Annotated in this window: 48 protein-coding genes and 2 pseudogenes (1 of these 50 only partly in view); 17 read left to right on the top strand and 33 right to left on the bottom strand. The window is 72.3% G+C overall.

Annotated features, from left to right (window positions below):
• Positions 1-134: 134 nt before the first annotated feature.
• Both ACFW6P_RS10810 and fdxA read right to left on the bottom strand, forming a co-directional pair.
• Complete coding sequence (locus ACFW6P_RS10810; protein ID WP_386350859.1) at positions 135-1,226, bottom strand: bifunctional succinyldiaminopimelate transaminase/glutamate-prephenate aminotransferase; 1,092 nt, start codon at positions 1,224-1,226, stop codon at positions 135-137.
• A gap of 134 nt (positions 1,227-1,360) precedes the next feature.
• The gene (fdxA, locus tag ACFW6P_RS10815) at positions 1,361-1,681 is read right to left on the bottom strand and encodes a ferredoxin (protein ID WP_031078476.1); all 321 of its coding nucleotides are present in this window, start codon (positions 1,679-1,681) and stop codon (positions 1,361-1,363) included.
• Positions 1,682-1,821: 140 nt separating this feature from the next.
• On the opposite strand from fdxA, the gene ACFW6P_RS10820 reads away from it, so the two are divergent.
• Together ACFW6P_RS10820 and ACFW6P_RS10825 are read left to right on the top strand one after the other, a co-directional pair.
• A complete protein-coding gene (locus tag ACFW6P_RS10820) occupies positions 1,822-2,853 on the top strand; it encodes a GNAT family N-acetyltransferase (RefSeq protein ID WP_386350863.1) in 1,032 nt (343 codons plus the stop codon).
• 17 nt (positions 2,854-2,870) lie between these two features.
• Positions 2,871-3,722, top strand: a complete 852-nt coding sequence (locus ACFW6P_RS10825; RefSeq protein ID WP_386350865.1) for a tetratricopeptide repeat protein — start codon at positions 2,871-2,873, stop codon at positions 3,720-3,722.
• A 73-nt stretch (positions 3,723-3,795) separates the two neighbouring features.
• On the opposite strand, the gene ACFW6P_RS10830 is transcribed toward ACFW6P_RS10825, so the two are convergent.
• The 5 genes and pseudogenes from ACFW6P_RS10830 to ACFW6P_RS10850 all read right to left on the bottom strand — a co-directional run bounded on the left by ACFW6P_RS10830 (position 3,796) and on the right by ACFW6P_RS10850 (position 8,454).
• Positions 3,796-6,126: a hypothetical protein gene (locus ACFW6P_RS10830; RefSeq protein WP_386423436.1), complete on the bottom strand. Its 2,331-nt coding sequence runs from the start codon at positions 6,124-6,126 to the stop codon at positions 3,796-3,798.
• 155 nt (positions 6,127-6,281) lie between these two features.
• Positions 6,282-6,692: a DUF6113 family protein gene (locus ACFW6P_RS10835; protein WP_386350870.1), complete on the bottom strand. Its 411-nt coding sequence runs from the start codon at positions 6,690-6,692 to the stop codon at positions 6,282-6,284.
• Entirely contained in the window at positions 6,689-7,549 is an 861-nt protein-coding gene (gene mshB / locus ACFW6P_RS10840; RefSeq protein ID WP_386350871.1) for an N-acetyl-1-D-myo-inositol-2-amino-2-deoxy-alpha-D-glucopyranoside deacetylase, read from the bottom strand. Before mshB ends, ACFW6P_RS10835 begins: the two co-directional genes overlap by 4 nt.
• 49 nt (positions 7,550-7,598) lie before the next feature.
• Complete coding sequence (locus ACFW6P_RS10845) at positions 7,599-7,913, bottom strand: hypothetical protein (RefSeq protein ID WP_386423438.1); 315 nt, start codon at positions 7,911-7,913, stop codon at positions 7,599-7,601.
• A 74-nt stretch (positions 7,914-7,987) separates the two neighbouring features.
• A pseudogene (locus tag ACFW6P_RS10850) lies at positions 7,988-8,454 on the bottom strand (ATP-binding protein).
• Positions 8,455-8,641: 187 nt separating this feature from the next.
• On the opposite strand from ACFW6P_RS10850, the gene ACFW6P_RS10855 reads away from it, so the two are divergent.
• A complete protein-coding gene (locus tag ACFW6P_RS10855; protein ID WP_386350877.1) occupies positions 8,642-8,941 on the top strand; it encodes an NIPSNAP family protein in 300 nt (99 codons plus the stop codon).
• Here ACFW6P_RS10855 and ACFW6P_RS10860 read toward each other — a convergent pair whose 3' ends face one another.
• The gene (locus ACFW6P_RS10860; RefSeq protein ID WP_386350879.1) at positions 8,942-12,496 is read right to left on the bottom strand and encodes an AAA family ATPase; all 3,555 of its coding nucleotides are present in this window, start codon (positions 12,494-12,496) and stop codon (positions 8,942-8,944) included.
• Between the two features lie 376 nt (positions 12,497-12,872).
• Between ACFW6P_RS10860 and ACFW6P_RS10865 the strand changes: the two genes are divergently transcribed.
• On the top strand, positions 12,873-13,751 hold the full coding sequence (locus ACFW6P_RS10865) for a helix-turn-helix domain-containing protein (RefSeq protein WP_386350882.1): 879 nt from the start codon (positions 12,873-12,875) through the stop codon (positions 13,749-13,751).
• The gene (locus tag ACFW6P_RS10870) at positions 13,748-13,957 is read left to right on the top strand and encodes a DUF397 domain-containing protein (RefSeq protein WP_386350884.1); all 210 of its coding nucleotides are present in this window, start codon (positions 13,748-13,750) and stop codon (positions 13,955-13,957) included. The genes ACFW6P_RS10865 and ACFW6P_RS10870 overlap by 4 nt, the downstream gene beginning before the upstream one ends.
• A 4-nt stretch (positions 13,958-13,961) precedes the next feature.
• Here ACFW6P_RS10870 and ACFW6P_RS10875 read toward each other — a convergent pair whose 3' ends face one another.
• From ACFW6P_RS10875 to ACFW6P_RS10895, 5 genes are all read right to left on the bottom strand, one after another.
• Positions 13,962-14,120 carry a hypothetical protein gene (locus ACFW6P_RS10875; protein WP_386350886.1) on the bottom strand — a complete coding sequence of 53 codons (159 nt, stop codon included), beginning with the start codon at positions 14,118-14,120 and terminating at the stop codon, positions 13,962-13,964.
• A gap of 275 nt (positions 14,121-14,395) precedes the next feature.
• Positions 14,396-14,572: a hypothetical protein gene (locus ACFW6P_RS10880; RefSeq protein ID WP_386350889.1), complete on the bottom strand. Its 177-nt coding sequence runs from the start codon at positions 14,570-14,572 to the stop codon at positions 14,396-14,398.
• Complete coding sequence (locus ACFW6P_RS10885; RefSeq protein ID WP_386350891.1) at positions 14,550-14,885, bottom strand: DEAD/DEAH box helicase family protein; 336 nt, start codon at positions 14,883-14,885, stop codon at positions 14,550-14,552. Before ACFW6P_RS10885 ends, ACFW6P_RS10880 begins: the two co-directional genes overlap by 23 nt.
• Positions 14,806-15,630 (bottom strand): hypothetical protein, encoded by an 825-nt coding sequence (locus tag ACFW6P_RS10890; protein ID WP_386350893.1) that lies wholly within the window; start codon positions 15,628-15,630, stop codon positions 14,806-14,808. The genes ACFW6P_RS10885 and ACFW6P_RS10890 overlap by 80 nt, the downstream gene beginning before the upstream one ends.
• A gap of 328 nt (positions 15,631-15,958) precedes the next feature.
• On the bottom strand, positions 15,959-16,153 hold the full coding sequence (locus tag ACFW6P_RS10895; protein WP_019755516.1) for a hypothetical protein: 195 nt from the start codon (positions 16,151-16,153) through the stop codon (positions 15,959-15,961).
• Positions 16,154-16,332: 179 nt separating this feature from the next.
• Between ACFW6P_RS10895 and ACFW6P_RS10900 the strand changes: the two genes are divergently transcribed.
• Complete coding sequence (locus tag ACFW6P_RS10900; RefSeq protein WP_386423440.1) at positions 16,333-18,456, top strand: prolyl oligopeptidase family serine peptidase; 2,124 nt, start codon at positions 16,333-16,335, stop codon at positions 18,454-18,456.
• A 124-nt stretch (positions 18,457-18,580) separates the two neighbouring features.
• Here ACFW6P_RS10900 and ACFW6P_RS10905 read toward each other — a convergent pair.
• The 8 genes and pseudogenes from ACFW6P_RS10905 to ACFW6P_RS10940 all read right to left on the bottom strand — a co-directional run bounded on the left by ACFW6P_RS10905 (position 18,581) and on the right by ACFW6P_RS10940 (position 29,928).
• Positions 18,581-18,989, bottom strand: a pseudogene (locus ACFW6P_RS10905) (VOC family protein).
• Positions 18,990-19,068: 79 nt separating this feature from the next.
• The gene (locus ACFW6P_RS10910) at positions 19,069-20,217 is read right to left on the bottom strand and encodes an ABC transporter ATP-binding protein (protein WP_386423442.1); all 1,149 of its coding nucleotides are present in this window, start codon (positions 20,215-20,217) and stop codon (positions 19,069-19,071) included.
• Entirely contained in the window at positions 20,210-21,268 is a 1,059-nt protein-coding gene (locus ACFW6P_RS10915) for an ABC transporter ATP-binding protein (protein WP_386350899.1), read from the bottom strand. Before ACFW6P_RS10915 ends, ACFW6P_RS10910 begins: the two co-directional genes overlap by 8 nt.
• Positions 21,269-21,279: 11 nt before the next feature.
• Positions 21,280-22,242 (bottom strand): ABC transporter permease, encoded by a 963-nt coding sequence (locus ACFW6P_RS10920; RefSeq protein ID WP_386350900.1) that lies wholly within the window; start codon positions 22,240-22,242, stop codon positions 21,280-21,282.
• On the bottom strand, positions 22,235-23,164 hold the full coding sequence (locus ACFW6P_RS10925) for an ABC transporter permease (protein ID WP_386350901.1): 930 nt from the start codon (positions 23,162-23,164) through the stop codon (positions 22,235-22,237). Before ACFW6P_RS10925 ends, ACFW6P_RS10920 begins: the two co-directional genes overlap by 8 nt.
• Before the next feature lie 132 nt (positions 23,165-23,296).
• Positions 23,297-24,913, bottom strand: a complete 1,617-nt coding sequence (locus ACFW6P_RS10930; RefSeq protein WP_386350903.1) for an ABC transporter substrate-binding protein — start codon at positions 24,911-24,913, stop codon at positions 23,297-23,299.
• A gap of 602 nt (positions 24,914-25,515) precedes the next feature.
• The gene (typA, locus tag ACFW6P_RS10935; protein ID WP_386350904.1) at positions 25,516-27,423 is read right to left on the bottom strand and encodes a translational GTPase TypA; all 1,908 of its coding nucleotides are present in this window, start codon (positions 27,421-27,423) and stop codon (positions 25,516-25,518) included.
• Positions 27,424-27,717: 294 nt separating this feature from the next.
• Positions 27,718-29,928 (bottom strand): ABC transporter family substrate-binding protein, encoded by a 2,211-nt coding sequence (locus ACFW6P_RS10940; RefSeq protein WP_386423444.1) that lies wholly within the window; start codon positions 29,926-29,928, stop codon positions 27,718-27,720.
• 290 nt (positions 29,929-30,218) lie between these two features.
• Here ACFW6P_RS10940 and ACFW6P_RS10945 point away from each other — a divergent pair, with 290 nt between their 5' ends.
• Positions 30,219-30,509 carry a hypothetical protein gene (locus ACFW6P_RS10945; protein ID WP_386350907.1) on the top strand — a complete coding sequence of 97 codons (291 nt, stop codon included), beginning with the start codon at positions 30,219-30,221 and terminating at the stop codon, positions 30,507-30,509.
• 226 nt (positions 30,510-30,735) lie between these two features.
• On the opposite strand, the gene ACFW6P_RS10950 is transcribed toward ACFW6P_RS10945, so the two are convergent.
• The 6 genes from ACFW6P_RS10950 to ACFW6P_RS10975 all read right to left on the bottom strand — a co-directional run bounded on the left by ACFW6P_RS10950 (position 30,736) and on the right by ACFW6P_RS10975 (position 37,396).
• Positions 30,736-33,372, bottom strand: a complete 2,637-nt coding sequence (locus ACFW6P_RS10950; RefSeq protein ID WP_386350909.1) for a SpoIIE family protein phosphatase — start codon at positions 33,370-33,372, stop codon at positions 30,736-30,738.
• Between the two features lie 252 nt (positions 33,373-33,624).
• On the bottom strand, positions 33,625-34,059 hold the full coding sequence (locus ACFW6P_RS10955; protein WP_386350911.1) for an ATP-binding protein: 435 nt from the start codon (positions 34,057-34,059) through the stop codon (positions 33,625-33,627).
• Positions 34,060-34,193: 134 nt separating this feature from the next.
• Positions 34,194-34,640, bottom strand: a complete 447-nt coding sequence (locus tag ACFW6P_RS10960) for a (deoxy)nucleoside triphosphate pyrophosphohydrolase (protein ID WP_386350913.1) — start codon at positions 34,638-34,640, stop codon at positions 34,194-34,196.
• A 194-nt stretch (positions 34,641-34,834) separates the two neighbouring features.
• Positions 34,835-35,026 (bottom strand): SPOR domain-containing protein, encoded by a 192-nt coding sequence (locus ACFW6P_RS10965; protein WP_386350915.1) that lies wholly within the window; start codon positions 35,024-35,026, stop codon positions 34,835-34,837.
• Between the two features lie 342 nt (positions 35,027-35,368).
• Positions 35,369-36,121: a GntR family transcriptional regulator gene (locus ACFW6P_RS10970; protein WP_386350918.1), complete on the bottom strand. Its 753-nt coding sequence runs from the start codon at positions 36,119-36,121 to the stop codon at positions 35,369-35,371.
• A 147-nt stretch (positions 36,122-36,268) separates the two neighbouring features.
• Positions 36,269-37,396: a DUF4190 domain-containing protein gene (locus ACFW6P_RS10975; protein WP_386350921.1), complete on the bottom strand. Its 1,128-nt coding sequence runs from the start codon at positions 37,394-37,396 to the stop codon at positions 36,269-36,271.
• An 84-nt stretch (positions 37,397-37,480) separates the two neighbouring features.
• On the opposite strand from ACFW6P_RS10975, the gene ACFW6P_RS10980 reads away from it, so the two are divergent.
• Positions 37,481-38,677, top strand: coding sequence for a serpin family protein (locus ACFW6P_RS10980; RefSeq protein WP_386350924.1), 1,197 nt, complete (start codon positions 37,481-37,483; stop codon positions 38,675-38,677).
• A 210-nt stretch (positions 38,678-38,887) separates the two neighbouring features.
• Here ACFW6P_RS10980 and ACFW6P_RS10985 read toward each other — a convergent pair whose 3' ends face one another.
• Complete coding sequence (locus tag ACFW6P_RS10985; protein WP_386350927.1) at positions 38,888-39,463, bottom strand: DUF4383 domain-containing protein; 576 nt, start codon at positions 39,461-39,463, stop codon at positions 38,888-38,890.
• 51 nt (positions 39,464-39,514) lie between these two features.
• Positions 39,515-40,030, bottom strand: coding sequence for a MarR family winged helix-turn-helix transcriptional regulator (locus tag ACFW6P_RS10990; RefSeq protein ID WP_386350929.1), 516 nt, complete (start codon positions 40,028-40,030; stop codon positions 39,515-39,517).
• 74 nt (positions 40,031-40,104) lie between these two features.
• Here ACFW6P_RS10990 and ACFW6P_RS10995 point away from each other — a divergent pair, with 74 nt between their 5' ends.
• The 7 genes from ACFW6P_RS10995 (at position 40,105) to ACFW6P_RS11025 (ending at position 50,143) form a co-directional block, all read left to right on the top strand.
• Positions 40,105-42,246, top strand: coding sequence for an MMPL family transporter (locus tag ACFW6P_RS10995; protein ID WP_386423446.1), 2,142 nt, complete (start codon positions 40,105-40,107; stop codon positions 42,244-42,246).
• 113 nt (positions 42,247-42,359) lie between these two features.
• Positions 42,360-43,928 (top strand): SDR family oxidoreductase, encoded by a 1,569-nt coding sequence (locus ACFW6P_RS11000; RefSeq protein ID WP_386350934.1) that lies wholly within the window; start codon positions 42,360-42,362, stop codon positions 43,926-43,928.
• Between the two features lie 37 nt (positions 43,929-43,965).
• The gene (locus ACFW6P_RS11005; protein WP_386350936.1) at positions 43,966-45,339 is read left to right on the top strand and encodes a cryptochrome/photolyase family protein; all 1,374 of its coding nucleotides are present in this window, start codon (positions 43,966-43,968) and stop codon (positions 45,337-45,339) included.
• 123 nt (positions 45,340-45,462) lie between these two features.
• Positions 45,463-46,605: a polyprenyl synthetase family protein gene (locus ACFW6P_RS11010; protein ID WP_386350939.1), complete on the top strand. Its 1,143-nt coding sequence runs from the start codon at positions 45,463-45,465 to the stop codon at positions 46,603-46,605.
• Positions 46,602-48,173, top strand: coding sequence for a phytoene desaturase family protein (crtI, locus tag ACFW6P_RS11015; RefSeq protein WP_386350942.1), 1,572 nt, complete (start codon positions 46,602-46,604; stop codon positions 48,171-48,173). Before ACFW6P_RS11010 ends, crtI begins: the two co-directional genes overlap by 4 nt.
• Positions 48,160-49,143, top strand: coding sequence for a phytoene/squalene synthase family protein (locus ACFW6P_RS11020; protein ID WP_386350944.1), 984 nt, complete (start codon positions 48,160-48,162; stop codon positions 49,141-49,143). Before crtI ends, ACFW6P_RS11020 begins: the two co-directional genes overlap by 14 nt.
• On the top strand, positions 49,136-50,143 hold the full coding sequence (locus ACFW6P_RS11025; RefSeq protein WP_386350946.1) for a DUF5914 domain-containing protein: 1,008 nt from the start codon (positions 49,136-49,138) through the stop codon (positions 50,141-50,143). The genes ACFW6P_RS11020 and ACFW6P_RS11025 overlap by 8 nt, the downstream gene beginning before the upstream one ends.
• Positions 50,144-50,442: 299 nt before the next feature.
• Here the strand turns inward: ACFW6P_RS11025 and ACFW6P_RS11030 are convergent, their stop codons facing one another.
• The 4 genes from ACFW6P_RS11030 to ACFW6P_RS11045 form a co-directional block, all read right to left on the bottom strand.
• On the bottom strand, positions 50,443-52,038 hold the full coding sequence (locus ACFW6P_RS11030) for an FAD-dependent oxidoreductase (RefSeq protein WP_386350949.1): 1,596 nt from the start codon (positions 52,036-52,038) through the stop codon (positions 50,443-50,445).
• Entirely contained in the window at positions 52,035-52,811 is a 777-nt protein-coding gene (locus tag ACFW6P_RS11035) for a class I SAM-dependent methyltransferase (protein ID WP_386423448.1), read from the bottom strand. Before ACFW6P_RS11035 ends, ACFW6P_RS11030 begins: the two co-directional genes overlap by 4 nt.
• Positions 52,808-54,022, bottom strand: a complete 1,215-nt coding sequence (locus tag ACFW6P_RS11040) for a lycopene cyclase family protein (RefSeq protein ID WP_386423450.1) — start codon at positions 54,020-54,022, stop codon at positions 52,808-52,810. The genes ACFW6P_RS11035 and ACFW6P_RS11040 overlap by 4 nt, the downstream gene beginning before the upstream one ends.
• Before the next feature lie 359 nt (positions 54,023-54,381).
• The gene (locus tag ACFW6P_RS11045) at positions 54,382-55,419 is read right to left on the bottom strand and encodes a MerR family transcriptional regulator (RefSeq protein ID WP_386350957.1); all 1,038 of its coding nucleotides are present in this window, start codon (positions 55,417-55,419) and stop codon (positions 54,382-54,384) included.
• Positions 55,420-55,580: 161 nt separating this feature from the next.
• On the opposite strand from ACFW6P_RS11045, the gene ACFW6P_RS11050 reads away from it, so the two are divergent.
• Together ACFW6P_RS11050 and ACFW6P_RS11055 are read left to right on the top strand one after the other, a co-directional pair.
• Positions 55,581-56,186, top strand: coding sequence for an RNA polymerase sigma factor (locus tag ACFW6P_RS11050; RefSeq protein WP_386350960.1), 606 nt, complete (start codon positions 55,581-55,583; stop codon positions 56,184-56,186).
• A 106-nt stretch (positions 56,187-56,292) separates the two neighbouring features.
• Positions 56,293-56,948, top strand: partial view of a DUF4397 domain-containing protein gene (locus ACFW6P_RS11055; protein WP_386350962.1) — the 5' portion only. The gene runs 172 nt beyond the window's last position; only the first 656 of its 828 coding nucleotides appear in the window; it begins with the start codon at positions 56,293-56,295; its stop codon lies off the right edge, out of view.

The following is a 56,948-nucleotide window of genomic DNA, read 5'->3' on the forward strand; positions in this document are numbered from 1 at the left end:
TCCGGTGTCCACGGGTCCGGTTGCGCGGGTCCGGTTGCCCACGGGTCCGGTTGCGCGGGTCCGGTTGCCCACGGGTCCGGTTGCGCGGGTCCGGTGTCCACGGGTCCGGTTGCGCGGGTCCGGCGCCGCCGCGGTCACAGGCGGGCGACGGCAGCCCGTACCCGCTCGTCCGTCGCCGTCAGCGCCACGCGGACGAACTCGGCGCCGGCGGGGCCGTAGAAGTCCCCCGGCGCGACGAGGATGCCGCGCTCGGCGAGGTGGGCGACCGTGTCCCAGCAGGACTCGCCGCGCGTCGCCCACAGGTAGAGGCTGGCCTCGCTGTGCTCGATGCGGAAGCCGTGGGAGAGCAGCGCCTCGCGCAGCAGGCTGCGGCGGGCGGCGTAGCGCTCGCGCTGGACGCGGACGTGCTCGTCGTCGCCGAGGGCCGCGACCACCGCCGCCTGTGTCGGGGCCGACGTCATCATGCCGCCGTGCTTGCGGATCTCCAGGAGCGGGCCCAGGACCGCCGGGTCGCCGGCCAGGAAGGCCGCGCGGTAGCCGGCGAGGTTCGAGCGCTTGGAGAGGGAGTGGACCGAGACGATGCCGTCGTAGGAGCCGTCGTTGACGTCCGGGTGGAGGACCGAGACCGGGTCGGCCTCCCAGCCCAGCTCCAGGTAGCACTCGTCGGAGAGGACGAGGATGCCGTGCGAGCGGGCCCAGGCGACGATCCGGGTCAGCTCCTCCTTCGGCAGGACCTTGCCCGTGGGGTTGGACGGGGAGTTCAGCCAGAGGAGCTTCAGGCCCTCGGGGTCCAGCTCGGTCGGATCGTCGTAGGCCTCGTAGGCGGCACGGGCCAGCCGGGCGCCGACCTCGTACGTCGGATAGGCCAGGCGCGGGAAGGCCACCCGGTCGCCGGGGCCGAGGCCCAGCTGGGCAGGGAGCCAGGCGACGAGTTCCTTGGAGCCGACGATCGGCAGGACGTGGTGGTGGGTGACGCCCCGGGCGCCGAGGCGGCGCCCGACCCAGCCGGTGATCGCGTCGCGCAGCTCGGGCGTGCCCCAGACGGTCGGGTAGCCCGGCGAGTCCGCGGCCGCGACCAGCGCGTTCCGGATCAGCCCGGGGACCGGGTCGACCGGGGTGCCGACGGAGAGGTCCACGATGCCGTCCGGGTGGGCGGCCGCCGTGGCCTTGTACGGCGTCAGCTTGTCCCAGGGGAAGGCGGGAAGGCGGTCGGAGACTGCGGACACGGGTGCTTGGCTCACTTTCTGGTCGTACCGGCCGCCGTACGGCCGTCACGGCGAACGCCTCGGTCCCGTACGGCGATCAGGTCGGTGACCGGGCCGTACGGGACCGAGGCGGCGCGGGTGTGCGGGCCGCCCCGTCAGCCGTTCTGGGGCGGGAGCGCGGCGATGAACGGGTGGTCCCGCTCGATCAGCCCCAGCTTGCTGGCGCCGCCCGGGGAGCCCAGGTCGTCGAAGAACTCGACGTTCGCCTTGTAGTAGTCCTTCCACTCCTCCGGAGTGTCGTCCTCGTAGAAGATCGCCTCGACCGGGCAGACCGGCTCACAGGCACCACAGTCGACGCATTCGTCCGGGTGGATGTACAAGGACCGCTGGCCCTCGTAGATGCAGTCGACCGGACACTCCTCGATGCACGCCTTGTCCTTGACGTCGACACAAGGCTGCGCGATGACGTAGGTCACGCTGTCGTTCCTCCTCGATTGGGCGCTGGCGGGCCTCCTCAGGCGCCGCCGCCTGGCGCGCGGGAGCGCGGCGTCGTCGATGCCCGCCCCTAGTATCTCCGTTCTTGGGCATGATCCGAACAGGAGGGGTGAACTGACCTGTGGAAATCTCTGCCGCCGGGCGACTCGAGGTCCGTATCACCACTGCTGACGTGGGCAAACGGGTCTCCGTACGGAGCATGATCCAACATGCTGCTCCGGGTGAGAAGTTCACCGACACGGTGGGTGTTCTCACATCATGGGACAACGATGTGCTGCTGATCACACGCAGAAGCGGCGAAAGCGTCCACATCCCGGAATCCGCGCTGGTCGCGGGCAAGGTCGTACCCGCCGCCCCGGCGCGTCGCCGCGGACCCGCCGCCTCCTACGAGGAGCTCGCCCGGGTCGCCGCGCGGGCCTGGCGCCCCGTGGAGAGCGAGCGGCTCGGCGACTGGGAGCTGCGGGCCGCCTCCGGCTTCACCCGGCGGGCCAACTCCGCGCTGCCCCTCGGCGACCCGGGCCTGCCGCTCGACGAGGCGCTCGGCGCCGTACGGCGGTGGTACGGCGAGCGCGGCCTGCCCGCCTACGTGCAGACCGCGACCGGCGCCGAGGGGGCGCAGGAACTGCTCGGTGCCCGGCTGGAGGAGCGGGGCTGGGTGCGGGAGGTGACCGCCGAGCTGTGGACCGGGCCGCTGGCGCCGCTCACCGACCGGGGCGACCCGGCGCGGGTCGCGCTGTCCCGGCAGGCCGACGAGGCGTGGCTGGCCCGGTACCGGCGCACGGGCGTGAGCGACGCGGCCCTGCGCGTGCTCGGGAGCGGCCCGTCGGTGTGGTTCGCGAGCGTCCCCTCGGCGGCGAAGGGGACGCCGCCTGCCGCCATCGGGCGGTGCGTGGTCGACGGGCGCTGGGCCGGGTTCGCCGCGGTCGAGGTCGACCCGGCGGTGCGGCGGCGGGGGCTCGCTACGGCCGTGATGGCAGCGCTGGCCCGGCAGGCGCTCGCCGACGGCGCCTCGGCGGCGTGGCTGCAGGTCGAGGCCGGCAATGAAGGAGCGCGGGCGTTGTACGCCGGGATGGGCTTCGCCCCGCACCATGCTTATCACCACTACCGGGCGCCCGGAGCCGGCGGCATCACGGCCGGCAACCCGTCGTCGTGAGAGGGTACGAACCAGCCGTGCGTCCCCCGTACCCCCCGTCCCCGGAACGCTCCGCCGAGCTGCGGCGGCGGTTCGCCGAAGAGGCCCGCTCCGAGCGGCCCGACCTGTCGGCGCTGTGCCTGCTGGTCGGTGCGGCGGCCGACCGGGAGCTGGACGAGGCGGGCCTGGACGCCGCCCAGGTCGAGCTGGACCGGCTCGCCGGGCTGCTGCCGTACCGCCCCGGGGGGCCGCGCGCCTGGGCGGTGGCCCTGCGCGAGCTCCTCGGTGACCGGATGGGCTTCCACGGCACCCCGGCCGACTACCGGCGTCTGGAGTCCTCGCTGCTGCACCAGGTGCTGGCGCGGCGCAGGGGGCTGCCGATCCTGCTGTCCGTGGTGTGGATGGAGGTGGCCCGGCGGGCGGGGGCGCCGGTGTACGGGGTGGCCCTGCCGGGGCACTTCGTGGTCGGGTTCGGGCCCGACGAGGGGCAGGTGCTCGCCGACCCGTTCGACGGGGGGCGGGTCCTGAGCGGGTCCGACGCGGAGTTGCTGGTGACCGGGGCGACCGGGACGCCGCTGGACGCGGCGATGCTACGGCCGGCCGCTCCGCTGGACGTGGTGCTGCGCGTCCTGAACAACGTAAGGGCGTGGGCCGCGGCCCGGCCCGAGCGGTCGGACGTGGCCCTGTGGGCGGTGGAGCTGTCGCTGCTGCTGCCGTCGCATCCGGCCCGGTTGCGGTACGAGCGGGCGCAGTTGCTGGTGCGGAGGGGCGAGTTCCTGGCGGGATCGGCGGAGCTGGAGGCGTACGCGGAGGTCGTGGAGGCGGTGGACGAGGCTGCGGCCGAGCGGATGCGGGGGGAGGCTCACGCGGCCCGGGCGATGCTGAACTGAGCCCTCCGGGATCACGACGACGGGAGCCCCTGCCGCATCGGGCAGGGGCTCGCGTGCCGTGGGTGGCCTGAGATCAGTTCGGCGTGGTGTCGATGACTCCGACGCGCTCCGCGGGCGTCTTGCCGCGCAGGGCCTCGCGCAGCGCGGTGACGACGTCCTGCGGCGTGACGGCGCGCTTGCCGCTCGCGCCCTCGATCCGCACGTCCGCGAAGGTCGTGCCGTACGCCTCCTGGAGGGCCTTGAGGTTGTACGTGTCCACCAGCTTGCCGTCGACGGCCTTGAAGCTGAGGATCTTCGGCAGGGACACGGGGCCGAAGTCGATGCTGTGCGCCGCATCGGTCCGGACGGTGGCGAGGTCGGACATCGCGGGCTGCGCGATCTCCTTCAGCACCCGGTCGACCTCGGCGTTCGAGACGGCCGGCTGCCGGGTGGTGGTCGGCAGGTCCGCCGTGCCGGGCCGGCCGGTCTCCACCTGGGTGCGGTACGCCTGCTCCACCACCGCCGTCGACTTGGCGAGGTCGACGCCCTGGCCGGCCTTGCCGTACACCGGGACGGCCTTGCCGCCCTTGAACATGATCGTGCCGTCGCTCGACGCGCCGGAGCCGCCCGCCACGTCCTCCAGGGACGCGTGGAGCTTCTCCTCGTCGACGGGCATGACCGGGGTGACGACCCGGTGGTTGCCGAAGAGGGAGCCGATCACGGAGACCGGGTTGTAGTCGCTCCTGGCCGCCGCGTCGGCCGTGGCGTCCATGTCGAACTGCAGTCCTGCCTTGTCCGGGTCGAGCGACACGCTCTCGCCGCCCACAGACAGCTTCAGCGGCTGGCCGGCCCGCTCCTCGAAGGCCGCGTCGAGCTTCTTCACCGCGCCGTCGCGGGTGGTGCCGCCGATGTCGACGCCGAGCACGGTGGTGCCCTTGGGCACGTCGGTGCGGTTCATCAGCAGGCCCGCGCCGTAGACGCCGCCGGCCAGGACGACCACGCCCGCCGCCAGCAGCACGAGCTTGTTGCGGCCCTTCTTCTTCGGCGCCTTCGAGGAGCTCGCCGGGGGCGGGGAGACCGGCTCGGGCAGCTTCGGGGCGGTGTGCGGCACCGGGCCGTCGCCGGCGGCGCCCGGGCCGAACGGCGAGGCCGTGCCGGGGGTCAGGACCGGGATGCCGCTGGTGACGGTGTGGCCGGAGACGTTGTCGTGCCGGGGGCCGTAGCCCTGGCCGTCCGGCGGCTCGGGAACCGACTTCTGCGGGGTGAGGATCGCGGTGTCGTCGCTCAGACCACCGCCGGGGCCCGTCGCGCCGGGGGCGGTGCCGCCGCCGGGACCGGCCGGGCCCTTCGAAGGGCCGGGCGCGCCCGTGCCGCCGCCCACGGCTCCGGGACCGGCCTGCGCGCCCGGGCGGCCGGGGTCGTGGAACGCGCCGGGCGCTCCGGGGCGGCCGGGCTCGGTGAAGCCGCCGGATCCGCCGGGGCCGCCCTGCCCGCCGAAGGCACCGGAGCCGCCCGGGGGCACCATCGGGCCGTCACCGGTGACGGGACCGCCGGTCGGGTCGGCCGGGCCGCTGTCGGCGGTGAAGTCGTGGGAGGCGTTCGGACCGCCGGCCCGGGCGCCGTAACCGCCCTGCCCACTCTGCCCGTTCTGCCCGTTACGCGCATCTTTCTCCGCGAAGTACGGCAGGTCGTCACGGCGCGTCTCGCCGCCGCCCGGGGCGGAGCGCGGGCCGTTGCCCAGCGGGCCCGCCGCCAGGGCCTCGGTGACGTCGAAGGAGCCCGTGCCGCCGCCGTGCCCGGGCGCGACGGGGCCGCCGGTCGCGCCGCCCGGGAGCCCGCCGCCGCTCGTGCCGCCGGACCGCGAGCCGCCCGGCGCGCCCATGGAGCCGACCACGCCTCCCGGCCGCCCGGCACCCGGACGCGCCCCACCGGACGCACCGGAAGTCCCGGCCGCGAGTCCGGAACCGCCCGGCGCACCGGCACCGTTGGCGGAGCCGCCCGCCTGACCGCCCTTGCCCCCACCGGACTTGCGCGGCGCGAACCAGTCGCTGGTCGGCTTGTCCTCGGCGGGCTGCGCGGGCTCGGCGGGGCGTTCCACCGTGCCGGTGCCCGGGGACGCGGGCGCGGAGGCACCGGGCGACGGCTGCGCCTCGGCGCGTGTGTCGGTGTCGGCCGGCTTCTCCGGTTCCGCGACGGGTTTGCGCACCACGACCGGCGGAATGGGCCTCGACCCGGGGATGTTGATCCGGATCCGGGTCGTCAGCGTGGTCTCGGTCTTGCGTTCCTCCGGGCGCTTGGCCGAACGGCCGGCGTCCGGGCCGCCCTCGGAGACCACCGGGGTCTCGTAGGGCGGAGTGCCCGACGGGTAGGCGGCACCGCCGCGCCCGTTGGGCCCGGAGGACGGAGTGTCAGTTTCACGACTCAAGGCAGGTTCTCCCGGTTGGCTCCGCCGCCCGACACGACCTCACGCGGGCAGCTCGGCGGCGCGCACCACCATACTGGCCACTTCTCGCCCGTATCCCATGACCGCAGGGGAAACCCTTACCGGACCCCCACCCTCACGTCCGGCGAAGTGACACGTCACTTGCCAAGTCGGACGGCACCGCCGTCCGGTTGCCGTCCCGGGGCGAGGGTGGCGCAGATCACAGCCACGACCATGCCGCCGAGCAGGAAGAGGTACGACCCGCTCCCCGCGGCGAAGAGGAAGTCGCCCTCGGGGCGGCTGGCGGTGAGGAGGACGACGGAGAGCATCCAGCCGGCGGCGGCCGCGACGCCCCCGATGCGGCCGCGCAGGACGCGCGAGGCGCCCAGGACGGCCCCGGCCTCGCCGGCGAGGGCGAGCAGGAGCCCTGCCGGGAACCAGGCGGGCTGTACGAGTGCCCCGGCCGTGCCGACCGCGGCACCGAGCACGAAGAATCCCAGGCAGGCGCCGATCCGCGCGGCGGACGGGGGCCGCAGGGGCTGGGCCGGCATCGGGCCGCGGCCGCTCACGGGGCCTCCCCGATCCCGGCGAACAGGTCCGTCTCGCGGTCCCCGGACGGCCGCTCGCCGCGCACCAGTTCGTAGTACTCGGTCGTGAGAAGCGGCTGGGCGAGTTCGTTGGAGAGCGCGAAGTACGGCTCCGCGACGGTGATCTGGGTGGCGTGGGCGCGCATCGCGTCGGCCTTGGCGGCGGCGTGGGCGGTGCCGTCGATCACGGTGGTGATCCGCTCCTCGGCGACCGCCCCGGGGACGTCGTCGACCGCGGCGGCCTTGGCGAAGGGGGTGCCGGGCAGATCCTCCCGGAGCCGGTCGAAGGCCTCCTCCAGGACGGGCCGGGGGACCCGGTTCCAGTAGACCTTGGGGATCCGCAGGCCGGACTCGGCGGCCAGGTCGACGGCACGCATGGCGACGCGGTGGGCCTGGATGTGGTCGGGGTGGCCGTAGCCGCCGTTCTCGTCGTAGGTGACGAGGACCTGCGGGCGCACCTCGAGGAGCACCTCGGCGAGCCGCGCGGCGGCCTCGTCCACGTCGGCCTGCCAGAAGCACCCGGGGTCGTCGTTGTCCGGCAGGCCCGTCATCCCGGAGTCACTGTAGCGTCCGGCGCCGCCGAGCAGGCGGACGTCCCGGACGCCGAGCCGGGCCGTGGCGGCGGCCAGCTCGCTGCGGCGGTGCTGCCCGAGCGCGGCGCCGGACAGGTGGGCGAGCTCGGGCGGGATGACCTCGCCGCGCTCGCCGAGGGTGCACGTGACCAGGGTGACGTGCACACCCTCGGCCGCGTACCTGGCCATGGTGGCGCCGTTGTTGATCGACTCGTCGTCCGGGTGCGCGTGCACCAGCAGCAGACGACGGGAGGGCAGTTCCGTCATGGGGCCAGCCTATGAGGCGCGCGGGGGTGGTCTCTCACGCCCCGGGCTGTCACGTCTCATCGTCGAGGACGTGGGCGATGGCCAACGCGATGCGCTCGATCCAGTCGATGGGGTCCGTCATCTCGGCCTCGTCGATGGGGGGGCGCTGCTTCAGGTCACCGTCGATGAGGTCCGCGTCATGGGCGATCTTGTTGCGTCGCTGTGTGATCTCCAGGTAGCGCCCACGGAGCATCTTTTCGTTGAACGCGGTGCGCCCCTGGAAGAACTCATTGTTGATGCACCCCGCCGCCTCGTACCAGACCTTCTTTTCCGTCACGAGCTTCAGTACCTCGGCGATCTTTCCCGGGTGCTGGAGCGCCTGCACGGCGAGTTTGTCGCGCAGGTGCTCTCGACCGCCTCGGAGAGGGTGTCGTGCTTTCTCCTGAGGTTCTATGTCTTTCAGTCGTCGCCGGCACCGGAACGCGAGGGGGCGGGTTCCGTCGGTGAGAAGCCCAGCTCGGCCCAGACGGTCTTGCGGGGAAACCGATCCTCGGTCACTCCCCAGCGGTCGGCCAGCGCCTCAACGAGCAGCAGGCCCTGGCCTGTGTCGGCCGCCGCGTCGAGCACTTGCGGCGCGGGATCCGGTCACCGCGTGTGTCGGTGACCTCGATGCGGAGCGTGCTGCCGACCACGTAGAGCGTGAGGCGGAAGCTGCGGCCGGGCAGACTGCGATGGGTGGCCGCGTTGGCCGCCAGTTCCGCAATGACGTCGCTCGCCCTCTTGTGCGGGAGCCCCCAGCTCCGGAGCGTGTGCACCGCGAGCACGCGGGCAAGGCGGGCGCCGCGCGGGGTGGAGGACAGCAGCAAGGTGAAATCGCGGATGGAGCGACCCAGCTGGGCCCCGGATGCAGCAGTCTCGTGAATCACGCCACTCAGGTGGTCACGCGAGCGCACTGCCCACAGAGACGATGCCGATGCGTATGGTGACTGTCTGGGACCTGTCCAGTGCTGTCCTGGCTGTCGGAGCCGACCCCGCGGGCAGGCGTCCGCCGAATCCAGGCCGGGTAACGCTGCACTGGAGCGCAGTACGGCTGTTGTGGGCATGATGTACGGCATGGCGAAGACCACACAGTTGCGTACCTACACCGTCCGGGACGGCCTGCTCGACGAATGGGTCAAGCGGTGGCGGGGAGAAATCGTCCCGCTGCGCCTCAAGTTGGGGTTCACGATCGATGGGGCCTGGGTGGACCGGGAGCGCAACCGGTTCGTCTGGCTGGTCTCTTACGAGGGCCCTGAGACCTTCGCCGAGCGCAACGCGCTGTACTGGTCGTCGCCCGAGCGCGAGGCCATGGGCCTGAACCCGGACGACTACCTCCTCCACACCGACGACCGCACGGTCGACAGCGTCTACTGATCAGACGGTCACGGGGTCGAGCGGCAGCAGGTGCCGCCCCCGCTCCTCCTGAGTGAGCGTGCGAAAGACCCGTCCTCGGGCAGTCGCCTCCAACCGGTCGAAGTCAGGATCCGCCTGCCACACACGCGCCGTCCCGTCGGCGGATGCGGTGAGGAGCCGTGCGCCGTCCGGGGACCACGCCACGGAGGTCACCTTGTGCTGGTGCACTCCCACGACTGCGATCTCCTCAAGAGTGGTGGCGGACCATACCCGTACAGTGCGATCGTCGGCGCACGTGGCGATGCGCCGGCCGTCCGGAGACCAGGCCACGGAGCGGACCCGCCCCTCGTGCCCCTTCAGTACCTCGACACGCCGACCGGTCACGGCGTCCCACACGGCGGCCGTCCAGTCGCCGGAAGCGGTGGCGATCCTCGTCTCGTCCGGCGCCCATGCCGCATCCTCCACGTAGTTGTCGTGGCCGCGCAGCACTGTGAACTGCCGCCCCTCCGCGATGTCCCACAGTCGGCACGTACGATCATCGGAGCAGCTGGCGAGCAGCCGTCCGCTCGGTGACCAGGTCACGCGACCCACCCAGTCCTGATGTTCCGTCAGCTTCAGCAGCTCGGTTCCGTCCTGCGCGGACAGGACCCGCACAGCTCCGTCGTGGCCACCGGTGGCGATCCGGCCACCGTCCGGGGACCATGCGCATCCCTCGACGACCTCACCACGTCGTTCGAACAGCGTGCCGCCGCGCCCGTCGGTGATCCGGAACAGGCCGTCGTTGGCACTGATCGCGAGCCGTTCCCCCTGTGGAGCCCAGGCGACGGCCCAGACCCGGTCCTCCAACTCCGTCACCGGTCCCCCCGGTACGCCGGTAACCGCGTCCCACACACGTACGGACCCGTCGTCGGAGGCCGTGGCGAAACGGCTACCGTCACCGGACCACGCGGCCTGGTTCACCGGCCCGCGGTGTCCATCGGCCAGTACGGCCTCCGCGCCGCGGGGGCGCAGGTCCCACACCATGCAGCTGCCGTCGGTGGAGCTGGTGGCCAGCATGGTCCCGGCCGGCGCCCAGGTGACGCCCCACACGGTGTCCTGGTGACCGCGCAGGACGGCCAGGACCTTGGCGTCCTCGGTGTCGACGATGCGCACGGTGCGGTCGGAGGAGGCACTGGCCAGCATCCGCCCGTCCGGCGACCAGGCCAGGTTCCACACGTAGTCGGTGTGCCCTCGCAGCAACAGACGCAGGTCGCCGGTCCCGGCGTCCCAGATGCGGGCGGTGTGGTCACCGGAACCGGTGGCGATGCGCCGCCCGTCCGGCGACCAGGCGATGCCCTCCACGAAGTCCGAGTGCCCGACGAGCGTGGTGGCCGCCCTCCCGGTCGCCAGATCCCACACGATCGCGGTCTGGTCGTGCGCTGCGGAGGCGAGGCGGTTGCCGTCCGGTGACCAGGCCAGCCCCCACACGTCGTCGTCGTGTCCGTGCAGTTCGTGCGCGAGCCGCCCGGTGTCGGCCTCCCAGACCCGCACCGTCCGGTCCCTGGAACCCGCCGCGACATGCCGACCGTCGGGCGACCAGGCCACCTGCCGGTTGAGGTCTTCGGCACCGGTGAGCAATCGGACCGGCTCTCCCGACACGGCATCCCAGATCCGTACGACGCGGTCCCGCCCGGCGGTCGCAACCCTCGCCGAGTCCGGTGACCAGGCGACGGACTCGACCATGACGCCGTCGCAGGGCAGCACCAGCAACGTCCGCCCGGACGGCGCGTCGTGCAGGCGAGCCGTGCCGTCCCGGGACGCCGAGGCCAGCATGCGCCCGTCGGGTGACCACGCGATGTGCCGGACGGTGTCGGTGTGTCCGTCGATCCGTGCGCGGAGGTGACTCGCCGCCAGCGCCGCCATCAGCCCACGCCTGGCCGAGGGTGTGGGCGTGCACTCATCGAGCGCGGCCAGCGAGAGCAGCAGAGAGCGCTCCGGCTCGCTCTCCGCACTCAGGAGTACCTGGCGACCGATGCTGTCGGCGATGCGGCTCAGGAAGGACAGGTCACGGCGCTGTGAGGACTGGACGAGCGCGCGGGCGGGTGCGGACGCCTGCCCGGATTCCTCCAGCGCTTCGAGCCAGCGCCGGGCCGCCGTGAGGCGCTCGCCTGTGAGCAGATAGTCCTCGCTGCGTCCGGCCCGCTCCCAGTCCGCCGCCCACCGGTCCAGTTCGGCGCGCTCTCGCAGCCGTTCCGCCCATGCCTCGACCTCCTGCCGCAGCGGGGCCCACTGGCGGAACAGGGCCTCGTGCGTCACCTGCGCGCAGGGCTCATCGCCGGCGGCGGTGTCACCGCCCCCGCCTGCTACGTCGGTGCGCAGCAGCCGCGCCTCGATGAAGGCGTCGACGACATGACGTTCCGTCTCGTCGAGTTCGGACAGCTGTACATGCCTGCGCGCCACGTCCTGACCTTCGACGGTGACGAACCTGAGCAGAACCCGGAGAACGAAGTCGATGCCCACGCCCGCACCGAGCCCGGCCACGGTGTTGTCCGCCTGGCGTGCCAGCGCGCCAGGCACTCCTCCGAGCCGCCTGTAGAGCTCCTCCGTGACCGTACCGCCGGGGCCGGAAGCGAAGTACAGCTCCTGAAGCAGGTAGGCGAGCAGCGGCAGGGCGTCGTCCGTCCCGGTCTCGCGCACGATGGTGTCGACGACTCCGGGCTCGAAGTCAAGGCCGACGAGGGCCCCAGGACACTGGACGACATCGGCGAGCTGTGCTCTGCCCAGTGTGCCGATGGCGACGGGATGCTGAAGGAGTTCCGCGTGTCCGGTGCCGAGCAGCCGGCCGAGCAGGTCCACCCGGACTGTGACCAGGACGCGGACCGCCGGATCCTGTTCCACGCAGATACGCAGCGCTTCCAAGAACTGGGCGCGTTCACGCTCCCCCGCCAGGGTGACGACCTCCTCGAACTGGTCGACGACGAGGAGTATCCGCCGGAACCGGCCACCACGCAGCCGCGACAGCTCGCCTCGCAGCGCGTCCGATCCCTGGCGCAGCCTGCGCAGTACGACGCTCGCCGATTCCTGCCCGTCGGCGGCGGCCGCCAGCGCACCCGCGAGGGCGCCCAGTGGATTCGGACCGGGCGCGAAGGCCGGTACGACGGTCCAGCGGCGTTCCCGAAGCCGGGGCACCACACCGGCCCTGACCAGCGAGGACTTTCCACTCCCTGACGCCCCGACCAGTAGCAGGAACCGGTCCGCGGGGCGGGAAGCGGTGGCATGCAGTCTGCGTGTCAGCTCGGCTGCCTGCGTCTCCCTGCCGAAATAGACGGGCGACTCGTCCTCGTCGAACGCGTCGAGGCCCGGATAGGGAACCCGGTCACGCGGCCAGTCGATCCGGGGCGGTGGCGGATTCTCCAGGCGGTAGACGACGACCTGACCGACCACAACGGCCAGGATCAGCACGCCGATAGCCGGAACGGAGAACCTCTGAATCGCCTCCAGAGCCCAGGGAACGTCCTCGGTGCTGGTCGCGTAGTTGGTGGCGATCCCGAGTAAGCAGGCGACCAGCGCCAGCATGATCTGGAGCGCGACCTGCATCCGGTTCCTCATCGGACACCACACACGACCGGTTCGCCGCCTGCCTGCACCTTTCATCCCCCGTCCCTCCGGTCTGGGAAGACCGGCACCACGCCGTCGGTTCGCCACCATCTTCTGGGGCCTTATGAGAGCGATCAACGGTGCCTACGGGTTTCGGCCAGGTAGAGCGCAGCGGGGTCCTGGGGTTCACGTGACTGGCGACGGTGCCGGTTTCGCGGATCGCGTCATGCAGCGACGCGGTGACTGTTTACCTTTGAGTCGCGATGCATATACGCAAGGTGACCATCCAGCCTCTGTCCAGTGCTGTCCAGGCCGGTCGGAGTGTTGCGTAGGAGTGGTGCGCCTTTGCCAGGCCGAACGGAAGGAGTGCGCGGAGATGAGCGTGGACAGTGACGCGGGACGGCTCAGCATCGGGGAGGTCGACGAGCCAGGTTGGGAGGTGGATCCGGACGACGAGTGGGGGCTCGCCGTAGTCGCTACGGTGGGCCGGCAGTTGAAACTGCGGCGGGAGGCCAGGGGCATGAGGGCCTCCCGGTTCGCGGAGTCCGTCGGCTACGGCGAGGACATGATCTACAAAATCGAGAGCGGGAAGCGGATCCCGCGGCCGGAGTTCCTGGACAGGGCGGACGAGTTGCTGGGAGCGGGTGGGTTGCTCTCGGCGATGAAGGAGGACGTTAAAAAGGTTCGCTATCCCAAGACAGTTCGCGATCTTGCTCGGATGGAGGCCAAGGCAGCCGAGTTGACCGCCTACGGTACTCACAATCTGCACGGTCTCCTGCAGACAGCGGACTACATGCGTGCGCTGTTCGAGATGCGACGGCCAGCCCACCCACAGGACGAAGTGGAGCGGCTGATCGGTGCGCGCATGGCCCGCAAGTCGATCTTCGAGCGTGAACCTGCGCCGGACCTCTGTTTTGTCCAGGAAGAAGCGACGCTCAGGCGCCCGCTCGGGGGCAAGATGGTGCTGCGTCGCCAGATGGAGCACCTGCTGGAGCTCGGCCACATGAGGAACGTGGAGATCCAGGTGATGCCGATCGAACGCACGGTCCATGCCGGTATGGGAGGAGAGATCCAAGTCCTCAAATTCGCCGATGGCACGGCAGTTGGCCGTGCCGAAGGGGACTGCGGGAGCCGGCCGGTCTCTGATTTGAAGCATCTGCGGATCATGGAACTACGGTGTGGCATCATCCGGGCTCAGGCTCTCTCACCAGAGGAGTCGCTGGCTTTCATCGAGGAAGTGATGGGGGAGACATGACCCGAAAGAGCCCATCGGGAAACGTGGCGATGCTGCGGTGGTTCAAGAGCAGCTACAGCGACAGCAGCAACAGCAACGAGTGCGTTGAGGTTGCATCCGCCCGCGGGATCATCCACGTCCGCGACTCCAAGCACACCGTCGGCCCGCACCTCCAGCTCTCATCGAAGGCTTGGACCGAGTTCGTGCCGTACGTGTCCGAGGGCTGAACGGCTACTCGACCTCGGCTTCAGGTACGTCCCTGTCGCCACCCAAAGTCCGGGCGATTGACGTGAACTCGTCCAGGGCGAACATGAGGTCGCGGACGATCTCCTCGGCGATCACCTCGGGCGGCAGACCGCTGTCGGCGTCATCGAGGGCCGGGTCCTTCATCCACGTGATATCGACCGGTTGATCTCGTCGAGGGCGATCAGGTCCTCGTATGTGAACTCCATGAGCGGTCCCTTCTCGTCCTTGAACTCAACGCACGAGGAGCGGTCGTCCGGCCGGTAAGCAGCCCCAGGTGGGCGCGGGTGAGCGGGCGCTGGTGTGCGGGTTGCCGTCGGCGCGCGGGGACTGCGTGGTCGTCCTACGGGCCAGCGAAGATGAGTGTCTTGTGGAGGTCGGCCCGGCCTGGGAACCACCGCTTCCAGTTGTCCCGGTGACCGTCAGTACGGCACGGATCTCGTCCTCAGTGATGATGTGCGGCCGCTCTGCGGGGCGGTGTAGGTGAAGTCCTCGTCGAGTTCCTCGTACCGCTGGGCGCGGGTCTGCCGGTCGCGGATGCGGACCGTCGTGCCCGCCTCGATCTTCGCGACGACGTCACCGTCCCGCAGGTCGGTCACGATGCGCGCGATGTTGAAATCGACGTTGACACCGTCGGCGACGGCCTATTCGTAGGTGTACCGCGAGACCTCGTTGTTGTCGAAGAAGCCCTTGGTTTGGTGGGTGGGGTGGCGGTGAGGCCGACCAGCTGGGCGTCGAGGTACTCCAGGACACCGCGCCACAGGCCGTAGATGGAGCGGTGGTGAACGTCTTGCCTGCACCCGTCGCCATCTGGATGAGGACGCACGGCGTGTCAGCCGCCAGGGAGCCCTCCAGGCCCATGATCGCCTCGATCTGGGCCATGCGAAGACCGTGGGTCTCCAGCAGTGGCATGGCGGTGCGCAGGGCCACCGGAAGGTGGGCGCGTCCGGGTGCTCGTCGGCGTAGCGCATCCACGCGGCGACGGTCTCGGGCGGTGGAAGGCGAAGACCTCGCGGGAGCGGGCGTCCGGGTCGACGCAGTTGAGGAAGTACGTCTCGGTGCCGGTGGCATAGCGGAAGGCGAAGGGCGCCTGGCGGCGCCACACGGCCATGACGTGTTCCTGGAGCACGCCTGCCGCGTACCGCTCATTCTGAGCGAGGGCACCGGCCAAGGGGGTTCCCTCGCTCATGGCCTCGATGACGCCGACGATCTTCCCGTCGACATAGAGGACGTAGTCGGCGCGTCCGGTGGCGAGCGTGAACTCGCGGATGGCGACGCCCGTACCCGCGAGCGGGTTCGCGTCCGCCTTGTCCTGGATCCGCCAGCCCGCCTTTACCAGCATCGCGTCGATCTTCTCCCGCGCCCGCATCTCGTTGAGGGGGGCGGGGCGCTGGGCGCGCTCGACGATGGCGTAGCGGGCGGCGGCGACCGGGCGAGGACCGCTCATGGCCCGGTCGAAGAGGTCGCCCAACTGCCAGCAGGGCCTCAGGGCCATGGTCGTGTCGAAGAAAAGGTTGTGTGCCGCTTCGTTGCGGCCCCGGCGCAACTTGTGGAAGGCGTCGCGACTCCAGCCGACGAGGACACCGGCCCGGGTGAGGGCGTTGATGCGGTCGACCTGATGCGTGCCCTCGACGCGCGTGCCCGTGCGGGTGACCACTCCTCGGCCAGCACCTCACCGAACTGGCCGGCGCTGACGTAGGCGACGTTCGGATTGGTCAGGACGGTGAGTTCGGCCTGCGAGCCGTAGATGGCGAGGAGCGGTCGATACCCGTACAGGCGACCGAAGTTCGTCGACGCCTTCGCCAGCTCCCCAAGCCGTCTGTCCACGCTCTGGTCGTCCACTCGCCGCCCCCTAGACCATGTTCAAGCCCGGCCCGTCAAGCTTACGGACACCGACTCGTCCAGGCCGGAGATCAGGACAGAGGAGGCATCGACTCCGGCCGGGACCGAGGCCTGCCTCGGCTCCGACCGGAACGACACCACGCTCAGAACTTGATGCTGCCGATCATGCCCGCGATGTTCGTCGTCAGCTCGCTGATCGTGGGAGCCACGGTCGAGGAGGCGAGGTAGAAGCCGAGCAGCATGCAGACGACCGCATGCCCCGCCTTCAGTCCCGACTTCTTGATCAGCAAGAAGACGATGATCGCCAGCAGCACCACCGCCGAAATCGAGAGTGCCACGGCGGTTCACCTCCAAAGATCCACGAGGGCGCGGGGGGGGTCGAACTATGGGGGCAGTAAATCCGTACAGCAGCCAGCAGGTTGATACCCACTGTGCGTCATTGATCATAACTATCCGTCCGCGCGCATCGATCGGCGCACAGCCGCACAAGGGGGCGCATGGCCAATATGGTCAGGGCATGACGACCGAGCCTGACTCCTTCCCCCGACGGCATGCCCGTACCCAGCGCTTCACCCTCGGCGCGCCGCGTTCGTTCACCGTGGCGCCCGACGGTTCGCGTGTCGCGTTCCTGCGCTCGAGTTCCGGTACGGACCGCGCCGGTTCGCTCTGGGTCCTCGATCCGCGGGACGGCGGGGAGCGCGTCGCCGCCGACCCGCGCGTCCTGCTGGGAGGCGCCTCGGAGGACCTCTCGCCGCAGGAGCGGGCCCGCCGGGAACGCAGCCGGCAGGGCGGGGCCGGCATCGTCGACTACGCCACCGACTCGGCAGTCGAGCTGGCGTCTTTCGCCTTGTCAGGACGGCTTTTCACGGCCGAGCTGCGGGCCGGGACGGCACGTGAGGTGTCCGCTCCGGGGCCGGTGATCGACCCGCGTCCCTCGCCCGACGGGCGGCACGTCGCCTATGTCGCGCGGGGTGCCCTGCGGGTGGTGGGCGCGGAGGGCGACGGCGACCGGCCGCTCGCACAGCCGGAGTCGGAGCATGTCTCCTACGGGCTCGCCGAGTTCATCGCGGCCGAGGAGATGGGGCGGACGCGGGGCTTCTGGTGGGCTCCGGAGTCGGACCGGCTGCTGGTGGCGCGCGTGGACGACACGCCGGTGGAGCGGTGGTGGATCGCCGATCCGGCGCATCCCGAGCGGGATCCGCAGCGGGTGGCGTATCCGGCGGCGGGCACCGCCAACGCCGAGGTGCGGCTGTTCGTGGTCGGCCTGGACGGGGCGCGCACGGAGGTCTCCTGGGACCGTGCGCGGTACCCCTATCTGGCACAGGTGCACTGGTCAGCGGCGGGTGCTCCGCTGCTGCTCGTACAGGCGCGCGACCAACGCGGTCAGCTGATCCTGGCCGTGGACCCGGAGTCGGGCGCGACGCGGATGGTGCACGCCGACGAAGATCCAACTTGGCTTGAACTTTTCCCCGGGGTCCCGTGCTGGAGCCCCTCCGGGCAGCTGGTGCGGATCGCGGACGAGGGCGGTGCGCGGGTGCTGGCGGTCGGGGAACGGCCGCTGACGGGCGCGCAGTTGCACGTGCGGGCCGTACTGGACGTCTCCGGAGACGACGTGCTGGTCTCGGCGTCGGCCGGCGAGGAGGCGGCCGAGGCGGAGACGGGCCAGGTGCACGTGTACCGGGTGAACGAGCTGGGCGTGGAGCGGGTCTCCCAGGAGCCGGGGGTGCACGCGGCGGTGCGCTCCGGGGCCGTGACGGTCCTGGTCTCGGCGGCACTGGACCGGCCGGGTTCCCGGGTGCGGGTCCTGTGTGACGGACAGCAGACCGCGACGGTCCGCTCGTACGCCGAAGATCCCGGTGTGTCCCCGCGCGTGATCCTCACCGAGGGGGGCGCACGCCGCGTCCCGTGCGCCGTGCTTATGCCTCAGGACTACGACGGTGACACCCCCCTGCCGGTGCTCATGGACCCCTACGGCGGCCCGCACGGCCAGCGGGTGGTCGCCGCGCACCACGCGCACCTCACCTCGCAGTGGTTCGCGGACCAGGGCTTCGCGGTGGTGGTCGCGGACGGCCGGGGCACCCCGGGCCGCTCCCCCGCCTGGGAAAAGGCGGTCCACCACGACTTCACGGTGTCGCTCGACGACCAGGTGGACGCCCTGGAGGACCTGGCGAAGCGGTACCCGCTGGACCTGACCCGGGTGGCGATCCGCGGCTGGTCCTACGGCGGCTGGCTGGCGGGCCTGGCGGTGCTGCGCCGCCCGGACGTCTTCCGCGCGGGCATCGCGGGCGCGCCGGTGACGGACTGGAGCCTGTACGACACCCACTACACCGAGCGCTACCTGGGCAACCCGGCGGAACACCCGGACGCCTACGCCAGGAGCTCCCTGGTCACCGCGGAGGGCCTGTCCTCCCCGGCCGAGCCGCACCGCCCCCTGATGATCGTGCACGGCCTCGCCGACGACAACGTCGTGGTCGCCCACGCCCTGCGCCTGTCCTCGGCGCTGCTGGCCGCCGGCCGCCCGCACGAGGTGCTGCCCCTCTCGGGCGTCACGCACATGACCCCGCAGGAACAGGTCGCGGAGAACCTGCTGCTCCTCCAGGTCGACTTCCTGAAGCGTTCCCTGGGCATCACCGGCCCCTGACCGCACGGCGACGGGCCGGGGCGACATGGCGCGCCCCGGCCCGTCCACGGCACCCGCACGGCCGTACGCCCACCAGCGTGCCGCGTCCGTATATCGGGACCGGGTCCGTCAAGTTGCCCGCGTGTTAACGAGGTTCACGAGGGTTTGCGGGGATGTGCGCCTCGGACGCCACGAGTTCCACCTCGAAGCCGTCCTCGTTCGCCGGGTAGGCCGCGTAGTGCCCGGGGCCGCCGGCGTGCGGGTGCGGTCGGGGAACAGTGCGGTCCAGCCGTGGGCGGGCGCCTCCGCGGCCCGGGCGTCGACCGGCCCGGGGGAACCGGCGTGGAACGCCGGGTGGTCGAGCCCCGGCGTTCGTGGGCGGCGGCCGTCAGCGCGGGCGACTGCTCGACGACGAGGTGCGTCGGGCCGAGCCGCCAGCTGCGGCCCTGCTCCCAGGCCTGGTAGGGGTGGTAGCCGAGGCGAGCGAGCAGCCGGCCCCACGCGCGGACGGCCCGGGGCAGGTCGGGGACCCAGAGTTCGACGTGATGCAGCATCCCGGCCTCCTGACACGCCGGTTCCCGGCACCCCCTGCCGGGGGTCGCCGGGAACCGGTACGGGCTCGCGTGGGGCGGCTCAGGCCGCGTGGACCACGTCCTTCTCCTCCGCGAAGTGGCAGGCCGACTCGTGGGCCGCCGGGGTGTCCTCGCCCCGGAAGCGCTCCGGGACGGCCAGCAGCGGGACCTCCTCGGCACACTTGTCCTGCGCCTTCCAGCAGCGGGTGCGGAAGCGGCAGCCCGAGGGCGGGTTGGCCGGGGACGGCACGTCGCCGGTGAGGATGATCCGCTCGCGGCCCTCGCGGGACTCCGGGTCGGGGACCGGGACCGCCGACAGCAGCGCCTGGGTGTAGGGGTGCGTCGGGTGGTCGTAGATCTCCGTGTCCGTGCCGATCTCGGCCATCTTCCCGAGGTACATCACGCCCACGCGGTCCGAGATGTGCCGGACGATCGACAGGTCGTGCGCGATGAAGAGGTAGGACAGGTTGAACTCGTCCTGCAGCTTCTCCATCAGGTTGATGACCTGAGCCTGGACGGACACGTCCAGGGCGGAGACCGGCTCGTCGCAGATGATGATCTCGGGGTTGAGGGCCAGGCCGCGGGCGATGCCGATGCGCTGGCGCTGACCGCCCGAGAACTGGTGGGGGTAGCGGTTGATGTACTCGGGGTTGAGGCCGACCACGTCCAGGAGCTCCTGGACCCGGCGGCGGCGGTCGCCCTTCGGCGCCACCTCGGGGTGGATCTCGAAGGTCTCCCCGATGATGTCGCCCACCGTCATACGCGGGTTGAGCGAGGTGTACGGGTCCTGGAACACCATCTGGATGTTGCGCCGGACCGCCTTCAGCGCCCGCCCGGACAGCTTGGTGATGTCCTGGCCCTTGTAGAAGACCTCTCCCGCGGTCGCCTTCTCCAGCATCATCAGCAGTTTGGCGACCGTGGACTTGCCGCAGCCGGACTCGCCCACGATGCCGAGCGTCTCGCCCTGGTAGAGGTCGAAGGAGATCCCGTCCACGGCCTTGACCGCACCGACCTGACGCTTGAACAGGATGCCCTGCGTGAGCGGGAAGTGCTTCACCAGGTTGCGCACCTGGAGGATGGGCTCACCGCGCTCCACGGGCGCGTCGAGCGCGGCCACCGCCGCCTCCTCGGTCGCGGCGTCGACCGTCGCGGTCTCGGCGACGTGGGGAGTGCCGTCCATGGACTCGTCCGTCTTCTCCAGGTCAGCCATGGATCGTCTCCTTCCAGAAGTGGCACGCGCTGCCGCGGCCGGCCAGCTCGCCGCCGTCCCGCTCGGTGACGGGGTACAGCGGCGGGACGTCCGTGCGGCAGATGTCCTGCGCCTTGGGGCACCGCGGGTTGAAGGCGCAGCCGGACGGGATGCGCGTCAGGTTGGGCGGCAGTCCCTTGATCGCGTAGAGCTCCTGGCCCTTCTGGTCCAGGCGCGGGATCGAGTCGAGCAGGCCCCGGGTGTAGGGGTGCGCGGGCCGCTTGTACAGCTCGTGCACGGGCGCCGTCTCCACGATCCGGCCCGCGTACATCACGGCGATCTTGTCCGCGACGTCGGCGACCACACCGAGGTCGTGGGTGATCAGGATCAGGCCCATGTTGTACTCGCGCTGCAGGTCGGCGAGCAGGTCCATGACCTGTGCCTGGACCGTCACGTCGAGGGCCGTGGTGGGCTCGTCGGCGATGATCAGGTCCGGCTCCAGGGCGAGCGCCATCGCGATCATGATGCGCTGGCGCATACCGCCGGAGAACTGGTGCGGGTAGTCGTCGACCCGGGCCGCGGCGGCCGGGATCTTCACCCGCTCCATCAGCTCGATCGACTTGGCCTTGGCGTCCTTCTTGGACAGGCCCTGGTGGACGCGGAACATCTCGCCGAGCTGGTAGCCCACGGAGAGCACCGGGTTCAGGGAGGACAGCGCGTCCTGGAAGATCATCGCGATCTTGCTGCCGCGGATCTTCCGGCGCTCCTCGCCGGACATCTTCAGCATGTCCTGGCCGCGGAAGAGGATCTCTCCCTTGGGGATGCTGCCGGGCGGCATGTCGAGGATGCCCATGATGGCCTGGGCGGTGACGGACTTGCCGGAGCCGGACTCGCCGAGCACGGCGAGCGTCTCGCCCGCGGCGACGGAGTAGTTGACGCCGTTGACGGCCTTGGCGACACCGTCGCGGGTGCGGAACTCCACGTGCAGGTCGCGGACTTCGAGCAGCGGGCCGCCCATGTCCCGCGCGCCGTTCGGCGAGGGACTCCCGGCCGTTTCATCGATGATGGTCACGTACGCCTCCCTCAGCGCAGCTTGGGGTCGAGGGCGTTGCGTACCGCATCGCCGAACATGAGGAACGAGAGCACCGTGATCGACACCATCACCGACGGGATGATCAGGGTGTGCGGGGCGATCCGGAGCTGCTCGCGTCCGCGGGCGACGTCGCCGCCCCAGGACACGGCCGTGTCACCGAGGCCGACACCCAGGAAGGACAGGGTGGCCTCGGCCGCGATGTAACCGCCGAGCGCGATGGTCGCCACGACGATGATGGGCGCGAGCGCGTTGGGCAGGATGTGCCGGAACAGGATCCGGGACGTCGAGGCACCGAGCGCCTTGGCGGCCACCACGTAGTCCGACTGCTTGATGGTGATCACGGCACCGCGGGCGACACGGGCGATCTGCGTCCAGCCCAGGAAGGCGAGCGCCATGATGACGACCCACACGGTGCGGTTGTCGAAGGAGTTGAGCACCACCAGGGCGCCGAGCAGGAACGGGATGCCGAGGAAGATGTCGGTCAGCCGCGACAGCAGGGTGTCGGTCCAGCCGCCGAAGTAGCCGGCGATCATGCCGATGACCGTGCCGAGAACGGTGACGGCGACGGTCACACCGACACCGACGGTGATCGAGGCGCGGGCACCGTAGACGACACGGGCGTAGATCGAACGGCCCTGGACGTCGTAGCCGAGCCAGTCGGGGGCGAAGACGTGCCCCCAGTTCGGCTTGCCCAGGTAGTGCTTGGCCAGGTCGGCGTCGCGCGGGTCGGCGCTGGTGAACAGCCCCGGCCAGACCGACATCACCAGCAGGAACAGGATCAGCACGGCCGAGACCAGGAACAGCGGGTTGCGCCGCAGGTCGTGCCAGGCGTCGGACCACAGGCTGCGCGGCTTGTCGGGAGCGGGACCCGCGTCGGTCACGACGACGCCCGCGGTGCTCGCGGTGTCCCCGGGGAGGGCGTCGACCTTCTTCTCGATGGTCTTGTCAGGCATACCGGATCCTCGGGTCCAGGACCGCGTAGAGCAGGTCGACGATCAGGCTGGCGGCGAGGTAGATGAGCACCATCAGCGAGGCGATGCCCACGACCGTGGCGCCCTCACGCCGGCTGAGCGCCTCGTAGATCTCGATGCCGATGCCGCGGACGTTGAAGATGCCCTCGGTCACGATGGCGCCGGTCATCAGGCTGCCGAGCTCGATACCGAGGAAGGTGACCACGGGGATCAGCGAGTTGCGCATCAGGTGGACACCGATGACACGGCGGCGCGGCAGCCCCTTGGCGATGGCGGTGCGCATGTAGTCGGACCGCAGGTTCTCCGCGATCGACGTACGGGTCAGCCGGGCCACGTAGGCGAGGGAGAGCGACGCCAGCACGATGGCGGGGAGCGCCAGTTGGGAGAAGTCCGTCGAGTCTCGGACGTTCGGTTCGGTGATCCCCCACTTGAACGCGAACAGGTACTGCAGCAGGAAGCCCAGCACGAAGGACGGCATCGATACGAGGAACAGCGTCAGCGTCAGCAGTCCGCGGTCGCGCAGCGTGTCGGGGCGCAGACCGGCGATGACGCCGAGGCCGATGCCCACGAGCGTGACGAAGGTGAAGGCGAAGATCGTCAGCCGGATCGTCACCGGGAACGCGTCGGCGATGATGTCCGCGATGGGCCGCTGGCTGGCGATCTGGGTACCGAAGTCGCCCTGGAACAGCCCTGCCATGTAGTTCACGTACTGCTGCAGCAGCGGCTGGTCGAGGCCGAGTTCCTTCTTGATGCTCGCGACCACGGTCGGGTCGTACGCCTGGTCCCCCATCATCGCCCGGACGGGGTCGCCGGGCAGGGCGTACATCATGCAGAAGATGATCAATGTTGACCCGATGAAGACCGGGATCATCTGGAGCAGTCGTCGTGCGACATAGCGCCCCATAGGTGCCTCCGTGAGGGGTTAACGCAGGTACGGGGGCCGTCTCCTGGTGATGAGACGGCCCCCCGCACCTCCCACCGCCGCCGGGGCGGCGGCAGGCTTACGGCCGAGTGGGAAGAGCCCTGAGGACTCCTCTTACTTGGTGGTGACGGCCCACACTTCGAGGTCACCGTGGAAGTCGACGTTCACGTTGTCGACGTTCTTACCGTGGCCGCCGTTGATGCGGTAGTACCAGAGCGGGATGGCCGGCATGAAGTCGACCAGCTTCTTCTCGACCTCCTGGAAGGCCTTCACCGACGCCTCGAGGGACTTGGCCTTGTCGGCCTCGTTCATCATCTTGTCGATCTCCTTGTTGGAGAACCGACCGTTGTTGGCCTCGGCGGTGGTGTGGTACAGCTCCTTCATGAAGTTGGCGTTGACCGGGTAGTCGGCGACCCAGCCACCGCGGTACATGCCCTTCACCTGGTCGTTGTCACGGGCCTCGAGGTCCGTGGCGAAGTCCGGCTTCGGGTCGCCGGAGCACTCGACGCCGGTGGCCTTGCGGATGGAGCCGCAGACCGCGGTCACCCACTCCTTGTGCCCACCATCGGTGTTGTACTGGATGGTGAACTTGTTGCCCGGGACGCCGCCACCCTCCTCGATGAGCTGCTTGGCCTTGGCCGGGTTGTACGTGAACACGTCGGTGTCCAGGTCCTGGTTGCCCTTGACGCCGGGCGGGGTGAAGCCCTTGGCCGGCGTGCGGGTGTTGTTCAGAACCGTCTTGGTGATCGTGTCGCGGTCGATCGCCATCGACAGACCCTGCAGGACCTTCGGGTCGATGTCCTTGAAGGTCTTGGAGTAGAACGCCGGGGTCAGCGTCTGGATGGCCGCGTACGGCTGCTCGATGGCGCCGTCACCGAGGTCCTGCTTGTACTTCGGCAGGTCCGTCGGGCCGACCTGGCGGATCATGTCCAGGTTGCCGGAGACGACGTCCTTGTAGGCGGCCTCGAGCGTCGTGTACGCCTTGAACTGGACGCCCTTGTTCTTCGCCTTGTTCGGGCCCTGGTACTCGTCCCAGGCCTTCACCTGGATGAGCTTCTTGTGGTCCCACTTCTCGAAGCTGTAGGGACCGTTGCCGATCGGCTTCTGACCGAAGGCCTTCGGGTCGTCGTAGAAGACCTTGGGCAGCGGGGCCCACGTGGTGTAGCCGAGCTTGTAGTTGAAGTACGGCATCGTGTACTTCAGCTCGATGGTGAAGGTGTGGTCGTCCACGGCCTTCAGACCGGACATGGTCTCGGCCTTCGGGTCACCCTTCTCGGGGTGGACGTCGTCGTAGCCCTTGATGTCCTGGAACCAGAACGAGTTCTGCTGGTTGTTCTTGATGTTGGCGTACCAGTTCCAAGCGTCGATGTACGACTTGGAGGTGACTTCTTCGCCGTTGTGGAACTTCCAGCCCTTCTTGAGCTTGACCGTCCACGTCTTCGAGTCCTCGGTGGTGACCGACTCGGCGTTCGTGTAGACGATGTCGCCCTTGGCGTCGAAGTCCAGCAGCTGGGTGAAGATGGACTGGATGACGTACGAGCCGTTGCTCTCGTTGGTGTCGGCCGGGATCAGCGGCTTCTGCGGCTCACCGACGTCGATCGAGACGTAGCCGGCAGGCCCGGAACCCTTCTTCTTCCCCTCGCTGTCATCACCGCCGCCGCCGCAGGCAGTGGCGGCCAGGGCGACGACAATCGCACCCGCGACCCACTTGGCGCTCATGGCACCGCGCATGGGTTCCTCCTCAGAAGTCATTGGTACACCGCAAAGAGAGCACCAGGTCAGATCACCGCCACCGCCCGTCGCCAGTGCCGGAAGTCTCCTGGTGCCCCCGCGCTCGTGAGTCGCGCCGCTGCCGGCGAGTGACCCGTTCGTCCGAGCTCTACGCGCCTAACTATCTGCCAAACGCCAGGACCGAACCACACTCTCGAGGTCTCGGTTCGATCACAGCTCGCGCCTACATCTTCCAAAATCCGGACAAAGGGTTTGGTGAGAGATCCCTGCGAAACGGACTTGTTACACATCTATCGGTGAGGACTGTCCGCATTCCGGACGCGCGGGTGAGAAAAACCGCTTGCGACTACCGTGAGTCCCGTGCAGGGTCCCTCCGATGGTGGTCCCCCGCTCAAGAAGGCTGTGCGGCAAGGCCGTTGCGCGACCCCGTGACCGGGGAGGCGTGGCGCTTCCGCAGCAGGGTAGTGGCGGCAGGCCCTCCCTGAGGGGCTGCCAGGACGAATCAAGGGTTTTCCCTTACCCTCACCTTTTGCTCACCTCCCGTACGACAGCACCGGGCACCCCGCGGGGCGGGGTGCCCGGTGCTGTGTCCGGGGCGTCCGTCAGCCGTGCTTGGCGCGGCTGGCGGCGCGGGCGCGCTCGCGGGCGTCCAGGTTCACCTTGCGGATGCGCACGGCCTCCGGGGTGACCTCCACGCACTCGTCGTCCCGGCAGAACTCCAGGGACTGCTCCAGGGACAGCTTGCGCGGCGGGACGATCGACTCCGTCACGTCGGCCGTCGAGGACCGCATGTTGGTGAGCTTCTTCTCCTTGGTGATGTTGACGTCCATGTCGTCGGCGCGGGAGTTCTCGCCGACGATCATGCCCTCGTACACCTCGGTGCCCGGCTCGACGAACAGCACGCCGCGCTCCTGGAGGTTGGTCATCGCGAAGGCGGTGACGGCACCGGCGCGGTCGGCGACCAGGGAGCCGTTGTTACGGGTCTGCAGGGTGCCGAACCAGGGCTCGAAGCCCTCGTGGATGGAGTGGCCGATGCCCGTGCCGCGGGTCTGCGTCAGGAACTCGGTACGGAAGCCGATGAGACCGCGCGACGGCACGACGAACTCCATGCGGACCCAGCCGGAGCCGTGGTTGGACATGTTGTCCATCCGGCCCTTGCGGACGCCCATGAGCTGCGTCACGGCGCCCATGTGCTCCTCGGGGACGTCGATCGTCATGCGCTCGACCGGCTCGTGGACCTTGCCGTCGACGTCCTTGGTGACGACCTGCGGCTTGCCGACGGTCAGTTCGTAGCCCTCGCGGCGCATGGTCTCGACGAGGATGGCCAGGGCCAGCTCGCCACGGCCCTGCACCTCCCAGGCGTCGGGGCGCTCGGTCTCCAGCACGCGCAGGGAGACGTTGCCGATCAGCTCGCGGTCGAGGCGGTCCTTGACCTGGCGGGCGGTGACCTTGCGGTCCTTGACGGCCGTCTTCGCGTCGGCGCCCTTGCCGGTGCCACCGCGGCCGACCAGCGGGGAGGTGTTGGTTCCGATGACCATGGAGATCGCCGGCTCGTCGACGGTGATCAGCGGCAGGGCGACCGGGTTGTCCGGGTCGGCCAGGGTCTCGCCGATCATGATGTCGGGGATACCGGCGACCGCGCAGATGTCACCGGGGCCGGCCTTCTCGGCGGGCTTGCGGGTGAGCGCCTCGGTCATCATCAGCTCGGAGATGCGCACGTTCTGGACGGAGCCGTCGCGCTTCATCCACGCGACCGTCTGCCCCTTCTTCAGCTCGCCCTGCTGCACGCGCAGCAGCGCGATACGGCCGAGGAAGTTGTCGGCGTCCAGGTTCGTCACGTGCGCCTGGAGCGGGGCCGCATCGTCGTAGGTCGGGGCCGGGATGTGCTCCAGGATCGCGGAGAAGAACGGCTCCAGGCTGTCGGAGTCGCCCGGGACCGTGCCGTCCTCCGGCTTGGTGAGGGACGCGACGCCGTCACGGCCGCAGGCGTAGACGATCGGGAACTCGATCTGGTCCTCGTCGGCGTCCAGGTCGAGGAAGAGGTCGTACGCCTCGTTCACGACCTCGTCGATCCGCGAGTCGGGGCGGTCCGTCTTGTTGATGCAGAGGATGACGGGCAGCCGCTGCTGGAGCGCCTTGCGCAGCACGAAGCGGGTCTGCGGGAGCGGGCCCTCGGAGGCGTCCACGAGCAGCACGACACCGTCGACCATCGACAGACCGCGCTCGACCTCGCCGCCGAAGTCGGCGTGGCCGGGGGTGTCGATGATGTTGATCGTGACCGGGTCCCCGCCGTCCTTCGGGTGGTACTTCACCGCGGTGTTCTTGGCGAGGATCGTGATGCCCTTCTCACGCTCCAGGTCGTTCGAGTCCATCATGCGGTCGTCGACCGAGTCGAGCTGGTGCGCGGCGAACGCGCCGGCCTGCTTCAGCATGCCGTCGACGATGGTGGTCTTGCCGTGGTCGACGTGGGCGACGATGGCGACGTTGCGGATGTCGTGGCGCGTGGCCATATTGAGGCGTACTCCCGGGTGGTGAGGAATGCCCTGCGCGTACATCGGTGGTGCGCGGGCCCTGCCGGGCTCAACATGCCACGGCCTCACCCCATGGTACGGGTCCGCGCGTCTGGGGGTTAACGGGGATACGTCGGCCCAGGTCAGGCCGCACTTCAGGGGCACGGAGCCGCTGCCCGGCGCCACCGGGCCGCCCCGGTACGCGAGACGCCCGGCGTCCGCACCATGATCGCTGCCGGTCTCATGGAGCGGACGCCGGGCGGGGGCCGGTGAGGCGTCCGGATCTCTTCGGGGCTAGGGGCTCGCCGTCTCCTTCGCCGACGGGCCGCCTGCCGGCTTCGCGCCCTTCTTCAGGAAGCCCATGTCCTCGTAGGCCGGGGTGCCCATGCCGAAGGCGCCCGTGTTGACGAGGTTCTTGCGGGCCGCGACGAGCTGGGGGCGCTGGAAGAGCGGGATGGAGCCGGCCGCGGCCCAGATGCGGGAGTCGGCCTTGCGGATCAGGGAGCGGGACTCGCCCTCGTCCAGGGTGGCGACGGCTTCGTCGAACAGCTGGTCGACCTGGTCGGTGCCGACCCGCGTGTAGTTCTGCTCGATGCTCAACGAGCCGTCGGCGGCCGGGACGGGCTTGGCGTACACGGGGCGGGCGTCGGTGGCCGGGTAGGCGGTGGCCGGCCAGGAGTACAGGGCGAGGTCGTACTGGCCGGAGGCGATGTGGTCCTTGAAGTAGGACTCGTCGGAGACCTTGGAGATCTCCGTGCCGATGCCGACGCGCTCCAGCATGCGCGAGACCCGGTCGGCGACCGTGCGCAGCGTCTGGGAGCCGGACCCGGAGGGGAGGACGAAGCGCAGGGTGAGGGGCTTGCCGTTCTTGGCGAAGATGGCGGCCTCCCGGTTCGCCGGGGCGGCGGTGCCCCGGGGGGCGTACGCGCCGGGGGCGCCGCCCTGGTGCGGGTGCTGGTACTGCCCGCCGTCCCGGGCGAGGTGGCCGGCCGGGTCCTGCTGGCCCGGCGCCTTGTCGTCCCCGGAGCGCCCGGAGCCCTCGGAGCCCCCGTTGCTCCCGTTGCCCCCGGAGTCCTCGTCGTCGCGGGAGGACCCCGGGGCCTTGTCGCCCTCCGGGCCCGCCGCCTTCTCCTTCTTCTTCTGTTCCTTGATCGGGCCGCCCCGCTCCCACCCGGCGTCCGAGAGCAGCGCCTGGGCCTCCTCGGTGTCCTGGTCGCCGAGGGCCCCGCTGTTGTCGGCGTAGGCCGCCTGGCCGGACAGGGCCAGGTGGCTGCCGACCGGGACTGCGGGCAGGCCGAGCGGCTTGAGGACGGCCTCGGCCAGTTCCCTGCGGTCCAGGGCGCGGGCGACGGCCCTGCGGACGCGTTCGTCGGCGAGCGGGCCGTCGGCGCCGTTCAGGGCGAGCTGGGTGTAGGCGGGTTCCAGGGACTTGCGCACCTCGAAACCGCTGAGGGCCTGCTGCTGCCGGGCGTACTTCGCGGCCGCCTTGCGCAGCTTCCCGCGGGCGGCGGTCTCCTCGTCGGCGGCGTCCTCGTCGGTGCCGTTGGCGACGGCCCGGGACTCCAGGGCCTGGGCCGTCGTCCGGTCGGCGCCGGGGCCCATCACCGGGCTGCCGGAACTCCGCGGGCGGGCGGCGACGGTGATGCGGCGGGCCGCGGCGGGGTCGACCTCGGCCAGGTCCAGGTCACCGGCGGCGAGTTCGGCGGCCCGCTTCTCGCGCGGGACCGTGCGCAGCACGATCTCGGAGAGCTTGGGCCGCTCGCCCCACCAGCGCGGGTTGCGGACGAGGGTGACCTCCTCGTCCTCGCGGTCGACCTTCTTCACCGTGAAGGGACCGGCGGTGACCTTGAGCTTCCTGCGGGCCCCGTCGTTGAAGGAGTCCGGGGTGCCCATGACGTCCTTGGGGTACAGCGGGGAGAACAGCGAGCGCCAGTCGGCGTAGGGGCGGCTGAAGGTGACCCGGACCTCCAGGTCGTCGTCGCCCCGCTCGATCTTCTGGATGCGGTCGTACCCGGCGTTGCGGGCGGTCCAGTAGGCGGTGTCCTTGCCGGACAGGGCGCGCCACTGGGCGGCGAAGTCGGCGGCGCCGATCTCCCGGCCGTCGCTCCAGACGGCCTGCTGGTTGAGCTTGTACAGCACGACCTGCTTGGGCTCGGTCTCGACGATCTCGGCCGACTCGAGGTAGTCGGGGTTGCGCTCGGGGCGCCCGGAGGCGTTCATCCGGAACATCGACGGCAGGACGGCCTGGGCGACGCGGCCGGTGGTGGCGTCGGCGTCCGACTGGAAGGTGTTCAGGGTCTCGGGCACCGAGTCGACGGCCCAGCGCAGCATGCCCCCGTCGGCGACGCTGTCCCGGTCGGCGGGCTGGATGTCCGGGGCCGCGAGCGGCTTGCCGGCCGGGTCCTCGGAGCCGCATCCCGCGAGCGCGGGCACCGCGAGCACACCCGCGGTCAGGAAGGCGACCGAGCGCGCGACCGCGCGCGGGCCGACGCCGTGCTGGGACATCTGCATTACCTCCGGGAAGCCGCGGGCGTCATGATCACTTTTGGCGGTATTTGGAGTTCATCTGATGTATGCGGCCACTGAAGAGGAAAGGGTTCGGCAACGGGAGGCGACACGACGGCCACGGACGGGAAGCCCACCCGTGCGGCGCAAACACACCGCCGGCTGCACCCGCACACCTCGGCCGATCGACGCACATCCCGTCACATCACAAGATGTGACGCGCAACACTCGCAGGCGCATGGACGTTGCCGCCTTGGGCCTCGAAGGACCCGTGGAAGTGAGGTCAGGACATGTCCGTTCACGACGAACTGACGTCAGTCCAGCGCTCCCTCGACGACCTGTTCCGGTCGCTGGGGCGCCTGGAGCATCAGCTCGGCACCGGCGGCCTGGAGATGAGCCGGGTCCGCGCCGACGCGAACCACCTGCGCGAGAGCGTCGCCCTGCTGCGTGACGCCGCCGCCTCCCCGGCCGCGCCCCAGCGCCCCGAGCTCGTCACCGTCTCGGACGCGCCGTACGACCCCGCCCTGCGGGTCGACATGGACGACGAGGGGCTCGGCGCCCGGGACCGGCGCGCTCCCTGAGCGGGACGGGCGTCGAGCGACCGGCACCGTCCCCGAGAACCGACCGGAGTCGTCATCCAGCGGCGGCGTCCCTTCGGGCCGGGGTCCGGCGGGCCGTGGCCGCTCTCGGCGCCGGATGCCGCAGTCCCGGTCGGGATGGCGCCCTCCGCGCGGTCCGTCCCGTCTCCCCCCGGTGATGCCGATGGTGTCTCCGGGGAGGACGATGCGTACCGGTGTTCGGTTGCGGTCAGAACAGGCTGAGCAGTGCCTCCGCCGGGTCCGTCAGGCCGGTCTCCCCGCCCGGGAGGGGCAGTTCGAACCACACCGTCTTGCCCCGGGGGGTGCGGCGGGAGCCCCACGCGGCGCTGAGGAGGCCGACCAGCTGGAGGCCGCGTCCGCCCTCGTCGGTGTCGCGGGCGCGGCGGCGGCGCGGCTGGACCAGGCCCGAGTCCCAGACCTCGCAGACCAGCGTGCGGTCCAGCAGCAGACGGAGGCGGATCTCGCCCTCTCCGTAGCGCAGGGCGTTGGTGACCAGCTCGCTCACCAGCAGTTCCGTCGTGTCGACGAGGGGCTCCATGTCCCAGCTGAGCAGCTGGGCGCGCGCGTACTCCCGGGCCCGGCCCACGCTGCGCGGCTCACGCGGCAGGGTCCAGTCGCCGACGGAATCGGTGGGCAGTCCCTGTACACGTGCCATCAGCAACGCGATGTCGTCCTCGCCGTGGTGCGTGTCGAGGGTGTTGAGGACGCCGTCGCAGACGTCTTCCAGCGGCTGGGCGGGATCGGACAGCGCGCTGACGAAGGCCTGCAGGCCCTCGTCCAGGGGATGGTTGCGGCTTTCGACCAGTCCATCCGTGTAGAGCGCGAGCAGGGCGCCTTCGGGCAGTTCGACCTCGACCTCCTCGAAGGGCTCGCCGCCGACGCCGAGCGGCAGGCCCGGCGGCACGTCCAGCATCAGCGCCGGCTCGCCCGGTTCGACCAGCACGGGCGGCAGATGGCCCGCGTTGGCGAAGGTGCAGCGCCGGGTGACGGAGTCGTAGACGGCGTAGACGCAGGTGGCGAGGTACACCTCCGACAGGTCCGCCTCGCGGGGGCGGCGGGCCGCCCGGGTGGCCTGCTGGACACCGCCGGGGGCGCCGAGCCCGCGGGCGATCTCGTCCAACTGGGAGAGCACTTCGGCCGGTTCCAGGTCGAGCTGGGCCAGGGTGCGTACGGCCGTGCGGAGTTCGCCCATGGCGACGGCGGCGCGCAGGCCGCGGCCCATGACGTCGCCGACGACCAGGGCGGTGCGGTGACCGGGGAGTTCGATGACGTCGAACCAGTCGCCGCCGACCTCGCTGGGCCGGCCGGTGTTGGCGTTGCCGGGCAGGTAGCGGCAGGCGATGTCGAGTCCGGAGGCCTCGGGGTCGCCGGGCGGGAGCAGGGACCGTTGCAGTATCAGCGCGCGTTCGTGCTCGCGTCGGTAGAGCCGGCCGTTGTCGATGCAGACGGCGGCGCGGGCCGCCAGCTCCACCGCGAGGTCGCGGTCCCGCTCGCCGAACGGCTCGCTGCCCTTGGTGCGGGCGAACTGCACGAGTCCGACGACGGTGTCGTGGGCGACCATCGGCACGGCGATCGTGGACTGCACGAGCCCGCCGTCCTCGCCGGGGACGGTCTGCGGCCGGGCCGTGCGCAGGGCGTCCGCGCAGGACGAGTTGAAGGGATAGTGGTGGACGGCGCCGACCGCGACGGGCGCGCCGGTCCCGGTGAAGGGCGCGTCGGACACGGCGCTGGCGAAGGCCACGCGGCGCAGTCCGGCGCTGCCGTCGGCGAGCCCGGGCGGGGTCTCGTCGCCGACGAGCAGGCCCTGGTAGAGGTCGACGGTGGCCAGGTCGCAGAAGCCGGGGACGACGACGTCGAGGAGCTGGCGGGCCGTGGTCTCCAGGTCGAGGGAGTTGCCGATGCGGGCGCCGGCCTCGTTCAGCAGGGCCAGGTTGCGGCGGGCGGCGGCGGCCTCGCGGGCGGCGGCGCGACGGGCGGTGATGTCGGTGCCGAGCCAGGCGATCCCGATGGGCCGGCCCGAACCGCTGTTCACCCGGTAGAGGTTGACGGACCAGTGCCGGGGCTCGTCGGAGCCCGGCACGAAACCCGTGACGTGCATGTCGGTGATGGAGTTGCCGGTCTCCAGCACGCGGCGCATGGTGGCGGCGACCCGCTCGGCCTCGCCGCGCTGGAGGTAGTCGTGGACGCCCTTGCCGCGGTGGTCGTCGGGCGTGCCGCCGAAGATGGAGGCGAACCGCTGGTTGGCGCGGCGGACCCGCAGATCGGGGTCGATCAGCAGGAACCCGAAGGGCGATTGTCCGAAAATGGCCTGCGAGGCGGCGAGGTCGGTCTCGATGCTGCGCAGCGTGCGGACGTCGACGACGATGCAGACGGCGGCCTTCTCGCCGGCGTCGGTGCGCGTCGGCATGACGTACACCTCGGCGAGGCCCTCGCGCCCGCGCTCCCCGTCCTCGCCCTTCGGCATCCGGAAGGGGACCACGCCGGTCCACTCGCGGCCGTCGAGGATCTCGGCCATCTTGCGCATGCCCCGCTCGCGCTGACGCGTGTCGATGAAGGCCTCGATCGGGTCCATGCCCACGGCGCGCCGGGCGGGGATGCCGAAGAGGTGCTCGGCGCGCAGGCTCCACTGCTCGACGAGTCCGTCGGGGCCGATGGAGAAGGAGGCGACCTTGATGTAGTCGTAGATGGAGCCGGGAGGACTGCTCTGCCACATGGCGTCCCCGGGCGGGACCCCGTCGGCCGCGAGCGCACCGCCCACCGCGGAGGCCAGGCCGTCCGCGGCCCCGGCCCTCGCGCCCTCCGACGGGTCCTCGGACTCCGTGGCCTTCGCTGGTATCTCGCTCACGCGAACCGTCCCCTCCAGCTCACCGCGTCCGGCACCGGTCACCGGGGGCGGCTGCCCGCAGTATCCAGCACTACGGTGCCGTACAACACGGTGTTCACGATCACAGCACGGTCCCGATGGTTTTCGGTCCCGACCGTGAGAACACTTCCAGTCTTCTAACCAAGGGACACGTCCTCGAATCACCCCGGCGGGCAACCGTCCCCGGCCTGCACCGAACGCCTTACGGCGGCAGGACGTACGTACACCGTCCTTTCACTCCGGCACCGCGAGTTCGAACCACACGGTCTTGCCCGAGCCGCCACCGGGCCGGGTACCCCAGCGGCGGGAGGACGAGGCCACCAGTTGCAGTCCGCGGCCGCTCTCGTCCTCGGGGCGCGCGGCGCGCTCACGGGGCGGGTCGGGCAGCGGGTCGGAGACCTCGACCCGCAGGACTCCGCCCGCCTCCGAGGGGCGGATCAGACGGAGGCCGATGGGGCCGGTGGCGTGCCGGAGGGCGTTGGTGACCAACTCGCTGACCAGCAGGGCCGCGAGGTCGGCGAGGCTGTCGAGACCCCAGGCGCGGAGCCGGACGCGGACGGCCCGGCGGGCGGTGCGCACGGCACCCGGCTCGGCCGGGAAGGTCCACACGGCGCAGTCACCTTCGGTGTCGCTCACGCCGATCACTTCCCAGCCAGCAGGTCCACCCATGTCCGGTTTCTTGGGGTTAATGGGCACATACCCGGAATGCAGGGCGGAGTATCGCGCCCGGCGGCGCCCGGCGGGCGTGAAAGGCGTAGGAGGCGTCCGGGCTGCAGCCCCGACGCCGCACGCCCCTCAACGCCTCAGGCGCCGGTCGATTCCGCCGGGTCGAGGTCGGGGCCGAAGCCGGAGCCGCGCAGGTGCGCGAGGGCGCGGCGTACGGCCGGCACGTCCTGGTCGAGCCAGTCGACGTCCCAGATATCGTGGGGGCCGAGCCAGCGCAGTGCGTCGTGGTCCTCCAGGGGTTCGGGAGCCGGGGACCCGGGCCGCAGACGCGCGGTCCACACGTGCAGCACGTACGGCGGCTTCAGGAGCCATGCGCCCGGGACCCGTTCGCCGGCCTCGGCGTCGACGCCGAGCTCCTCGCGCAGCTCCCGCACCAGCGCCGCGTCGGCCGCCTCCCCGGGCTCCACCTTGCCGCCGGGCAACTCCCAGCGCCCTGCCAGTTCCTCGGGGGCGCTGCGCCGGGCGGCCAGCAGCCGCCCGCCGTCGACCAGCGCGGCCCCCACGACGACGATGTGCTCGGTCATGCGGGAAGCCTAGAAGCCGATGAAGGTCTTGGTGAGACTTCCAGGGGAGCACAGGAAGGCCGGCCAGGCCGAAGGAACCCCCGTTCGATCGCGCACGCGGTCGACGGTGCGCGTGAGGCGCGGAGCACGTGGTCGGTCGTGCCCGCAAAGGGGCGGTACGCGGGGTCGGTCGCGCACTGCCGTGGTGCACGGGGTCAGTCGTGGAGGGCCGGTCCGTTATGGGCCAGTCGCTCGACCCAGTAGAGCTGCTTGTGGCCTCGGCCGTCGAGGCTGTCGGCGATCTTCTGGGCCTCGGCCCGGGTCGCGTACCGGCCGACGCGGTAGCGATTGCCGTTGTCGTCCTGCCGTATGACGAGCCAGGGAAGCGTGACCGTGCTGTCGTTCATCGCGCCCCTCCCCTTCCCGCCCGCGGCCTGTGCCGTGCCCCACCCGTTGAGGAAACCGCAATGCGCATATGCCCGAGCCTACGCCTAACCTTTACGCAGCGAATCCGGATTTTCACAAAGAGGTACGCAACCAGCCAGATCACCGGGGGGCGCACGACGGCGAACGCGCCGCCCGCCCGGCACGCCGCGCCGACGCGCAGATGTACCACACACAGACCCGGCGACCTGCGAAGACGGCGGCCAGGCCGGGGCCCCGGGGCGCCCCGGATCGCGACGATCCGCGTGGCCGACCGGTGAGCGGGGCGCGCAGGGGGCGCGCCGCGAGGCCGGTGTGGGCGCGCGCTACTTGACCGGAAGGTGGTAGGCGACCCGGTACCGGTCGGCCGGAACGACCACGTCGGCCGTCTCGACCGGGCGCCCGGAGGCGTAGAAGGTGCGCTGGACGACCAGCACCACGTGGCCGGGGACGCCACCGAGCACCAGCAGTTCCTCGGCGAGGCCGGGCCGGGCACCGACCTCCTCCGTGACGTTGTCCACGATCACGTCGATGGCGCGCATGCGCTCGACGACACCCATGCCGCCGAGGGGGCCCTCCTCGGGCAGCATCACGGGCGTGCGCCCCGTCACGGAGAGGGGCTCGAAGGACGTGGAGAGCATCATGGGCTCGCCGGCCTCGCGGAAGAGGTACTTCGTGCACATCACGCGCTCGCCCGGCTCGATCCCCAGCCGCTCGGCGACCGCCGCGCTCGCCTCGGTCTGCCGGCTGCTGGACTCCCAGGTGCCCTGCCCGTCGCTCTGGGCCTGCTCCTGCCGGAAGGGCGTCGCCCCGCCGGCCGGGCGGTAGCCGGAGCGGGAGACGCGCCGGGGCACGGGCCGCTCGCGCACGTACGTCCCCGAGCCGGAGCGGCCCTCGACCAGCCCCTCGGCCATGAGCACCTTGCGGGCCTCCAGGGCGACCGTGTCCGAGACCCCGTACTCCTGGCGGATCCTGGCCTGGGAGGGGAGGCGGGTGTGCGGTGGAAGCCGACCGTCGACGATCTTCTCGCGGAGATCACCCGCGACACGCAGGTACGCCGGCTGCTCACCGAATGTCACTGGCCGCTCCCATCAGGTTGTACAGACAGCAACAGCCTGGCAACCCTGGGTTGTGCCGTGCAAGCAAAGGCCAAAGAATCACTCGATGTGATGACACATCGGCTCCGGGGGGTGCACGCAGGCCCTTTCTCCCCGTTGCGGCGGCGTTCACACCTGCGCTTCGGTCTCCTCGTCCACGCGCTCGTCGTACGCCGGCGGGGACGCCGCGAGCCCGAGGGCCTTGCGCGCCGTGACGGTCGACGCGCCGTCCACGGAGCCGTACGCCTGGTCGTAGTGCGTGTAGTAGGTCTCCGTGTCAGGGGCCGTGCTCGCCTTCCTCCACTCCCGGCGGGCGTCCTCCAGGTCCGCGACCAGGCCTTCGACGGGTTCGCGGGCCGAGGACGGCCAGGAGTGGCCGCGCAGGGTCTCGATCTGCTCGCCGAGCACGTCGTGCATCCGGTCGGCCCAGGCCCGGTGGCCGCCGAAGTCGTCCTCGGGGCCGTCCTCGGGCTCCTCGTACAGCGCGGCGTCGAGGGCGTTGGCCGCGGTCAGGAAGACGACCTGGTCCCCGTCGAGCGTGGTGGCGTCGCCGCGCAGCGAACCGGTCAGCTTGGCCTTCGCCTCGGTGTTGCCGAAGACGCAGGTGATCGCGCGGTCGCCGAAGCGCCAGGTGTCCCGGGACGGCATCAGGTAGTAGGCGTCGACATCGGCAGGCATCGCCCAGGAGTCCATGGCGTACTGGCTCTGGAGGGCACGGCAGCGCTCGTCGGCGATGTCGCCGATCTCGTCGTCGCCCGGGAAGGCGCCGCCGGGCAGCGCGACGACCGCGAACACCTCGCCATCGTGCCGGTCCTGGCAGGCCACGCGGTCGACGTCGAACGTGGCGCCCTCCAGGCCGCCGGGGGCGTCGAAGCAGTCGCCCTTGCGCAGCGACAGGCTCTCGGGGCGCGTGCCGTCCTTGAGCCCCTCCCAGACCGTGCCGGCCACGCCCGTCGACAGCGTCACCGCCCACAGCACGATCCCGGCCGACGACAGTGCGACCCCGGCCACGGCCAGACCCCGGCCGCTCTGGCCGGACCGTCTGATCTGCGCCAGCGCGACGAGCCCGAGGACGGCACCCAGACCGGGCAGGAAGCAGAGCACGCCGAGCACGAGGGCGGCGACGGCGAGCGCGTTGACGGAGACCGGGGCGCCGTAGGGCCGCCCGTTCGGGCCGGGGGGCCGGTGCCAGGTGGCGGGTGCGGGGCCGTACGGGTCCTGGGGCGGCTGGTTCCCAGGGGGCGGGGGTATCGACACGGGTACGGTGCTCCTGGCTGAGGCGGTGGGCGTGGGCCGCCGTGCGGCTGGGCGCATCGTAGGCGGCGGAGCGGCGAGGGCGGAATGCGGTCGGAACGAGCGGTGATCCGGGCGGCGAACGGTCTGACGGCCCGGTGGGCGGCGGGGGTCAGCGGCGGCACCGTGTTCTCGGGGGCGGGTGTCTGGCCCCTGCTGGCGCTCCTCGCGGACGGGGCGGCGGGCGCGGCGCGGGAGGAACTGTCGGCCGCCCTCGGCCTGCCGGCGGATCAGGCGGCCGCGGCGGGACGGGAGTTGCTCGCCGCGCTGGAGGAGATCGAAGGCCTGGATGCCGCTCTGGGGCTGTGGACCACGCGGACGGTGGAGCTGCGCGAGGAGTGGGCCGCGGGGCTGCCCGCGGGCGTGCACGGCGTGCTCACGGGGGACGCGGCGGCCGATCGCGCCGCCCTGGACACCTGGGCGGAACGGCGGACCGGCGGGGTGATCGGGCGGATGCCGGCGGTGCTCCGGCCGGACACCTCCCTGGTGCTGGCGTCCGCGCTCGCGCTGCGGACGGACTGGGAGACCCCCTTCAAGGGCGACCTCATGCCCTGGCGCGGGCGGGACCGGGCCGGGCTCACCCGGACCCGGGAGGGACTGGACGCCGTGGCGGTCGCGCACGGGCCGGGCGGCGCGGTGACGGCGGCCACGGTACGCGGCACGAACGGGCTGGACGTCCATCTGCTGCTGGGCGAGGAGGAGTCGTCCCCCGCGCAGGTCGTCGGCACGGGCGTCGGCGTGGTCTCGGGCGCGCTGCCGGCCGTCCCCGGCAGCCGGCTGCCGTTCGGTCAGGCGGGGCCCGGCCTGCGGCTGGAGAGACTGCGCACCGAGCGTCCCGAACCGCCGGCGCTGACCCTGAGGACGGTCGAGTTCACGCTGACCGCGGGTCACGACCTGCTGGCACGGGCGGAGTCGTTCGGCCTGGCCACCGCCGCCGACGGCGGCCCGGGACACTTCCAGGGCATCAGCGCCGCGCCGCTCGCGCTGGCGTCCGGCCGGCAGTCGGCGACGGCGACGTTCGGTGCCGAGGGGTTCCGGGCGGCGGCCCTCACGCTGATGGAGGCGGAGTGGCTGGGCTGGGAGGACAGGCCCGAGCCGCGGCACGCGACGACCCGGGCACACGCCGTCTTCGACCGCCCCTTCGGCTTCCTCGCGGTCCACCGCGAGACGGCCCTGGTCCTGGCGGCGGGCTGGGTGGACGACCCGAAACCCTTCCCCGGGGCCCTGGACGCCCACGTGCCGTAAGGGCCGGGAGACTGACCGCCCACCCGCCCCGTCAGGGCCCCGCCCGCCGGCCGCGACCGAGACCGCTGCCGTCGACGCCCTCGAAGTGGCTACGACACCGGGCGCGTCGACGCCTGGGCGCTGCAGTTCTGATCCCGACGGGGCGAGGGGGCCGGGCCGCACGCGGTCCGCCCCCCTCACGTCCGGGGCGGCGGACCACCCGGGCGTCCGTCAGTCCAGGACGCGCCGCCCGCCGCTCGCGCCGCCGCCCGCCGTCGTCCCGGGGAGCGCGGGCGCGGCGCCGGGCGGTCCGGACAGGGCGGCAGGCGCCTCGCGCTCCCGCGCCGCCTGCTCGGGGTGCCTGCGCTGCCAGTAGGGGTTGTCGTGGGAGAGCTTGCTGGAGACCCGGCCGTACATGCCGAAGGTCGCGATGACCAGCCCCATGACGAAGCTGAAGATCACGTTCGTCATGCCGAAGTCCAGGATGTTCGCCGGGCGGTCGAGCACGAAGATGTGCGCGAAGCCGCTCAGGACGAACAGCGTGCCGACGGTCATGTTCAGGGTGGAGGCGAAGTTGCCGCCGATCGCGGCACCCACGAGCAGCGCCAGACCGACCACGGCAGAGATGACGCTCAGCGCCACGTTGGTGGTCATGCCGGCGATCGTTCCCGAGGTGTTGAAGGGGCTCAGGGCGTCGGCGAAGCCGAGGGCCGCGAACACCAGGAGCACCAGGCCGCAGAAGCCGGCGCCGTACCGGTAGACGGTCGCCAGGTGGTGGTCGACCGGAAGTTCGTCTCGTAGCTTCATGCTCCTGTTTCGCCGGTTATGAGCGGAACGGATGCGGCGCCCCCGGAAGACTCAGTCCGGCTCCCTGCGCAGCAGGGCCAGCTCCCCGTTCATCTCGGCGAGGAAGCGGACGACCACCCCCAGCTCCTCGGGGGTGAAGCGGGCGCGGGCCGCCTCGGTGCTGCGGGCCAGGGGGTGGAAGTAGTCCCGGGCCAGGTCCCGGGCCGCCTGCGCGTAGTGCAGGTGCACGACGCGGCGGTCGCCGGCGTCCCGGACGCGACGGATGTGACCGGCCCGTTCCAGCCGGTCGAGGCAGGCGGTCACCGCGCCGGACGTGATGTTGAGCCGTCCGCGCAGCCGGCCGGGCGTCATGGGCCCCTCCCCCGCCTCGGGGTCCGCGTCGGCCTCGGCGTCCAGGATCGCGATCAGCGCCTGCATGTCGGTGAGGTGCAGGCCCTGCGCGTGGGCGAACTCCTGGGCGATGCGGTTCAGCTCGCTGTTCATCCGGCGCAGCAGAACGGCGAAGGTGTGCAACCCGATCGGGTCGTCGGCCGGAAGGGATGACGTGGGCGCACCGGAACCGCTCATGCCCCCACCCTAGTATCTCTCGAAGATTGAGATACTTTATGGATGAGTAAATTCCTCTACGGCTTGGGATGCGCATGAGTACCGCACAGCGTTGGGCCAGAAGGCTCGTACCGCTCGCTCTCCTCCTCGTCTGGCTGGGGGTGGGCGGCACTCTCGGCCCGTACGCGGGCAAGCTCGGCGAGGTGGCCACCAACGACCAGGCAGCCTTCCTGCCCCGCAGCGCCGAGTCCACGAAGGTGCTGGAGGCCCGTGAGGCGTTCAACCAGTCCGAGACGCTGCCGGCCGTGGTGGTCTGGACGGCGGACGGCGGGCGGCTGACGGCGGACCAGCAGGCCGACGCCACCCGCGCCATGGCGGCGCTCGCCGGGGAGCCCGGCGTGGTGGACCGGCCCTCCCCCGCCCTGCTCTCGGACGACAAGGAGGCGATGCAGGCCGTCGTCCAGCTGGAACCCGACCTCGGCGAGGAGCTGCCCACCACCCTCGACGCGGTGCGCGCGGCGGCCGCGGACGTGCCGGGCACCCGGGCGCAGATCGCCGGCCCGGCGGCCAGCCAGGCCGACCTGTCGGACGCCTTCGCCGGGATCGACGGACTGCTGCTCGGCGTGGCCCTCGGCGCCGTGCTGCTCATCCTGCTGCTCGTCTACCGCAGCGTCCTGCTGCCGTTCCTGATCATCCTCAGCTCGGTCTTCGCCCTGGGCCTCGCCTGCGCCGTCGTCTACGCGCTGGCCGAACGGGACGTGGTACGCGTCGACGGCCAGGTGCAGGGCATCCTGTCGATCCTGGTGATCGGCGCCGCCACCGACTACGCCCTGCTGCTGGCCGCCCGCTTCCGCGAGGAACTCGCCGTGCGCGGGGACCGGGCCGCGGCGGCGACCGCCGCGGTGCGCCGCTCGTTCGGCGCCATCACCGCCAGCGCCGCGACCGTGGCGCTCGGCCTGCTGGCCCTGCTCGTGAGCGACCTCACCAACAACCGCGCCCTCGGGCCGGTCGGCGCCATCGGCATCGTCTGCGCCGTGCTCACCACGCTCACCTTCCTGCCGGCCGTGCTCGCCCTGCTGGGCCGCACCGCCTACTGGCCCTCCAAGCCGAAGGCGCCGGAGAACTCCGCGCAGGGCAGCGGCGTGTGGCGCCGGGTCGCCGCGACGGTGGACGGCCGGCCGCGCCGGACCTGGGTGGTGACGGCGCTGATCCTCGCCGTCTTCGCGGCCTTCTCGCCCTCGCTGTCCTCCAAGGGCGTGCCGCTCGACGAGATCTTCGTCAACGACGCGCCCTCGGTGGCCGCGCAGGCCACTCTCGGCGAGCACTTCCCCGGCGGGTCCGGCAACCCGGCCGTGATCATCGCCGACGCCGGCCGGGCCTCCGAGGTGACGGCCGCCGCGAAGGCCACCGAGGGCGTCGCCACCGCGAGCCCCGTCTCGGCCTCCGGCCGGCCCGGTGACGGCGAGCCGCTCGTGGCCGACGGGCGGGTCCTCATCAACGCCACGCTGAAGGCCTCGGCGGACAGCGACGCGGCCAAGGACACCGTCGAGCGGCTGCGCGCGAAGGTGCACGCGGTCTCCGGCGCCGACGCGCTGGTCGGCGGGTACACCGCGCAGCAGTACGACACCCAGCAGACCGCCGCCCGCGACCGGACGCTCATCGTGCCGATCGTGCTCGCGGTCATCCTGCTGATCCTGATGGTGCTGTTGCGCTCCCTGCTGGTGCCGGTGCTGCTGGTCGCGACCGTGGGGCTCAACTTCCTCGCCACACTGGGCGTGTCGGCGCTCGTCTTCCAGCACCTGCTCGGCTTCAGCGGCACGGACGCCTCGGTCCCGCTGTACGGCTTCGTGTTCCTGGTGGCGCTGGGCGTCGACTACAACATCTTCCTGATGTCCCGGGTCCGGGAGGAGGCGCTCGCGCACGGCAACCGGCTGGGGGTGCTGCGCGGGCTGACCACCACCGGCGGGGTGATCACCTCGGCGGGCGTGGTGCTCGCCGCGACGTTCGCGGCGCTGATGGTGATCCCACTGGCGTTCCTGGTGCAGATCGCCTTCATCGTCGCCTTCGGCGTGCTGCTCGACACGCTCGTCGTGCGCTCGCTGCTGGTGCCCGCGCTGGTGATCGACATCGGTCCGCGGGCGTGGTGGCCGAGCTCGCTGGCCCGCAGGCACCCCGAGGAGACGGACGTCTCCCGCGCGGCCCCGAGGGAGGCGGAAGCAGGTACTCCCTCCGGCTGATTCGCACGCGGCGTCTGTGTCGTGCATCCGCGACGGACGCCGAACGGGAAGTCTTCAGGGCGGAGCCGTGCTTCTTCAGCACGGCGCGGGTGTCGAGGAGCGGAGGCACGACGATGGCGACGGACGCGCAGCGGTTGCACTGCCTGGTCACCGGGGCGTCCGGATACATCGGCGGGCGCCTGGTGCCGGAACTGCTGCGCGCGGGCCACAGCGTCCGGTGCCTGGCCCGCTCCCCCGGCAAACTGCGCGACCACCCCTGGGCGGGGCAGGCCGAGACCGTCCAGGGGGACGTCACCGACGCGGAGTCCGTCGCCGCGGCGATGCGCGGGATCGACGTGGCCTACTACCTGGTGCACGCCCTCACCTCGGGTTCCGGGTTCGAGGAGACCGACCGGCGGGCCGCGCGCATCTTCGCCGAGCAGGCAAGGATCGCCGGGGTCCGCCGGATCGTGTACCTCGGCGGGCTGACCCCGCAGCACGTGCCCGAGAGGTTCCTCTCCCCGCACCTGCGCTCCCGGGCCGAGGTGGGGCAGATCTTCCTCGACTCCCCGGTGCCGGCCACGGTGCTGCGGGCGGCCGTCGTCATCGGCTCGGGGTCGGCGTCGTTCGAGATGCTGCGCTACCTGACCGAACGGCTGCCCGTCATGGTCACCCCCAGCTGGGTGCACACCCGCACCCAGCCGATCGGGGTGGGGGACGTGCTGGCCTACCTCGTCGGCTCGGCGACCATGCCGCCCGACGTCGACCGGGCCTTCGACATCGGCGGACCCGACGTCCTCACCTACCGGGAGATGATGCGGCGCTACGCCGTCGTCGCCGGGCTGCGGCGGCGGTTCATCGTGCCGATCCCGGTCCTCACCCCGCGGCTGTCCAGCCACTGGGTCGGCATCGTCACGCCGGTGCCCGCCTCGCTCGCCCGGCCGCTGACGGAGTCGCTGCGGCACGAGGTCGTGTGCCGCGAGCACGACATCGCCCGGTACGTGCCGGACGCCCCGGGCCGGCCGATGCCGTTCGACGACGCCCTGAACCTCGCGCTGCGCAAGGTGCGCGACGCCGAGGTCACCACGCGCTGGTCCTCGGCCTCCGTGCCCGGAGCTCCCAGCGACCCGCTGCCCACCGACCCGGACTGGGCGGGCGGCAGCCTCTACCAGGACGAGCGGCAGAGGCCCGTCGACGCGTCACGGGAAGCCCTGTGGAAGGTGATCGAGGGCATCGGGGGCGAGAACGGCTGGTACTCCTCCCCCCTGGCCTGGGCGGTCCGGGGCTGGCTGGACCGGTTCGTCGGCGGGGTCGGTCTGCGCCGCGGACGGCGTGACACCGAGCGCCTGAGGGTCGGCGACTCGCTCGACTTCTGGCGGGTCGAGGAGATCGAACCCGGCCATCTGCTGCGGCTGCGCGCCGAGATGAGGCTGCCCGGCCTCGCCTGGCTGGAGATGTACGCCGAGAGCGACGCCGACGGCCGCACCCGCTACCGGCAGCGGGCCCTGTTCCATCCTCGCGGCCTGCTGGGCCACGCCTACTGGTGGAGCGTCGCCCCGTTCCACTCGGTGGTGTTCGGCGGCATGGCCCGCAACATCGCCCAGGCGGCGGCCGACGGCGTCAGCGGACGACGGGCGGGCTCGCGCGCCCCGCGCATCCGGCGCGCCCGGGCCGGGCGAAAGACGGGGCAGCGACAGACGTGATCCCGTACCACCGCTTCACCGCACCAGGAGTGACACCATGACCGTCGCGGTCGTCCTGTTCACCTCGGACCTGCGCCTGCACGACCATCCGCCGCTGCGCGCGGCGCTGGCGGCGGCGGACGAGGTGGTGCCCCTGTTCGTCCGCGACCCGGGCGTGCACGCGGCCGGCTTCGACGTGCCCAACCGCGCCGCCTTCCTCGCCGACTGCCTGGCCGACCTCGACGCCTCGCTGCGCCGGCGCGGAGGGCGGCTGGTCGTGCGCTCCGGGCCGGTCACCCGGGAGGTCCGCGCGGTCGCCGCCGAGTGCGGCGCCACCCAGGTGCACCTGGCCGCGGGCATCACCGGCTACGCCCACCGCCGCGAGGAGCGGCTGCGCGAGGCACTGGCCGCGGACGGGGTCGCGCTGCGGGTGCACGACAGCGTCATCACCGCCGTCGCCCCGGGCGCCGTCACCCCGTCCGGCGCCGACCACTTCTCGGTGTTCACCCCCTACTTCCGCCGCTGGTCGCAGCAGTCGCTGCGGGACCCGCTGCCCGCCCCGCGCGCCGTGCGGGTCCCCGACGCGGCGCGCGGCGAGCGGCCGCCGTCGCGCGCGGACGCCGGGGACGTGTCCGCGGACCTGCCGCCCGGCGGTGAGACGGCGGGGCGTGAGCGGTTCACGGAGTGGGCGAGGGCGGACCTGGCCCGGTACGGGGACCTGCACGACGACCTGGCCGGCGACGGCACCTCGCGCCTGTCCCCGTACCTGCACTTCGGGGCGCTGTCGCCGGTGGAGCTCGTGCACCGGGCCCGTGAGAAGGGCGGGCCGGGGGCCGAGGCGTTCGTGCGCCAGCTGTGCTGGCGGGACTTCCACCACCAGGTCCTGGCGGCCCGGCCCGGCGCGGCAGTACGGGACTACCGCAGCCGTGGGGACCGGTGGCGCGGCGAGGACGAGGCGGCCGAGGACATCGCCGCCTGGCGCGAGGGCCGCACGGGCTACCCTATGGTCGACGCGGGCATGCGCCAGCTGCGCCACGAGGGCTGGATGCACAACCGCGCCCGGCTGCTGACGGCGAGCTTCCTGTCCAAGACGCTGTACGTGGACTGGCGGATCGGCGCACGGCACTTCCTGGACCTGCTGGTGGACGGCGACCTCGTCAACAACCAGCTGAACTGGCAGTGGGTCGCCGGCACCGGCACCGACACCCGACCGAACCGCGTCCTCAACCCCGTCCTGCAGGGGAAGCGTTACGACCCGGAGGGGACCTACGTACGCCGGTGGGTACCCGAACTGGCGGACGTTCGGGGCAGTGCGGTGCACGAGCCGTGGCGGCTGCCGGAGGACCGGCGTGCCGAGACGGGCTACCCCGCGCCGCTGATCGACCTCGGCGACGGGCTGGCCCGCTTCAAGGCCGCCCGGGGGCGCGGATGATGGGGCGCGGGGCGTGGCCGGGAACCGGAGGGATCCGCGGGCCCGGGAGCCCGGCGCATCCAAAACACCGCGCCCGATGGAAGCACTGATGTTCGGATGACCGGAACCGATAAGGGGTTGCGCATGCTTGGACCGGGGCCGACGACGGCCGGACCGGCGGACACGGACGACACCCCGCTCACCGCCCACGAGGCCACACTTGCCGTGGAGCAGGTCCTGGAGCGGGTGCTCGACGTGCGGCTGCGGCAGGCCCGTGAGACCGACGCGCTGTTCGCGCACGACATGGCGGAGCGCGTCGCCGCGTTCACCCGGCGCGGGGGCAAGCGCCTGCGCACCGCGTTCGTGTGGTGCGGCTGGCGCGCTGCGGGCGGCACGGGCGATCCGACGGCCGTGCTGCGCCTGGGGGCCGCCCTCGAACTGCTCCAGGCCTGCGCCCTGATCCACGACGACGTGATGGACGGATCACCCCTGCGCCGGGGCGCTCCCGCGCTGCACGTGGAGTTCGCCCGCGGGCACCGCAGGGGCCTGACGAACGGCTCCGCCGAGTCGTTCGGGACGTCGGCCGCGGTGCTCGCGGGCGACCTGGCCCTGGCGTGGGCGGACGACCTGCTGACGGAGACGGCGCTCGGGGCGCCGCAGGGCCCGCAGCTGTACGCCGAGTGGCGGGCCATGCGCACCGAGATGGTCGCCGGGCAGTACCGCGACCTGAACGCGCAGGCGGGCGACTCGTCCAGCGCCGAGGAGGCGCTGACCATCGCCGTCCTCAAGAGCGCCCTGTACACGGTCGCGCGACCGCTGGCACTGGGCGCGGCCCTGGCCGGCGCCGGCCCCGGCACCCTGGGGGCGCTGCGGGCGGCCGGCCGCAGCGCGGGGCTGGCCTTCCAGTTGCGCGACGACCTGCTCGGTGCGTTCGGCGACCCGGCGCACACCGGGAAGCCCGCCGACGACGATCTGCGCCACCGCAAGCTCACCCCCCTCCTCGCCGTCGCCGTCCGGCTCGCCGACGCCGCGGGCGACCACGAGGCCACCGCCGTGCTCGCGCCGCGCGCGGGCGCGCGGGCGGCGGGGACCGTCGAGCGGATGCGGGCGGCCCTGGAGCGCACGGGTGCCCGGTCGGAGGTCGAGGCGCGGATCGAGGAACTGGCGTCGGCCGGTCTGCGGCAGTTCGAGGCCGTAGCGGCCGGTCCGGATGTGCGGCGGGAGTTCGCCGCCCTGGTCGAGCGGGCCTCGGGCGTCGCCCCGCGTCCCGCCGAGGAGCTCGTATGAGGACCGTGTCGGGGCCGACGGACCACGTCGTCGTGGTGGGGGCGGGCCTGTCCGGCCTGGCGTGCGCCCTGCATCTGCTGGGCGCCGGGCGCCGGGTCACGCTCGTCGAACGGGACCCGGGGCCGGGCGGCCGGGCCGGGCAGGTGCGGCTGGGCGACTACCAGGTGGACACCGGGCCCACCGTGCTGACGATGCCGCACCTGGCCGACGAGGCGTTCGCGGCCGTCGGCGACAGCCTGCACCGGCGCGTCGAGCTGATGCCCCTGCACCCCGCCTACCGGGCGGCCTTCGCCGACGGCACCTCGCTCGACGTGCACACCGACGGCGAGGCCATGGAGGCGGAGGTGCGGCGCTTCGCCGGACCTGCCGAGGCGGCCGGCTACCACAGGTTGCGGGAGTGGCTGGAGCGGCTCTACCGGGCCCAGATGCGCCGTTTCATCGACACCAACTTCGACTCGCCGTTCCAGCTCCTCCACCCCGACCTGGCACGGCTGGCGGCGCTCGGCGGCTTCGGGCGCCTGGACGGCCGGATCGGCCGCTTCCTGAACGACGAGCGCCTGCGGCGCGTGTTCTCCTTCCAGGCCCTGTACGCCGGGGTCGCCCCGGCCCGGGCGCTCGCGGCCTACGCGGTGATCGCCTACATGGACACCGTCGCCGGGGTCTGGTTCCCCAAGGGCGGCATGTACGCGCTGCCCCGGGCGATGGCCGACGCGGCGGCCGGTGCCGGCGCCGAGCTGCGCTTCTCGTCCGAGGTGAGCGCGCTGGAACGCTCGGCGGGCCGGGTGCGGGCCGTGCGGCTCGCCTCGGGTGAGCGCATCCCGTGCGACGCGGTGGTGCTGACCTGCGAACTGTCCACCGCCCACCGGCTGCTGGGCCGGGCACCCCGCCGCCCGGTGGCCCTGCAGCACTCGCCGTCCGCGGTGATCCTGCACGCCGGGACCGACCGCACCTGGCCGCACCTCGCCCACCACACGCTGTCCTTCGGCGCGGCGTGGGAGAGCACCTTCGACGAACTGACCCGCTCGGGCCGGCTGATGAGCGACCCGTCCCTGCTGATCACCCGCCCGACGACGCACGACCCCTCCCTCGCGCCGCCTGGCCGCCACCTCCACTACGTCCTCGCGCCCTGCCCCAACACCGACGTCGGCCCCTCCGCCGCCGACTGGCGGGACCTGGGCCCGCGCTACCGCGACAGCCTGCTCGCCGAGCTGGAGCGCCGCGGCCTCGACGGGTTCGCGGACAGCGTGGAGGAGGAGCAGCTGGTGACCCCGCTCGACTGGACGGCCCAGGGACACGCGGCGGGCGGCCCCTTCTCCGTCTCCCACACCTTCGCCCAGACCGGCCCCTTCCGGCCGCGCAACCTGGTGCGCGGACTGGACAACGTGGTGCTCGCCGGCTGCGGGACGACCCCGGGTGTCGGTGTGCCGACGGTGCTCATCAGCGGCAAGCTCGCCGCCTCCCGCGTCACCGGCGGCACGGCACGCCGCTCCACCCTGTCCCGCCCGCGCCCGGTCCTGAAGGACCTCCCGTCCACCCCGACCGGGGCAGGTGCCCATGACCCGTCGTGAACTGGACGCCGCCGGGATCACCGACCCCGGCCTGCGCGCCGACTACACCCGCTGCCGGCAGCTCAACGCCCGCCACGGCCGCACCTACTTCCTCGCCACGCGCCTGCTGCCGCTGGAGCGCCGCTCGGCGGTGCACGCGCTGTACGGCTTCGCCCGCTGGGCCGACGACATCGTCGACGACCTGGACCGCCGCCTGACACCCGACGACCGGGACCTGCTGCTGAAGCAACTGGAGGGCGACCTCGCGCACGCGCTGGCCTCCGGAGGCGGGGACGAGCCGGTGGTCCGGGCGGTGGCCGACACGGCCGACCGGTACGGCATCGAGGTGGAGCTGTTCGCCGACTTCCTCGCCTCGATGCGCTCCGACCTGACCGTCACCGACTACCCGGCCTACGCCGACCTGCGGGCCTACATGCACGGCTCGGCGGCGGTGATCGGGCTGCAGATGCTGCCCGTGCTGGGCACGGTCGTCCCGCGGGAGGAGGCCGCGCCGCACGCGGCGGCCCTCGGGGTGGCGTTCCAGCTCACCAACTTCCTGCGGGACGTCGGCGAGGACCTGGACCGCGGCCGCGTCTACCTGCCCGCGGACCTGCTCGCCGCGCACGGTGTGGACCGGCCGCTGCTGGAGTGGAGCCGGCGCACCGGACGCCGGGACCCGCGCATCCGGGCGGCGCTCGTCGCGGCCGAGGCGATGACCCGGGACGTCTACCGGGAGGCGGAGCCGGGCATCGCGATGCTCGACCCGCGGGTGCGCCCCTGCATCGCCACCGCGTACACGCTGTACGGCGGCATCCTGGACGAGGTGGCACGGCACGACTACACCGTGGTGCACCGCCGCGCGGTGGTGCCCCGCCGCCGCCGGGCGGCCGTGGCCGCGGCCGGGGTGCTGAAGGTGGCCGCCGCGCGACGGCGCCCGGCCCCCTCGGCGGACCCCGGCGCACTGGAACGGAAAGGACCGTCTCGTGACTGATCCCGCGGACAAGGCCGGCTGGACGCCGCCGCTGCGGCGGCGCCGCGGCCCGGGCTGGTCGGAGCAGGAGCCGACCTGGCGCGCGGCGCGCCCGGCGCTGATCGCCGACGCGCTGAAACGGGCGTCGGCCCGGCCCTCCGGGAACTGGTTCGTGGTCGGCGCCTCCCGGAACGTGCGCCCCGGCAAGCCCTACGGCAGGACCGTCGGCGGCGTCGAGGTGGTGCTGTGGCGCTCGGAGTCGGGCGAGCTGCGCGCGGGCCCGGGGGCCTGCCCGCACCTCGGCGCTCCGCTGCGGGACAGCCGGGTGGTGTGCGGCACCCTGGTGTGTCACTGGCACGGACTCGCCCTGGACGGCGGCTCCCCGTTCGCCGGCTGGCAGCCGTACCCCGTCCACGACGACGGGGTGCTGGTGTGGGTGCGGCTGGACGGGGTCGGCGGCGAGGAGCCGACGGAGCGTCCCTTGATTCCGGAGCGCCCCGCGACGGGCACGGGTGTGGACGCCGTGTTCACCGGGATCGGCCGGTGCGAGCCGCAGGACGTCGTGGCCAACCGGCTCGACCCGTGGCACGGGTCCTGGTTCCACCCGTACTCCTTCGTCGATCTGACGGTCGCCCGGGAACCGCAGGGCGAGGAGGACGACACCTTCGTCGTCGACGTGTCCTTCCGGGTGGCGGGCCGTCTGGTGGTGCCCGTGCGCGCCGAGTTCACCGCGCCGGAGCCGCGCACCGTCCTCATGCGCATCACCGACGGCGAGGGCGCCACCTCGGTGGTGGAGACGCACGCCACCCCGCTGACCGGCGCGGCCGACACGACGCCGCGGACGGCGGTGGTGGAAGCCGTGATCGCCACCTCGGACCGGCGCGGCTTCGTCCTGGCCAGGGCCGCCGCGCCCGCACTGCGTCCCCTGATGCGGTACACCGCCGGCCGGCTGTGGCGCGACGACCTCGCCTACGCCGAGCGGCGCTGGACGCTGCGCAGCACCGGCCGCTTCCCCGGCTGAGGCGGCCCTGATCGGACCCCGTCCCGCTCGTCACGGCCTCGACGGCGGGACGGGGTCTGTTCGTGTTGCGGTTCCGTCGCGGCGTGTTCCTGTTGCCTCGCGCCCGCGCCCGCGGAGGGTGTCACGGCCCGCCCGGGCGGTGACACCGCGTCACGGGCCGGGCGAGGCGGCCCCGCTCGGGCCTCCGCCACGCCCCGCGCGGCGCACGGCCTCAGCGGCACGACGAGGGCTCTCCCCCGATCGGGCCCGCCCCGTCCGTCACGGCCTCGACGGCGGGGCGGGGTCTCCCGTGTCCTGCCTCAGGCCCCGTCGGGTGGGACGGTGTCACCGGCGGGGTGCCGGCGGGCGAGCGCGCCGAGGGCGCGCAGGGCCGGGGAGCGTCCCGCGCGCGGGACCGTCCACAGGACCTGGCCGCGGACGCCCCACCCCGCGAGCAGGGTGTTGGCCGCCAGGAAGCCGGTGGTGGCGGCGCGTTCCATCAGCGCCACGGGCAGGTCGCAGCGGATCCCGTCGCCGGCCAGCGTCAGCCACGGGTGCGGGGTGGTCACCGTGGGACGCCGGTGATGGGTGCCGACGGGGAAGTGCGGGCAGTCGGCGCGCCACTCGTGCCGGACGTCGACGATCCCCGCCTCACGGGTCTCCGGGTACACCCGCCACAGCTGTTCGAGCAGTTCGTGCTGCACGGTCTCCCGGTCGGCGCCCTCGGGAACGGCGTAGGCGTGCAGTTCCACCACCGAACCGGCGTTCTTCGAGGCCCAGCCGGCCGCCTCGCCCTCGTAGCGGTCCAGGACGCTGATGTTGTCCAGGCCGCCGTAGCCGCTGGTGCCCAGGAAACCGGGGCGGTCGGCGCGGACCGGGCGGTCGAGCCAGAAGCGGGAGACGAGGAAGGGCGGGGCGGTGCGCAGGGCGGCGACGTCGTCGCGCCAGGCGGCGGTGCCCAGGCCGGGCGAGCCGGCGACGACCTGCCGCAGCCCGCCGGTGTCGAGGGCGAGCACCACCGCGTCGTACCGCTCGGTGCCGGCGCCGGTGCGCACCTCGGCTCCCCCGCTGCCGGCCGGGTCGACGCCGTCGACGGCGGCACCGGTGCGGACGTCCGCGCCGAGCCGCTGGAGGTACGCACCGAGCGGCTCCCACAGGGCCTGGGGGAAGGGCTCGTCGGGCACGTCGAACAGCAGCCCTTCGGCCGAGCCGAGGAAGTAGATGTGGAACATCAGCATCAGCTCGGCGGCGGACAGTTCGCGCGGATCGGCGAAGAAGCTGCGCGAGAACACCTCGAAGGCCAGGTGGTGCGCGGCCTCCGGGAAGCGCACGCCCTCCAGGAAGCCGGCCGCGCTGATCCCGTCGAACCGCTCGTACACCTCCGGTACGCGCACGTCGAGCAGCGGCAGCGCCGCCCGGGCGTCCAGGGCGGTGAGGTCGCGCCAGCCGAAGGTGGGGCTGAGCGCGACGAAGCCGAGGGCGCTGAGGGGCGGGGTGCGCGGGACGCGGGCGAAGCTGTCGGTCAGGCCGCCGCTGTGCCGCAGGGGGTAGTCGGACAGCGGGGTGAGGCGCGCGAGGGCGGGGTCGGTCCGCCGCAGCAGACCGCGCAGGTTGTAGTACTGGCGGAAGAAGGCGTGGAAGCCGCGGCTCATGGTCACGACGGAGCCGTCCGCGAGCTCGGTGCGATGGCCGGCGAGGCGTCCGCCGAGGGTTTCCTCGCGTTCGTAGAGGGTCACCCGGGCGCCGCGTTCGGCCAGTCCGGTGGCCGCCGCGAGACCGGCGATGCCGCCGCCCACCACGGCGACCGAGGGCGCGTCCCGCGGTCCGAAGCCGTCCCGGCCGGGCGCGGGCATGAGGATCTCGGCCTTGCGGTCCCGTCCGCGGCGGGCGGCGGCGGGTGCGGTACGGGTGCTCATCGGCCGGCCTCCACGGCGGGAGCGGGCGTCGCGGCCGTCCCGGGGGTCGTCCTCGTGGCCGGCGCGGCGGAGCCGTTGCGGGCGACGAAGGTGTGCGTGATGCCGGTCTGCCATCCGGCCAGGGGAAGGGCGCGCGCGTCCGCGAACCCGGCGCGGGCCAGCCGGTCGGTGAAGTCGTCCGCGGTGTCGAAGTCGAGGACGCTGCGCCACAGGTGGTCGTAGAGGTCCCGGTCGCCGGTGAGGGTGCCCCCGGGGATTATCAGGCCCCGGCACACGGCGGTCCACAGGGCGCGGTGGGCCGGGGAGCCGCCGAGACTGTACTCGTGGACGGCGAGGCGTCCGCCCGGCCGCAGCAGGGTCCGTACGGTGCGCAGGACGCCGTCCGGGTCGGTGACGTTGCGGAACAGGTAGGCGGCGAAGACCGCGTGGAAGGGGCCTTCGCCGGCCGTCGCGAGGTCCTCGGCGCTCAGGTGCAGGAACCGCACGCCGTCGGGCCACGCTTTGGCCTGCGCCTGCCGCAGCATCCCCGAGGAGGCGTCGACGGCGGTGATCCGGGCGCGGGGCGCGACCCGCAGCAGGGCGCGGGTGGAGGCGCCGGTGCCGCAGCCGAGGTCGAGCAGGTGCAGCCCGGCCCCGTCGTGGGGCAGCCGCAGCCGGCGGGCGGAACGGAGCAGGTCGGTGCGGTAACCGGGGTTGAGGGCCGTGAGCCGGTCGTAGGTGCGGGACGCGTGGTCGAAGGCGTGCGCCAGTTCGTGGTCGCGCAGCAGGGTCATCGGGGGCTCTCTCCGGTTCGGGGGGCGGGGTGGGTGCGGCGGGGCAGGAAGGGCACCTCGAGGGTGGTGCGGAGCATCGGGCCCACGGGGGTGCGCAGTCCGATGCCCCATTCCTCGCGAAACGAGGTGGCGCCGTCCAGGAAGCGCAGCAGACGGTGCGCGGGGGTCCTGCGGAACAGGTCGGTGAAGAACGCGGGGCCGTCGATGCGGCCGGTGTCCAGGGCCCGCAGCAGTACCGCGTCCAGGAACAGCGCCCGCCGCCGGTGGGGCGGCGGGAAGGTGCCGCGGCCGTCGCTCAGGGCGGCGGCGACGGCCCGGCTGTGCCGCTGCACCGCGGCGAAGGTGTAGCCGGTGGCGGGGCGGGTCGCACCGCCCGCCGTCCCGATCCGGTGGACCGCGTTCCCGGTCCGCCCCGGGAAGCGGGCGTCGGTCATGGGGATGACCCCCTGCTCGGCCGCCTCGACGGTGAACGCGCCCAGGCCCAGGATCTCGCGGGCGTAGTGGCCGAGGGCCGTCTCGTACGCCTCGGTGGTCAGCGGGGCCCGGGAGAACTCGGTGTACTCGACGAGGGCGTGGCCGGGGGCCAGCGGCAGGACGTAGCCGAAGGCCAGTCCGTGCGGCGGCTGGGGCACGCGGAAGTCCATGAGGTCGGCGACCGAGGGGTCGAACCGGTCGGTGCCGGTGCGCACGAACCAGCCGCGGAAGTGCTGCAGCAGCTGGGTCCGGGCCGGGGGCAGGGCGGGCAGGGGCCGTGAGTCGAACACGTGGCGGGCGCGCAGGGTGAGCGTCCGGCCGCCCGGTTCGGTGCAGCGGACCTCAGCGCCCTCGGGCAGGTCGCGTACGGGGCCTGCCGTGGCGCGCAGCAGGCGCCCGCCGGGCGAGTCCGCCAGCCGGGCGTGCACCAGCCGTTCGAAGGCCGCGGAACGCACCATGCGGTACCGGGAGGGAGCCGGGTCGACGGTGAGGGCCTCACCGTCGGGGCCGTGCACCCGCAGCAGGGACCAGTCGGCGGCCACCGCGTCCTCGAAGTCGTCGTCGCCCTCGTCCCAGTAGCACCAGGTCCGCTCCGCCGGGCGGCCGGGCCCGTCCGGCGGCTCCACGACGGTCACGGTGGCGGCGCCGGTCCCGAGGAGCCGGTTCGCGAGGCTGAGTCCGGCGGCACCGCCACCGACGATCACCACGTCGGACGTGGCGTCCGGGCCCGGGCTCACCGGCACCGGTCCCGGCCACGGCCGTACGGCCCGCCGGGCATCGGGCCTTGCGGGCCCGGCACGGCCTCAGGCACACGGAGGCGGCCCCTGCGGCCCTCTCCGCCCGCGGGGACGTACACACCGATCACCACCACACCCCGCTCCCCGGCCGTCCGGACACACCCGCCGATCACTACCACACCCCACTCCCGGACACCGGGACATACACGCCGGCCTCCACCGCACCCCACGTCGGGCCGCCGGGTCGACGACTTGATCCGCTCGCTGAACAGTTCGCTGAACTGTTCGTTGATCCGCTCGCTGACCCGTTCGCCCACCGCTTCCCGCGGTGGGGGGTGTTCGGATGCAGCGGGCGGCGGCTACGGCGAGACGACCGACTCCAGCAGGGTGACGGCCTCGGCCAGTCCCGTCGGGCGCGGCAGCCCGGGCACGGTCCGGCTGGACCAGCCCGGCCCGAGCGTCAGCACGACCGGCCGGCGGCGCGCGCCCCGGACCCCCCACTCCATCGCGGCCACGTGCTGGGCCAGCGGCCGGCTGGCGGTCGTACGGGACTGCGCCCACAGCGCCACCGCGGCCGGACCGGTCCGGCGCACGGCCGTCACCAGCGACTCCACGGGCAGCGCACCGCCGAACATGCGCACCGGCAGCCCGCGTTCGGCGAGGGCGGCGGCCAGCACCTCCAGCGGCAGCGTGTGGTTCTCACCGGGCACGCACGCGAGCATCGTAACCCCGCCGGGACGGTCGGCGGCGGCCCGGGCTGCGCAGCGCCGCAGGGCGCCGGAGACATGCCAGGACAGGAAGTGCTCGACCTCGACGTACTTCTCGCCCGAGGTCTCCCACTTGCGGCCCACGGCCTGGAGCGTCGGCATGATCACCTCGGTCCAGGCGGCGACCAGGCCGTGCTCGTCGATCACGGACCGGAGCAGATCGTCCAGCGCGTCGGCGTCGAGCCGCAGGGCGGCCCGCGCGATGCCCTTGCACTCCTGGCGCACGTCGCCCAGGCGCAGTCCGCTGCTCGCCCTGCTGCGGGTCCGGACGGACGGTCGGGAAGGGGTCGCGCCGGGGGTCCCTCCACCCGGGGCCGCCTGCGCGGGCGGTCCGCCCGGGGCCGTTTCCGGGGGCGCCCCGCCGAGCACCGTGCGCGCCGCCTCGGCGGGCGGTACGCCGGTCGCCGTCAGGGCGCACATCCGCTCCAGCCGTGCCACGTCGGCGGCGGTCCACCGCCGGTGCCGGCCGCCGGTGTGCGCGTCGGGCCCGAGGCCGTATCGGCGGTCCCAGGTGCGCACGGTGGTGGGCGCGACGCCCAGCCGCCTGGCCACCTCGCCGGTGGTCAGCCCGATGCCCTGCGGCAGCCGCTCGACCGCCCGCTCGCCGCCGTCCCGCTCCTGTGCGTCCATGGCCCCACTGTACGACGCACAAACGACGCATGTTGAGTTGCGTCGTTTATGCGCCGAACACTGGGCACGTGAACACGATCGCGGCTTCGAGTACGGCGCGACCGATCGGACCGGCAGACGGTCTTTCGTCCCCGCACGAAGCCCGCAGGAGGAACCAGGCCATGATCACGAACTCGCGATTCACCGCTCCCGCACCGCCTGTCGAAGAGACCCGGTACGAGGAGGAACTCGCCCGCGGTCTGGTCGCCGCGGACGAGGAGGCCTTCGCCGCGATCTACCGGCGCTGGGGCTCGCTCGTCCACACCATGGCCACCCGAATGCTCGGCGACACCCACGAGGCGGAGGACGTGACCCAGCAGGTCTTCCTCGGCGCCTGGCACGGACGGGCCGGTTTCCGCCCGGAGCGGGGCCCGCTCGGCGCCTGGCTGGTCGGCATCACGCGCCGCAAGATCGTCGACGCCCTGGCGGCCCGGACGCGCCGTGTGACGCTCGCCGACTCGGCCGCCCGCGACCAGGGCCCACTCCGGCACGACGACGAGGCACCCGACCGGGTCCTGGACCGGGTGCTGCTGGTGGACGCCCTGACACGGCTGCCACGCCACCAGCGGGAGGTGCTCTGCCTCGCCTTCTACGAGGACCTGACGCAGGCGCAGATCTCCGAGCGCACCGGCATGCCCCTGGGAACGGTGAAGAGTCACGCCCGCCGCGGCCTGCACCGGCTGCGCCAGACCATCGAGCAGACCCCGGCGCACGACGCGGATCTGTGACCGGCGCGAACCGGTCACACCGCGGGCGCATCCGCAGCGGCCCCTGCCTCCGAAACACGGTCGAGACTCCGCAGCTACGGAGGCTCCTCTCGAAGGGACTCCTGCCATGACCTCCCACCTCCGCACCGCCATCGCCGCCTCGGCCGGAGCCTGCGCCCTGGCCCTCGGCGCGACCGCACCCGCGCTGGCCGCCGATTCCGACAAGGCCATGGTGTCCGTCTTCCACGGAATCCCCGGGCTGACGGTCGACGTCTACGCCAACGGCGACGAACTCCTGAGCGATTTCAAGCCCGGCACGGTGACGGCCCCCCAGCCCCTAGCCGCCGGCACCTATGACATAAAGATCTTCGAAGCGGGCCAGGGACCCGACGGCACTCCGGCTCTGGAGAAGAAGGTGGAAGTACCCGACGGCGGTAACGCCACGGTCGCCGCCCACCTCTCCGCCGACGGCAAGCCCGAACTGACGGCCTTCAGCAACGACGTCTCCGCCGTGGACGCCGGCAAGTCGCGTCTGACGGTGCGCCATGTCGCGGCAGCGCCCGCCGTCGACGTCCGGGCCGGCGGGCAGCCGGTCTTCACGGACCTGACCAACCCGAAGGAGGACACCGCGGTGGTCGGCGCGGGCACCGTCAACGCCGATGTGGTGCTGGCCGGCACGGACACCGTGGCCATCGGTCCGGCCGACCTGAATCTGAAGGAAGGCACGAGCAACGTCGTCTACGCCTGGGGCAGCGCCGAGGACGAGAACCTCGCCCTGGCCAC

This window comes from Streptomyces sp. NPDC058741 (assembly GCF_042746715.1).
GTDB lineage: Bacteria > Actinomycetota > Actinomycetes > Streptomycetales > Streptomycetaceae > Streptomyces.

Bases quoted from the DNA above. Each gene is read 5' to 3' on its own strand.
- ACFW6P_RS11000 (WP_386350934.1), top strand. From the start codon at position 42,360: ATGGCGACGGACGCGCAGCGGTTGCACTGCCTGGTCACCGGGGCGTCC.
- ACFW6P_RS10940 (WP_386423444.1), bottom strand. From the start codon at position 29,928: ATGTCCCAGCACGGCGTCGGCCCGCGCGCGGTCGCGCGCTCGGTCGCC.
- ACFW6P_RS10910 (WP_386423442.1), bottom strand. From the start codon at position 20,217: ATGGCTGACCTGGAGAAGACGGACGAGTCCATGGACGGCACTCCCCAC.
- ACFW6P_RS10990 (WP_386350929.1), bottom strand. From the start codon at position 40,030: ATGAGCGGTTCCGGTGCGCCCACGTCATCCCTTCCGGCCGACGACCCG.
- ACFW6P_RS10955 (WP_386350911.1), bottom strand. From the start codon at position 34,059: ATGGGTGGACCTGCTGGCTGGGAAGTGATCGGCGTGAGCGACACCGAA.
- ACFW6P_RS10855 (WP_386350877.1), top strand. From the start codon at position 8,642: ATGGCGAAGACCACACAGTTGCGTACCTACACCGTCCGGGACGGCCTG.
- ACFW6P_RS10870 (WP_386350884.1), top strand. From the start codon at position 13,748: ATGACCCGAAAGAGCCCATCGGGAAACGTGGCGATGCTGCGGTGGTTC.
- ACFW6P_RS10865 (WP_386350882.1), top strand. From the start codon at position 12,873: ATGAGCGTGGACAGTGACGCGGGACGGCTCAGCATCGGGGAGGTCGAC.
- ACFW6P_RS10885 (WP_386350891.1), bottom strand. From the start codon at position 14,885: ATGCCACTGCTGGAGACCCACGGTCTTCGCATGGCCCAGATCGAGGCG.
- ACFW6P_RS10930 (WP_386350903.1), bottom strand. From the start codon at position 24,913: ATGCGCGGTGCCATGAGCGCCAAGTGGGTCGCGGGTGCGATTGTCGTC.
- ACFW6P_RS10875 (WP_386350886.1), bottom strand. From the start codon at position 14,120: ATGAAGGACCCGGCCCTCGATGACGCCGACAGCGGTCTGCCGCCCGAG.
- ACFW6P_RS11045 (WP_386350957.1), bottom strand. From the start codon at position 55,419: ATGGACGCACAGGAGCGGGACGGCGGCGAGCGGGCGGTCGAGCGGCTG.
- ACFW6P_RS11005 (WP_386350936.1), top strand. From the start codon at position 43,966: ATGACCGTCGCGGTCGTCCTGTTCACCTCGGACCTGCGCCTGCACGAC.
- crtI (WP_386350942.1), top strand. From the start codon at position 46,602: ATGAGGACCGTGTCGGGGCCGACGGACCACGTCGTCGTGGTGGGGGCG.
- ACFW6P_RS10985 (WP_386350927.1), bottom strand. From the start codon at position 39,463: ATGAAGCTACGAGACGAACTTCCGGTCGACCACCACCTGGCGACCGTC.
- ACFW6P_RS10920 (WP_386350900.1), bottom strand. From the start codon at position 22,242: ATGCCTGACAAGACCATCGAGAAGAAGGTCGACGCCCTCCCCGGGGAC.
- ACFW6P_RS11030 (WP_386350949.1), bottom strand. From the start codon at position 52,038: ATGAGCACCCGTACCGCACCCGCCGCCGCCCGCCGCGGACGGGACCGC.
- ACFW6P_RS11050 (WP_386350960.1), top strand. From the start codon at position 55,581: ATGATCACGAACTCGCGATTCACCGCTCCCGCACCGCCTGTCGAAGAG.
- ACFW6P_RS10980 (WP_386350924.1), top strand. From the start codon at position 37,481: ATGCGGTCGGAACGAGCGGTGATCCGGGCGGCGAACGGTCTGACGGCC.
- ACFW6P_RS11035 (WP_386423448.1), bottom strand. From the start codon at position 52,811: ATGACCCTGCTGCGCGACCACGAACTGGCGCACGCCTTCGACCACGCG.
- mshB (WP_386350871.1), bottom strand. From the start codon at position 7,549: ATGACGGAACTGCCCTCCCGTCGTCTGCTGCTGGTGCACGCGCACCCG.
- ACFW6P_RS10945 (WP_386350907.1), top strand. From the start codon at position 30,219: ATGTCCGTTCACGACGAACTGACGTCAGTCCAGCGCTCCCTCGACGAC.
- ACFW6P_RS10960 (WP_386350913.1), bottom strand. From the start codon at position 34,640: ATGACCGAGCACATCGTCGTCGTGGGGGCCGCGCTGGTCGACGGCGGG.
- ACFW6P_RS11020 (WP_386350944.1), top strand. From the start codon at position 48,160: ATGACCCGTCGTGAACTGGACGCCGCCGGGATCACCGACCCCGGCCTG.
- ACFW6P_RS10900 (WP_386423440.1), top strand. From the start codon at position 16,333: ATGACGACCGAGCCTGACTCCTTCCCCCGACGGCATGCCCGTACCCAG.
- ACFW6P_RS10860 (WP_386350879.1), bottom strand. From the start codon at position 12,496: ATGCAGGTCGCGCTCCAGATCATGCTGGCGCTGGTCGCCTGCTTACTC.
- ACFW6P_RS10965 (WP_386350915.1), bottom strand. From the start codon at position 35,026: ATGAACGACAGCACGGTCACGCTTCCCTGGCTCGTCATACGGCAGGAC.
- ACFW6P_RS10995 (WP_386423446.1), top strand. From the start codon at position 40,105: ATGAGTACCGCACAGCGTTGGGCCAGAAGGCTCGTACCGCTCGCTCTC.
- typA (WP_386350904.1), bottom strand. From the start codon at position 27,423: ATGGCCACGCGCCACGACATCCGCAACGTCGCCATCGTCGCCCACGTC.
- ACFW6P_RS11010 (WP_386350939.1), top strand. From the start codon at position 45,463: ATGCTTGGACCGGGGCCGACGACGGCCGGACCGGCGGACACGGACGAC.
- ACFW6P_RS10925 (WP_386350901.1), bottom strand. From the start codon at position 23,164: ATGGGGCGCTATGTCGCACGACGACTGCTCCAGATGATCCCGGTCTTC.